The organism is Actinomadura sp. B10D3 (assembly GCF_039871695.1).
Taxonomy (GTDB): domain Bacteria; phylum Actinomycetota; class Actinomycetes; order Streptosporangiales; family Streptosporangiaceae; genus Spirillospora; species Spirillospora madurae.
This window is the reverse complement of the sequence record NZ_JBDPLY010000037.1, coordinates 1-56648: the sequence shown is the minus strand read 5'-3', so window position 1 is coordinate 56648 and position 56648 is coordinate 1. Positions and strand designations below refer to the sequence as shown.

The 56648-nt window shown below is 73.2% G+C and carries 54 protein-coding genes, 1 rRNA gene and 1 pseudogene (1 of these 56 running past the window's edge); 24 read left to right on the top strand and 32 right to left on the bottom strand.

Annotated features, from left to right (window positions below):
* On the bottom strand, window positions 1–599 hold the start of the coding sequence (locus tag ABGB11_RS37435) for an AAA family ATPase (protein ID WP_347640237.1). It extends 2269 nt beyond the left edge of the window; the window shows 599 of its 2868 coding nt (coding positions 1–599); its start codon is at window positions 597–599; its stop codon lies beyond the left edge, outside the window.
* 193 nt (window positions 600–792) lie between these two features.
* On the opposite strand from ABGB11_RS37435, the gene ABGB11_RS37430 reads away from it, so the two are divergent.
* Window positions 793–2463: an LLM class flavin-dependent oxidoreductase gene (locus ABGB11_RS37430; protein WP_347640236.1), complete on the top strand. Its 1671-nt coding sequence runs from the start codon at window positions 793–795 to the stop codon at window positions 2461–2463.
* Window positions 2464–2546: 83 nt separating this feature from the next.
* On the opposite strand, the gene ABGB11_RS37425 is transcribed toward ABGB11_RS37430, so the two are convergent.
* The 4 genes from ABGB11_RS37425 to ABGB11_RS37410 form a co-directional block, all read right to left on the bottom strand.
* Window positions 2547–3284 carry a hypothetical protein gene (locus ABGB11_RS37425; protein ID WP_347640235.1) on the bottom strand — a complete coding sequence of 246 codons (738 nt, stop codon included), beginning with the start codon at window positions 3282–3284 and terminating at the stop codon, window positions 2547–2549.
* A gap of 58 nt (window positions 3285–3342) precedes the next feature.
* A complete protein-coding gene (locus ABGB11_RS37420; RefSeq protein WP_347640234.1) occupies window positions 3343–3918 on the bottom strand; it encodes a transporter substrate-binding domain-containing protein in 576 nt (191 codons plus the stop codon).
* 16 nt (window positions 3919–3934) lie between these two features.
* On the bottom strand, window positions 3935–5275 hold the full coding sequence (locus tag ABGB11_RS37415) for a hypothetical protein (RefSeq protein ID WP_347640233.1): 1341 nt from the start codon (window positions 5273–5275) through the stop codon (window positions 3935–3937).
* A 108-nt stretch (window positions 5276–5383) separates the two neighbouring features.
* Window positions 5384–5707 carry a cupin domain-containing protein gene (locus ABGB11_RS37410; RefSeq protein WP_347640232.1) on the bottom strand — a complete coding sequence of 108 codons (324 nt, stop codon included), beginning with the start codon at window positions 5705–5707 and terminating at the stop codon, window positions 5384–5386.
* Between the two features lie 54 nt (window positions 5708–5761).
* Here ABGB11_RS37410 and ABGB11_RS37405 point away from each other — a divergent pair, with 54 nt between their 5' ends.
* On the top strand, window positions 5762–6745 hold the full coding sequence (locus ABGB11_RS37405) for a helix-turn-helix domain-containing protein (protein WP_347640231.1): 984 nt from the start codon (window positions 5762–5764) through the stop codon (window positions 6743–6745).
* 60 nt (window positions 6746–6805) lie between these two features.
* Here ABGB11_RS37405 and ABGB11_RS37400 read toward each other — a convergent pair whose 3' ends face one another.
* On the bottom strand, window positions 6806–7261 hold the full coding sequence (locus ABGB11_RS37400) for an ATP-binding protein (RefSeq protein ID WP_347640254.1): 456 nt from the start codon (window positions 7259–7261) through the stop codon (window positions 6806–6808).
* Between the two features lie 181 nt (window positions 7262–7442).
* On the opposite strand from ABGB11_RS37400, the gene ABGB11_RS37395 reads away from it, so the two are divergent.
* Entirely contained in the window at window positions 7443–8252 is an 810-nt protein-coding gene (locus ABGB11_RS37395) for a helix-turn-helix transcriptional regulator (RefSeq protein WP_347640230.1), read from the top strand.
* A 5-nt stretch (window positions 8253–8257) separates the two neighbouring features.
* Window positions 8258–8449, top strand: coding sequence for a DUF397 domain-containing protein (locus ABGB11_RS37390; protein WP_347640229.1), 192 nt, complete (start codon window positions 8258–8260; stop codon window positions 8447–8449).
* 616 nt (window positions 8450–9065) lie between these two features.
* Here ABGB11_RS37390 and ABGB11_RS37385 read toward each other — a convergent pair.
* Window positions 9066–9212, bottom strand: a pseudogene (locus tag ABGB11_RS37385) (RNA-guided endonuclease TnpB family protein); the annotation flags it as partial.
* A gap of 420 nt (window positions 9213–9632) precedes the next feature.
* Window positions 9633–11798, bottom strand: coding sequence for an MMPL family transporter (locus ABGB11_RS37380; RefSeq protein WP_347640228.1), 2166 nt, complete (start codon window positions 11796–11798; stop codon window positions 9633–9635).
* Between the two features lie 217 nt (window positions 11799–12015).
* On the opposite strand from ABGB11_RS37380, the gene ABGB11_RS37375 reads away from it, so the two are divergent.
* The 3 genes from ABGB11_RS37375 to ABGB11_RS37365 are packed head-to-tail and all read left to right on the top strand — an operon-like array spanning window position 12016 to window position 14368.
* Complete coding sequence (locus ABGB11_RS37375; protein WP_347640227.1) at window positions 12016–13146, top strand: histidine kinase; 1131 nt, start codon at window positions 12016–12018, stop codon at window positions 13144–13146.
* On the top strand, window positions 13143–13802 hold the full coding sequence (locus tag ABGB11_RS37370; protein WP_347640226.1) for a response regulator transcription factor: 660 nt from the start codon (window positions 13143–13145) through the stop codon (window positions 13800–13802). Before ABGB11_RS37375 ends, ABGB11_RS37370 begins: the two co-directional genes overlap by 4 nt.
* A gap of 32 nt (window positions 13803–13834) precedes the next feature.
* Entirely contained in the window at window positions 13835–14368 is a 534-nt protein-coding gene (locus tag ABGB11_RS37365; RefSeq protein ID WP_347640225.1) for a YciI family protein, read from the top strand.
* 43 nt (window positions 14369–14411) lie between these two features.
* Here the strand turns inward: ABGB11_RS37365 and ABGB11_RS37360 are convergent, their stop codons facing one another.
* The 3 genes from ABGB11_RS37360 to ABGB11_RS37350 all read right to left on the bottom strand — a co-directional run bounded on the left by ABGB11_RS37360 (window position 14412) and on the right by ABGB11_RS37350 (window position 15263).
* Entirely contained in the window at window positions 14412–14753 is a 342-nt protein-coding gene (locus ABGB11_RS37360) for an SDR family oxidoreductase (RefSeq protein WP_347640224.1), read from the bottom strand.
* 10 nt (window positions 14754–14763) lie between these two features.
* Window positions 14764–14898 carry a hypothetical protein gene (locus tag ABGB11_RS37355; protein ID WP_347640223.1) on the bottom strand — a complete coding sequence of 45 codons (135 nt, stop codon included), beginning with the start codon at window positions 14896–14898 and terminating at the stop codon, window positions 14764–14766.
* A gap of 170 nt (window positions 14899–15068) precedes the next feature.
* Entirely contained in the window at window positions 15069–15263 is a 195-nt protein-coding gene (locus tag ABGB11_RS37350; protein WP_347640222.1) for a hypothetical protein, read from the bottom strand.
* Window positions 15264–15377: 114 nt separating this feature from the next.
* On the opposite strand from ABGB11_RS37350, the gene ABGB11_RS37345 reads away from it, so the two are divergent.
* On the top strand, window positions 15378–15908 hold the full coding sequence (locus ABGB11_RS37345; protein WP_347640221.1) for a YcxB family protein: 531 nt from the start codon (window positions 15378–15380) through the stop codon (window positions 15906–15908).
* Window positions 15905–17035 carry a hypothetical protein gene (locus ABGB11_RS37340; RefSeq protein WP_347640220.1) on the top strand — a complete coding sequence of 377 codons (1131 nt, stop codon included), beginning with the start codon at window positions 15905–15907 and terminating at the stop codon, window positions 17033–17035. Before ABGB11_RS37345 ends, ABGB11_RS37340 begins: the two co-directional genes overlap by 4 nt.
* A gap of 5 nt (window positions 17036–17040) precedes the next feature.
* On the opposite strand, the gene ABGB11_RS37335 is transcribed toward ABGB11_RS37340, so the two are convergent.
* The 5 genes from ABGB11_RS37335 to ABGB11_RS37315 form a co-directional block, all read right to left on the bottom strand.
* Entirely contained in the window at window positions 17041–17835 is a 795-nt protein-coding gene (locus ABGB11_RS37335; RefSeq protein ID WP_347640219.1) for an enoyl-CoA hydratase-related protein, read from the bottom strand.
* A gap of 80 nt (window positions 17836–17915) precedes the next feature.
* Entirely contained in the window at window positions 17916–19061 is a 1146-nt protein-coding gene (locus tag ABGB11_RS37330; protein WP_347640218.1) for an acetyl-CoA C-acetyltransferase, read from the bottom strand.
* A 114-nt stretch (window positions 19062–19175) separates the two neighbouring features.
* Window positions 19176–20162 (bottom strand): hypothetical protein, encoded by a 987-nt coding sequence (locus tag ABGB11_RS37325; RefSeq protein ID WP_347640217.1) that lies wholly within the window; start codon window positions 20160–20162, stop codon window positions 19176–19178.
* Window positions 20105–20335 (bottom strand): hypothetical protein, encoded by a 231-nt coding sequence (locus ABGB11_RS37320; RefSeq protein WP_347640216.1) that lies wholly within the window; start codon window positions 20333–20335, stop codon window positions 20105–20107. Before ABGB11_RS37320 ends, ABGB11_RS37325 begins: the two co-directional genes overlap by 58 nt.
* A gap of 107 nt (window positions 20336–20442) precedes the next feature.
* Entirely contained in the window at window positions 20443–20844 is a 402-nt protein-coding gene (locus ABGB11_RS37315; protein ID WP_347640215.1) for a hypothetical protein, read from the bottom strand.
* Between the two features lie 105 nt (window positions 20845–20949).
* On the opposite strand from ABGB11_RS37315, the gene ABGB11_RS37310 reads away from it, so the two are divergent.
* Together ABGB11_RS37310 and ABGB11_RS37305 are read left to right on the top strand one after the other, a co-directional pair.
* Complete coding sequence (locus ABGB11_RS37310; RefSeq protein WP_347640214.1) at window positions 20950–21111, top strand: hypothetical protein; 162 nt, start codon at window positions 20950–20952, stop codon at window positions 21109–21111.
* Between the two features lie 257 nt (window positions 21112–21368).
* A complete protein-coding gene (locus ABGB11_RS37305) occupies window positions 21369–22250 on the top strand; it encodes a methyltransferase domain-containing protein (RefSeq protein ID WP_347640213.1) in 882 nt (293 codons plus the stop codon).
* A 34-nt stretch (window positions 22251–22284) separates the two neighbouring features.
* Here the strand turns inward: ABGB11_RS37305 and ABGB11_RS37300 are convergent, their stop codons facing one another.
* From ABGB11_RS37300 to pdxH, 5 genes are all read right to left on the bottom strand, one after another.
* Complete coding sequence (locus ABGB11_RS37300; protein WP_347640212.1) at window positions 22285–23280, bottom strand: zinc-dependent alcohol dehydrogenase family protein; 996 nt, start codon at window positions 23278–23280, stop codon at window positions 22285–22287.
* The gene (locus ABGB11_RS37295; RefSeq protein WP_347640211.1) at window positions 23280–25607 is read right to left on the bottom strand and encodes a SpoIIE family protein phosphatase; all 2328 of its coding nucleotides are present in this window, start codon (window positions 25605–25607) and stop codon (window positions 23280–23282) included. The genes ABGB11_RS37300 and ABGB11_RS37295 overlap by 1 nt, the downstream gene beginning before the upstream one ends.
* Before the next feature lie 186 nt (window positions 25608–25793).
* Entirely contained in the window at window positions 25794–26495 is a 702-nt protein-coding gene (locus ABGB11_RS37290; protein WP_347640210.1) for a metal-dependent transcriptional regulator, read from the bottom strand.
* 155 nt (window positions 26496–26650) lie between these two features.
* Window positions 26651–28027 carry an MFS transporter gene (locus ABGB11_RS37285; RefSeq protein WP_347640209.1) on the bottom strand — a complete coding sequence of 459 codons (1377 nt, stop codon included), beginning with the start codon at window positions 28025–28027 and terminating at the stop codon, window positions 26651–26653.
* Entirely contained in the window at window positions 28024–28734 is a 711-nt protein-coding gene (pdxH, locus tag ABGB11_RS37280; protein ID WP_347640208.1) for a pyridoxamine 5'-phosphate oxidase, read from the bottom strand. Before pdxH ends, ABGB11_RS37285 begins: the two co-directional genes overlap by 4 nt.
* Window positions 28735–28860: 126 nt before the next feature.
* Here pdxH and ABGB11_RS37275 point away from each other — a divergent pair, with 126 nt between their 5' ends.
* Window positions 28861–29964 carry a citrate synthase 2 gene (locus tag ABGB11_RS37275; protein WP_347640207.1) on the top strand — a complete coding sequence of 368 codons (1104 nt, stop codon included), beginning with the start codon at window positions 28861–28863 and terminating at the stop codon, window positions 29962–29964.
* Window positions 29965–30069: 105 nt separating this feature from the next.
* On the opposite strand, the gene ABGB11_RS37270 is transcribed toward ABGB11_RS37275, so the two are convergent.
* Entirely contained in the window at window positions 30070–32958 is a 2889-nt protein-coding gene (locus ABGB11_RS37270) for a hypothetical protein (protein WP_347640206.1), read from the bottom strand.
* A gap of 158 nt (window positions 32959–33116) precedes the next feature.
* Here ABGB11_RS37270 and ABGB11_RS37265 point away from each other — a divergent pair, with 158 nt between their 5' ends.
* Both ABGB11_RS37265 and serC read left to right on the top strand, forming a co-directional pair.
* On the top strand, window positions 33117–33473 hold the full coding sequence (locus ABGB11_RS37265; RefSeq protein WP_347640205.1) for a hypothetical protein: 357 nt from the start codon (window positions 33117–33119) through the stop codon (window positions 33471–33473).
* Window positions 33474–33516: 43 nt separating this feature from the next.
* Entirely contained in the window at window positions 33517–34653 is a 1137-nt protein-coding gene (serC, locus tag ABGB11_RS37260) for a phosphoserine transaminase (protein WP_347640204.1), read from the top strand.
* 223 nt (window positions 34654–34876) lie between these two features.
* Here the strand turns inward: serC and ABGB11_RS37255 are convergent, their stop codons facing one another.
* Entirely contained in the window at window positions 34877–35821 is a 945-nt protein-coding gene (locus ABGB11_RS37255; RefSeq protein WP_347640203.1) for a hypothetical protein, read from the bottom strand.
* Window positions 35822–36047: 226 nt separating this feature from the next.
* On the opposite strand from ABGB11_RS37255, the gene ABGB11_RS37250 reads away from it, so the two are divergent.
* Together ABGB11_RS37250 and ABGB11_RS37245 are read left to right on the top strand one after the other, a co-directional pair.
* Window positions 36048–37082 (top strand): hypothetical protein, encoded by a 1035-nt coding sequence (locus ABGB11_RS37250; protein ID WP_347640202.1) that lies wholly within the window; start codon window positions 36048–36050, stop codon window positions 37080–37082.
* A 128-nt stretch (window positions 37083–37210) separates the two neighbouring features.
* A complete protein-coding gene (locus ABGB11_RS37245) occupies window positions 37211–39307 on the top strand; it encodes a hypothetical protein (RefSeq protein WP_347640201.1) in 2097 nt (698 codons plus the stop codon).
* Here ABGB11_RS37245 and thpR read toward each other — a convergent pair.
* The 3 genes from thpR to ABGB11_RS37230 form a co-directional block, all read right to left on the bottom strand.
* Window positions 39244–39867 carry an RNA 2',3'-cyclic phosphodiesterase gene (thpR, locus tag ABGB11_RS37240; RefSeq protein ID WP_347640200.1) on the bottom strand — a complete coding sequence of 208 codons (624 nt, stop codon included), beginning with the start codon at window positions 39865–39867 and terminating at the stop codon, window positions 39244–39246. The genes ABGB11_RS37245 and thpR overlap by 64 nt on opposite strands.
* A 65-nt stretch (window positions 39868–39932) precedes the next feature.
* The gene (locus ABGB11_RS37235; RefSeq protein WP_347640199.1) at window positions 39933–41189 is read right to left on the bottom strand and encodes an MFS transporter; all 1257 of its coding nucleotides are present in this window, start codon (window positions 41187–41189) and stop codon (window positions 39933–39935) included.
* 440 nt (window positions 41190–41629) lie between these two features.
* Window positions 41630–42097 carry a MarR family transcriptional regulator gene (locus ABGB11_RS37230; protein ID WP_347640198.1) on the bottom strand — a complete coding sequence of 156 codons (468 nt, stop codon included), beginning with the start codon at window positions 42095–42097 and terminating at the stop codon, window positions 41630–41632.
* Between the two features lie 108 nt (window positions 42098–42205).
* Between ABGB11_RS37230 and ABGB11_RS37225 the strand changes: the two genes are divergently transcribed.
* Together ABGB11_RS37225 and ABGB11_RS37220 are read left to right on the top strand one after the other, a co-directional pair.
* Complete coding sequence (locus ABGB11_RS37225) at window positions 42206–42769, top strand: TetR-like C-terminal domain-containing protein (protein WP_347640197.1); 564 nt, start codon at window positions 42206–42208, stop codon at window positions 42767–42769.
* Between the two features lie 4 nt (window positions 42770–42773).
* On the top strand, window positions 42774–43034 hold the full coding sequence (locus ABGB11_RS37220; RefSeq protein ID WP_347640196.1) for a DUF2530 domain-containing protein: 261 nt from the start codon (window positions 42774–42776) through the stop codon (window positions 43032–43034).
* On the opposite strand, the gene ABGB11_RS37215 is transcribed toward ABGB11_RS37220, so the two are convergent.
* Complete coding sequence (locus ABGB11_RS37215; protein WP_347640195.1) at window positions 43031–46048, bottom strand: hypothetical protein; 3018 nt, start codon at window positions 46046–46048, stop codon at window positions 43031–43033. The two genes, ABGB11_RS37220 and ABGB11_RS37215, sit on opposite strands and share 4 nt — an antisense overlap.
* A gap of 4 nt (window positions 46049–46052) precedes the next feature.
* On the bottom strand, window positions 46053–46907 hold the full coding sequence (locus ABGB11_RS37210) for a DUF3027 domain-containing protein (RefSeq protein ID WP_347640194.1): 855 nt from the start codon (window positions 46905–46907) through the stop codon (window positions 46053–46055).
* 158 nt (window positions 46908–47065) lie between these two features.
* On the opposite strand from ABGB11_RS37210, the gene ABGB11_RS37205 reads away from it, so the two are divergent.
* Complete coding sequence (locus ABGB11_RS37205) at window positions 47066–48466, top strand: MFS transporter (protein ID WP_347640193.1); 1401 nt, start codon at window positions 47066–47068, stop codon at window positions 48464–48466.
* A gap of 33 nt (window positions 48467–48499) precedes the next feature.
* Here the strand turns inward: ABGB11_RS37205 and ABGB11_RS37200 are convergent, their stop codons facing one another.
* Both ABGB11_RS37200 and ABGB11_RS37195 read right to left on the bottom strand, forming a co-directional pair.
* Window positions 48500–48895: a cold-shock protein gene (locus ABGB11_RS37200; RefSeq protein WP_347640192.1), complete on the bottom strand. Its 396-nt coding sequence runs from the start codon at window positions 48893–48895 to the stop codon at window positions 48500–48502.
* Window positions 48896–49049: 154 nt separating this feature from the next.
* A complete protein-coding gene (locus tag ABGB11_RS37195) occupies window positions 49050–49691 on the bottom strand; it encodes an HAD hydrolase-like protein (RefSeq protein ID WP_347640191.1) in 642 nt (213 codons plus the stop codon).
* Between the two features lie 231 nt (window positions 49692–49922).
* On the opposite strand from ABGB11_RS37195, the gene ABGB11_RS37190 reads away from it, so the two are divergent.
* Complete coding sequence (locus ABGB11_RS37190) at window positions 49923–50285, top strand: hypothetical protein (RefSeq protein WP_347640190.1); 363 nt, start codon at window positions 49923–49925, stop codon at window positions 50283–50285.
* Window positions 50286–50289: 4 nt separating this feature from the next.
* On the opposite strand, the gene ABGB11_RS37185 is transcribed toward ABGB11_RS37190, so the two are convergent.
* Window positions 50290–50772, bottom strand: a complete 483-nt coding sequence (locus ABGB11_RS37185) for a GNAT family N-acetyltransferase (RefSeq protein ID WP_347640189.1) — start codon at window positions 50770–50772, stop codon at window positions 50290–50292.
* Between the two features lie 168 nt (window positions 50773–50940).
* Between ABGB11_RS37185 and ABGB11_RS37180 the strand changes: the two genes are divergently transcribed.
* From ABGB11_RS37180 to ABGB11_RS37165, 4 genes are all read left to right on the top strand, one after another.
* Entirely contained in the window at window positions 50941–51558 is a 618-nt protein-coding gene (locus tag ABGB11_RS37180) for a TetR/AcrR family transcriptional regulator (protein ID WP_347640188.1), read from the top strand.
* A 93-nt stretch (window positions 51559–51651) separates the two neighbouring features.
* Entirely contained in the window at window positions 51652–54012 is a 2361-nt protein-coding gene (locus ABGB11_RS37175) for a helicase-associated domain-containing protein (RefSeq protein ID WP_347640187.1), read from the top strand.
* A 141-nt stretch (window positions 54013–54153) separates the two neighbouring features.
* Window positions 54154–54585 (top strand): hypothetical protein, encoded by a 432-nt coding sequence (locus tag ABGB11_RS37170; RefSeq protein ID WP_347640186.1) that lies wholly within the window; start codon window positions 54154–54156, stop codon window positions 54583–54585.
* Window positions 54586–54800: 215 nt separating this feature from the next.
* Window positions 54801–56453 (top strand): DNA repair helicase XPB, encoded by a 1653-nt coding sequence (locus ABGB11_RS37165; RefSeq protein ID WP_347640185.1) that lies wholly within the window; start codon window positions 54801–54803, stop codon window positions 56451–56453.
* Window positions 56454–56519: 66 nt separating this feature from the next.
* On the opposite strand, the gene rrf is transcribed toward ABGB11_RS37165, so the two are convergent.
* Window positions 56520–56636, bottom strand: a 5S ribosomal RNA gene (rrf, locus tag ABGB11_RS37160).
* Window positions 56637–56648: the final 12 nt, after the last annotated feature.

Sequence of the window (56648 nt, the reverse complement as noted above, 5' to 3'; positions counted from 1 at the left end):
ATCCGGCGGACGCGGTCGAGCCGCTCCAGCCCGGCGAGCAGCGGGCGCAGCGGGTGGGTGCGGTGCAGCTCGTCCGACCGGTAGGTCATGACGATCAGCAGCGGCACGGTGCCGAGGTTGCGGATCAGGAAGGCGAGCAGGTCGCGGGTGGAGCGGTCGGCCCAGTGGGCGTCCTCGATGACCAGCACGACCGGGCCGCGCTCGGCGAGCCGCTCCAGCAGCGTCAGCACGACCTCGAACAGCCGGGCGCGCTCCTCGCCGGACGCGGCGTCGGTCTCCGGCTCCCCGAACTCGGGCAGCAGCCGGGCGAGGCCGCCGGTGTCGCCGCGCGGGACGAGCCCGGCGACGCCGTCGATGCCGATGTCGCGGACGAGCCCGCGCAGGACGGTGGTGAACGGGGCGAACGGCAGGCCGTCCGAGCCGAGCTCCAGGCAGCCGCCGACGAGCACCCTGGCCTCGGCGGCGCGGGCGAACTCCGTGAGGAGGCGGGTCTTGCCGAGCCCGGCCTCGCCGCCGACGAGCACGGCCCCGGGCGCGGCGGCGAGGGCGCCGCGCAGTTGCGCCAGCTCGGCCGACCTGCCGACCAGGACGGAACTCATCGCGTGGGCATTCACGTTATAAGCATGCCAAACAGATCGGACATTCCCACCCGGATATCACGTGCTGAGACGCCGCCAGGTCTGGCCACGATGCTCGTCCAGCTCGGGAACGCCGCCCCGCGGCAGCGGTCACTCCCGGGCTTTGTTGACGCGACGTCCAATCCGGGTGAGGCTGGCCCGGAGGTGGTTCGCCATGCGGTTTTCGTTGTTCTATGAGCACCAGCTGCCGCGGCCCTGGAGTGACGGGCAGGAGCTGAAGCTCTACCAGGACGCCCTCGACCAGGTGGAGCTCGCCGACCGCATCGGGTTCGACTACGTGTGGGAGGTGGAGCACCACTTCCTGGAGGAGTACTCGCACTCCTCCGCGCCGGAGGTGTTCCTCGCCGCCGCGTCGCAGCGGACGCGGCGGATCCGGCTCGGGCACGGCATCGTGCAGCTGCCGCCGGCCGTGAACCATCCGGCACGGATCGCCGAGCGGATCGCGACGCTCGATCTCGTCTCGAACGGGCGGGTCGACTTCGGGACGGGCGAGTCCAGCTCCAGCGCCGAGCTCGGCGGATTCGGCGTGCGCCGCTCCGGCAAGAGGGCCCAGTGGCAGGACGCGATCGACGCCATCACGCGGATGTTCGTCGAGGAGCCGTTCGCCGGCTGGTCCTCGCCGAACATCACGATGCCGCCGCGCAACGTGCTCCCGAAGACCGTCCAGAAGCCGCACCCGCCGCTCTGGGTGGCGTGCTCGCGCCGGGAGACCATCCAGTTCGCCGCCCGTAACGGCATCGGCGCGCTGTCGTTCTCCTTCGTGGAACCCGAGGACGCCGGCAAGTGGGTGGACGAGTACTACCGCATCATCGCGTCCGAGGAGTGCGTCCCGGCGGGTTTCGCGGTGAACCCGAACCTCGCCGTCGTCCTGCCCATGATGCTGCACGAGGACGAGGCGACCGCCATCGAGCGCGGCATCGACGGGGCGCATTTCTTCGCGTTCGCCCTCGCCCACTACTACGGGCCCACGCCGCACGACCCCGGCCGCACCGACGTGTGGGAGGAGTTCCTCTCGCGGCGCGACGCCCGGGGCTTCTCCCGCGAGCAGATCATCGCGAACGCCGAGACGCTCAACGTCAACGTCGGCTCCCTCCGCGGCGCCGTGGGCACCCCGGAGCAGATCATCGACCTGATCCGGCGCTACGAGTCGGTCGGCGTCGACCAGATCGCGTTCGTCCTCCAGGCGGGACCGAACGAGCACGAGCACATCTGCGAGTCGCTGGAACTCTTCGGGAAAACGGTCCTGCCGCACTTCACCGACGGGCGCGAGGAACGCGAGGCCGCGAAGGCCGAACGCCTCGCCCCCGCCATCGAGGCCGCCCTCGCGCGCCGCGAGCCCGCCCGGACGTCCCCGCCGGGCTACCGCATCGACGAGGACGCCGAGGTGGCCCGCGCGCACCGGTCCCGGGACATCCGCTCGGCGGGCCGCAGGCGTTTCCGACGGGGGTTCTTCAGACTCGTCCACGGCCGGTCGGACGAGCAGATCGAGCGCCTTTTCGGCCCTGCCGCGCAGCGCGCGTTCTTCGCCGGGATGGCCCGCGCGTTCGACCCGTCCGCCGCTGCCGGCTTCACCGGGGAACTGGAGTTCCGCCTGACCCGCACCGTATGGACGCTGCACCTCGGCAGGACGCGTGCCCGCGCACGCACAGGCCCGGCGAAGGACCCCGCCCTCACCCTCACCTTGTCGACGGCCGACTTCCTGCGCGTCCTCGCCGGGGACGCCAACCCGGCGTCGCTGCTCATGGACGGCCGCCTGCGGCTGCGCGGCGACGTCGAACTGGCGCCGCGCCTGAGCGAGATGTTCGGCGGCCCGTCCCCGTACTGATCGTGAGGTGGCCGTGGTCCCCCGACGTCCACGGCCACCGTTAGTTCAGATGTCCGCGACCCCGCCGGAGTTCGCGGCGATTTTCACGATCCACTGGACGGGCGTCCGGCGACCAGATCGCTCAGCCGGTCCCCGAGGCGCTGCACCGGCAGGCGGTACCGGCGCTCCCTGATCTGCGCCCGCCGCTCCTTCCGTGAGCCCGCCGAGTACCGGCGCCGCGCCCACGGCGAGTCGGGACGGGCCAGCCGGACCGCCCCGACGATCGCGATCACACTGATGAACAACCCGAGGACGCCGGTCCAGATCTTGCCTTTGAGCAGGGCGATCACAGCCACGCACAGGTTGAACAGGATGACGCTCACGATGCTCCAGAGGCCCTCCCCGGCGTCGTCCACACCCACGGGGCTGAGACCGAGCAGCATCAGCCCGCACATCGCGATCGTGATGAACACCACCTCGACCGACAGGCGGCCCTGCTCGGTCCAGTAGACGTCCTGCAAGTGCAGGACCAGCGCGAACTCGTCCAGCACGAGGGCCGTCCCGACACCGAACACGGCAGCGGCGGTCGCCGCCCATCCGGCGACGTCCTCCGGCACCGCCAGGCCGCCCACACCGCCGACGCACATGAACACCAATCCGAACACCACGTGATGGACGTGGTGCCCACCGGGCGTGACGTTTCCCGGCCACCACCGCACCTGCCGCCGGATCATCCGGACGCTGAACCGGATGAACAGGAATCCGGCGATGAACGCGACGAGGAAGCAGAACAACCGGAGACGCCCGGCGTCCGTGATCTCCCGTGTGAACCACTCCTCCACACAGCCCCTATTCCCGGGGCCGGGGCAAGCGCAGACCAAGGCCGCCCCAAGTCGGCCCTCAGCGGCAGCCCTCGAATCGCGGCACCAACGACGCCGCGTCGAAGTCCGGTGCGGTGAACCACTGCTTGAGCAGGGTCTCGGCGGCGCCGTTCTCGTACATCCCGGTGAGGATCCGGTTGACCGCGCGGCAGCCGTCCATGTCTCCCTTGCGCAGGCCGATCCCGTACCGCTCGTAGTACGGCCCGGCGAACGTCACCCGCGCCTTGCGTTCGGGCGTGATGGTGTAGGCCGCGACCACCATGTCGACGGTGCCCCGGTTCAGCGCGGTCTCCCATCCGTCCGGCGCCAGCGCCCGGAAGGTCAGGTCGCCGGACGTGACGCCGAGCCGCCCGGCGATGTAGGTCGACACATCGATGTCGAACCCTTGGAGCGAACCGTCCCCGGCCCGGCGGGCCAGCCCCGGAGGGGCGTCCCTGACCCCGATCACCAGGGTGTCCCGGTCGGTGACGGACGGCGGCCCGTCGTCGCCGTGCACCAGCGGTGCCGCCGCCAGTGCAACCACTAGGAAAAGGATCGCCAGGACGGTCAGGACGGCCGTGGCGACGAGGGTCAGGTTGCTGCGTGCGGCATGCACGGCCGGCTCCCGTTCATCAGCGGTATTCCGACAGGCGCGGCCAGACCCCGGCCGCGATGAGCGCCGCGATGGCCAGTGCGCCGGCCGCCGGCAGCCACGTCCAGGGCTCCGCGGCGCGGTCGCCCCTCGCCACGGCACGGATGCGGAGGAACTCGTGCCGGCTGATCAGGGCGTCGAGTTTCTGGTCGTAGGTCCGGAAGGACGGGTGAGGTAGAGCCGTCCAGCGCGGGTCCAGGTGGGCGCGGGCGGCGGCCACCCGGTCGCCGCGCGCCGCAAGGTCCCGAACGGTCCGGTCGTGGTCCTGGTAGACGCGGTAGGCGGCTGCGGCCCCGTCCCGCGCTGCTGCCCGGCCCAGTGCCCGGTTGTAGGCGTCCATGCCGGTCGCGCCCTTGACGTAGCGGATCGTCTGGGCTTTGTCCAGGTACATCTGGTCGTAGCGGCCGGCGCCGTCCGGATCGATGAGCCGCCTGCTCCGGTCGGTGTCCATGCCCTGGCCGATCGCCCGGAGGCGGGTGAGGTCGAGGACCGGATCGAAGCCGGAGATCTTCGCCGCCCGCAACCGGTCCGCCTCCGTGGCCAGCAGCGAAGCTCCCGCCACGGTCAGCACGAGCGCCCCCGCGAACGCGGCGGCGAGCGGCAGGCTGACCAGCCGCCGGAACCGCCGGGCCAGGTACACCTGGAGGCCCGCCAGCGCGGCGAGCAGCGCCAGCCCCGCGCCGATCACCCGGAACCGTCCCGCGAGGACGGCCGAGTGCTCGTCCTCGTAGGCGCCGTCGACGCCGGCCGCGGCGTCCAGCGTCAGATTGCGGGCCTTCGGCAGCAGGTCCTCCGCCATCAGCGCGGTCGCCGCCCGGTACCGCCGGACCGCCTCCGGCGGCAACTCCGCCATGGCCTCCGGCGAGCGCGCGGCCTGCATCGCCGCTTGGACGTTCTGGTCGTAGGCGTGCAATCCGTCCAGGACCGCCTGGACGGTCCGCAGCCCCACCGGGTCGTCCTTCGCCAGCCGCGCCGCCTGCAACCCGGCCCGCTGGGCGTCCTCGCGGCGGATGTCGTATACGTACCGCTGGGTACCGCGCTCGCAGTCGGACGCCTCCGGATCACACAGCCAGCCCTCCTCGTCACCGGTCAGCAGAACGTTGGCCACCTGCGCGTCCATGTCGCTGAGCGCGAGGTACATGTCTGCCGTGGCCAGCACCATGGGGCCCTCGCGGTCTCCCAGCGTCCGCAGCCCGTCACGCGCGTGCCCGACCGCCACGCCGGTCGCGGTGGCCAGTACGGCGAGCGCGACCAGCGCCAGCGCGGCCAGGCCCCGGACCCGGCCCGCGACGGTACGGAGGCCGATGAGCTTGAAGGGCACGCTCAGACCCTCTCCTTCCGGGGGCGCCTTCGGGGACGGACGTCCCAGTGTCGGGCGTTGATCACCTCCCACGCAAGATCGTCGCCGGACCTGCCGCCTTCGCGTGATCTAGCCCTCCGGGAAGAAGAGGAACAGTGTGCAGCCCGTCGTCGTCTGCGGGACGTGCGACGAGCCGGCGGGCGCGTGGATGAACGTACCGGCCGGGTAGTCCCGGACGCCGTCGTTGAAGACGCCGGAGGCCACGTAGACCTCTTCGGGACCGGGCTCGTGTACGTCGACCCCGTCCCAGCTGCTGTTCGGATCCATCTCCAGCACGTGGGCATGCGCGCCGTTGTCCCCCTTCCACAGGGAGCGCAGGCGGATGCCCGGGAAGAGCTCGCGAACGGGCGCGTCCTCGACAGCGGACCAAACGTAACCAGAGGCGTTAGTCATGCACCCCAGCCTCGCCACACGGCCTCCGAGCTGGCGAGTGTCAGGAATGACATCATGAGGTACTTTTCTGTCATGCATTGCGTCGCGGCGCTCCTCCGGCCACCGCAGTCGACCTTCGAACTCGGCTGCGCGGCGCAGGTGTTCGGCATCGAGCGGCCGGGGCTCCCGACCCGGTACGGCTTCCGCGTGTGCACGGAACGGCCCGGCCCGGTCGCCACGCACGCCGGGTACGACATGCTCGTCACCACCGGACTCGATGCGCTCGACGAGGCGGACACCGTGATCGTCCCGGGCTGGCTGCCCGCCCGGGAGCCGCCCTCCCCCGCGGTCGTCCAGGCGCTGCGCCGCGCGCACTCCCGCGGAGCCCGGGTGGCCAGCATCTGCTCCGGCGCCTTCGCGCTGGCCCACGCCGGCCTCCTGGACGGGCGCGCGGCGACCACCCACTGGGCGCTGGCGGACGAGTTCGCCGCGCGCTTCCCGCAGGTCAAGCTCGACCCGGACGTCCTCTACGTCGACCACGGCGACGTGGCCACCAGCGCCGGGGCCGGGGCCGGCTTCGACCTGTGCATGCACCTGCTCCGCAACGACCAGGGCGCCCGGTACGCCGCCCACGTCGCCCGGACCATGGTCATGCCGCCCCACCGCGAGGGCGGCCAACTCCAGTACTCGGCGCCGCCGCACCCCGAGCAGATCGACGGCACCCTCGCCCCGCTCCTGGAGTGGATCACCGGGAGGCTCGGCGAACCGGTGACCGTCGAGCACATGGCCGCGCACGCCGGAGTGTCGGCACGCACCCTCGCCCGCCGGTTCGCCGACCAGCTCGGCACCAGCCCCGGGCAGTGGCTCCTCACCCAGCGCATCGCCACGGCCCGGGGCCTCCTGGAGTCGACCGACCTCCCCGTGGACGCCATCGCCCGCCGCGTCGGCCTCTCGTCCGCGACCAACCTCCGCAGGCGCTTCGTCGCCGCCCTGGGCACGACGCCGGGCGCCTACCGCCGGGCGTTCCGCGCTACCGGGGCCGCAGCCCGTCCAGGATGAGCAGGGCGATGCGTCCCGACCGTCCCCGGCTGGTCTCCGCACCCGCAGCGCGCTCTTCATTCAAGCCCCGAAGAAGTGCTCGCTCGACCGGTAATCCGCCTTCAGCAGGGCCCACACGGTCTTCCCGTCGAACTCCGCGCGAACACCCCGCTCTACGGACAGGAATTCGACGATCCCCAGCCCCCACCCGCCGGGGTCGGGAGCGTCATCCGGTACCGGCCCTCCCGGCATGGACAGATCGGGCGTGGACGCCTCCGGCCGCACCGGCGAGACGTCCCAGACCTCCACCCGAAGCCCCGCGTCCGACAAGACCATCCGCAACGACACGGGCTGACCGCATGTCGCCTGCACCGCGTTCGTCAGCAGTTCCGACACCACCAGCACGGCGTTCTGCACCGTCTCCTCGGTGAGCCCCCACTGCAACGCCTGCGACTCGGCGATCAGGCGCCCCTGCTGGACGACCTCCGGCACGGCCAGGAACCCCCGCCGCATGACCCGCGACCCGGCCGCCGTCATTCCCACGCGAACCAACCTGCCCGTTTTGTCGAGATCCTGTGCCTCCGACCGTCCGTCGCACACCACGCCTGACCACTCCCGTCCCTCGATGCGCGTGAGTCCGCACACATGCTGTGACGATTTGGCTACCGTCGGGAGTGGGACCAGCTTTGTCCAACTCGATACTTCCGGAGGGCAACTCGTGGTGAATCGGAAGCGCCTCGACCCGACCGAGTCGGCAGCCGCACTCTTCGGGGCAAAGCTCCGGAAGCTCCGCGACAAAGCGGGACTTTCCCAGGCCCAGCTCGCCGCCGAGATCGGCTACTCCCACGACACGATCTCCAAGGTCGAGACCGCCGCCCAGGCCCCGTCCCCCGAACTGGCCGAACGCCTCGACGCCCACTTCGGCACCGACGACACCTTCCAGGAACTCCAGCCCCTCGCCGCCAAGGAGGGCATCCCCCTCTTCTTCCGCCCCTATGCAGAGCTGGAAGCCACTGCAAGCGCCCTCCGCGTGTACGAACCGATCGCCGTGACGGGCCTCTTCGAAACCGAGGGCTACGCAAGAGCCGTTCTGCGCCCTGGACAGCGACCGGGGGCCCTTGAACAGGCGGTCGCCATGCGGATGCGGCGTCAAGACGTGCTGGAGAGAGAAAACCCGCCTTGGATCGTCGTGCTCATGCAGGAATCCGCGATTCGAAAGATCGTCGGCAGCAGAGAGATCACAAAAGACCAGCTCAATCGGCTTCTCGACCTATCAGCGGAACCCAACATCACCATCCTGGTCGTCCCAGATGACGCCCAGGTCTATCCGTCTAGCGGATTCACACTGTTCACCCGGCCGGACACACACGAAATCGGGTTTGTGGAAGGCGCGGGCGGCACCAGCCGCGCGATCGAACTAAGCTCTCAGGTCGAGCAACTCCGACAGATGTGGGACCTCATCTGCAGCGTGGCCATGACCGATGTGGCCTCGGAAGCTCTGATCCGCAAGGTGATGGAGGGCTTGTGAAGGGCATGAAGCATGCCGCATGGCGCAAGAGCAGCTACACGGGCCAGGAAGGCGGCACCTGCGTCGAGCTTGCCGACCTCAACACCAGCATCGGCGTCCGCGACAGCACCGACCCCCACGGGCCCGTCCTCCACTTCGGACGGAACGCCGTCGCCAGCCTGGTCAGCCGTATCAAGAGCGGCGAACTCGACCGCTAGACACCCCCACAGGCCCCCTCTCCGGAGGGGGCTTCTCCTATGTTTCGGCTGTTCAGCAACCCACCGGGCTCTCGCCATCGGCGACCCGGAGCCGGGCTGCCGGCTCATTTCTGGTGCGGGGCTACGTGGATCTGCTCGAAGCCTTGGTCGAGGAGAGCTGGGCGGTTCGCGTTTCCGTCCGATCGGATCCACTCGGTGGACACGGCGTCGAGTACAGTCGAGTACAGCGGTGGCGGCGTTGGTCAGCAGGTCCGCGGTGTATGCGTCGATGTCGGCCCCCGGCCGGTGCTGGAGCGCCTCGCTGACTCGCCGGCGCCATTCGCTTCTGCGCTGATGGAGTCGTCCGACCAGGGCGGGTGTGGCTTCGATGAGCCGCAGGGTGTCGTGGACCCGCTCGCTGGCGTGGATCTCTTCCTGCCAGGCCCGTAGGACGTGATGCAGGGAGTCCCAAGGATCTTCGTCCGCCGGTCGTGCCGCGATGTCGGCGACCACCTTCTCCCCGGTGAGGTCGACGCCGTCCAACACGACGTCCTCCTTCGTGGGGAATTGACGCGCTCCCCGGCCTGAAGGCCGGGGATTCAGCCCGTGCCGCGCGTGCGGCGCCTCTGTGGCTTCACTCCAGCATGTTCACGAACGCCGACCATCCGGCGTCGTGCACACTCTTGGCCAGCCGGGTGCGGGCCAGGCCCTTCACGGACAGGTCCTCCACGTACACCGCTTGGTTCTCGCGGATGATCCGGGTGGAGAGCTTGTGCGCGAAGTCGCCAGGACGGCGGTGACCAGGACGTCACCGGACGGGCTGAATCGGCGTCGACGACCTGGGCGGTGTAGAAGCCGCCCACCTTGCGGGCCGCGGCGACCTCCTGGGCGAACCTGCGGCGGAACCCGGCGTCGTCCGCGAGCTCCGGCCAGACGATCTTGACGGCGACCCGCCGCCCGCCGCGCGAGCGCCCCGCGAAGACCTGCCCCATCCCGCCGCCGCCGAGCCGTCCGAGCAGGTGATAGGGCCCGACCTGTCGTGGAGCGCCATCGTGCAGAGGGTCCATCAGCGGAAACGCCCCATCTGAAAGAACATATGCGTCCACCTGTCCTCTCCGGATTCTTCCAAGCACGCACCGTTCCCGGCAACGCGAAGTGCGGGCGACCCGGTTTCGGGTCGCCCCCACTTCGGGTTTCCGCCTGATCAGACTCGGGCCTTTTCCGCGATGCCGGTCCGTGCGGGCGGGGGCGTCGGGGTGCGGCGGCCGGGCATCCACCAGTTGGCCTTGCCGCACAGTTCCATGACCGCGGGGACGAGGATCAGCCGGACGACGGTGGCGTCGACGAGGACCGCGACGGCCATGCCCAGGCCGATCTGCTTGGTCGAGACGTCCGGGCCGAGCAGGGTCGTGGCGAAGACGGCGATCATGATGGCGGCCGCGGCCGTGATGACCTTGGCTGTGCTGGCCAGCCCGCGGGTGACCGCCGCCCGGGTGTCGCCGGTGCGCTCGTACTCCTCCCGGACCCGCGAGATCAGGAAGACCTCGTAGTCCATGGACAGCCCGAACAGCAGCGGGAACATCATCATCGGCACCCAGGTCGTGATCGGCATCTCGGTGGGGAAGCCGAGGGCCGAGCCGAGCCATCCCCACTGCACGACCGCGACCAGCACGCCGTAGGCGGCGCCGATCGACAGCAGGTTCATCACGGCGGCCTGCAGCGCGATCGTGACCGACCGGACCAGCGCGACCAGCAGGAGCAGGGACAGCACGATGACGACCCCGATCATCAGGGGCAGGCGCGAGCCGACGTCCTCGGCGTAGTCGATCGCGCCGGCGTTCGGACCGCCGACGTGAACGCCCCCGCCGCCGGGCGCCGCGGGCAGGACGTCGTCGCGCAGTTCGTGCACCAGGTCCGCCGTCGCCTCGTCCTGGTACCCGGTCTCGGGGAAGGCCATGAAGATCGCGGCCTGCCCGTCCGCGCTGACCTGGGCCGGGGTCACGTGGGCGATGCCCGGGGTCCTGCCGACCGCCTCGACGACGGGACGCAGGTCCGCGTCCCGGGAGTCGACCGGGGTGGCGAAGATCAGGGGTGCGCCGTAGCCGCGCCCGAAGCCCTCGGTGACGATCGCGTGCGAGACGTAGCTGGACCGGTCGCGGGGCTGGACGCTGGCGTCGGTGAAGCTCAGCCGCATCGACAGCGCCGGAGCCGCGAGCACCAGGAGCCCCGCCCCCGCCAGGACCGCGGCGACCAGCGGCCTGCGCTGGACGACGCCCGCCCAGCGCTCGGCGGGAGTACGGCGTTCCCGGACCGGGGCACCGCTCCTCCGGGACGTCCGGCGTGGCAGCCGCAGCGAGGTGATCCTGCGTCCGGTGAAGCCCAGCAGCGCCGGCAGCAGGGTGACCGCGGCGATCATCGTCACCAGCACGGTCGCCGCGGCGGCGATGGCCACGCCGGTCATCAGCCGCTGCCCCATGGCGACCAGCCCGAGCAGCGCGATCACGACGGTCGTGCCGGCGAACAGCACGGCGTGCCCCGCCGTCGTGATGGCCCGGACGGTGGCGGTCTCGGGCTCGTCCCCGTCCTGCAGGCCCTCCTTGTAGCGGGTCACGATGAACAGCGCGTAGTCGATGCCGACGCCGAGGCCGATGAGCGTGGCGACGATGACGGTGAAGTCCGGCGCGGGGACCGCGTGCCCGACCAGCTTGATCAGGGCGATCCCGCCGACGATCGCCATCAGCGCCGTCAGCAGCGGCAGGCCCATCGCCACCAGCGACCCGAACGCGATGAACAGGATCACCGCCGCCGCCAGGAGGCCCACGCTCTCCGCGGGCCCCTGCGGCGGCGTCTCGGCCTTCTCCGCCGCGTCCCCGCCGAGCCCCAGCGTCAGACCGCCGCCGGACGCCTCCTTGACCGCGGTCACCAGCGGTTTGACCTCGCTGATCTCCGCCTCCACGTCGGTGAGCGGGACGGTCGTGCGGGCGATGCGGCGATCCGGTGTCACCAGGCTCGCGTCCCGGTACGGCGAGATCACCGGACCCGTCACGGGCGAGGCGTCCAGGTCGGCGACGACCTTCTCGACCTTCCGCCGGACGGCCGGATCGTCGAGCCCCTTGTCCGCCTTGATCGCGAGGGTCAGCGTGTCCCCCTGCCGCTCGGGGAAATGCCGCTCGATCAGGTCCTGCGCCTTGGCGGACCCGGAACTCCCGCCGGAGAAGTCGTTGTCCGGGGCGGCGCCGTAACCGAAGCCGGCGAAGGCCACCGCGACCACACCGGCGATCCAGGCCAGCAGGACCAGGCGGCGGCGCCGGAAACAGAACCGGGCCAGCCCCGCCAGAATGCCGCCGGCGGGGGATTGTTCGCTTGCCATCAGCCACTCCACGATTCGTCTAACCGATATGGCTCGATCGTCCGTGGTGATCGCCATCCCGGTCGTCCGCCTGGGGAGGGCAATTCGCGCTACTGCGAGGAGCGCACCCCCTTGCCGCGGACGCCGCAGAATTCGCCGCGGATACTGCGTCCGCAGTAGCCGGACGCTCGTCCCCGCGCAGGAGTCGCCCGAGATGAGATCTGGTTAAGGTGCGCATATGTGGACGGGACTGCCCGGTCTCTGGGCAAGGGGCAGGGACTGGGTGATCGCGGTCGGCCTGGCCGCGATGCTGCTGGGCACCGCGCTCGCCGGGGATCCCCCCGCGACGGATTTCGCCGCGCTCGGCTACGCGCTCGTGGTGGCCAGCGGTCTGGCGCTGGCGGCAGGGCGGCGGGCGCCGGTTCCCGTCCTCGCCGCGACCGCGCTGTGCTCGGTGGGGTATCAGGCGGCCGGAATCGACGTACCCGCCGTCGCCTACCTGTTCGCGGTGTACGCCGCCGTCCGGTCGGGGCACCGCGCCGTCACCGTGGCGGTGAGCGTGGCCCTGCTGACCGTGCTCCCGGTCGCGGTCCTGCTCTCCCCGGACGGCGGGTCCTGGCGCGATGCGTTCACGGAGGCGCGCGGCGTCCTGGAGATCGCCTGGCTGATCGCGGCGGGCGCGGCGGGCGAGGCCCTGCGGCAGGCCGAGCGGCGGGCGGACGAGGCCGAGCACACCCGGGAGGAGACCGCCCGGCTCCGCGCGAGCGAGGAGCGGCTGCACATCGCGCGGGAGCTGCACGATTCGCTCACCCACCAGATCTCGATCATCAAGGTGCAGGCCGGTGTCGCCGTCCACCTGGCCCGCAAGCGCGGCGAGGAGGTGCCGGAGGCGCTGCTGGCGATCGAGGAGGCCGGCCGCGAGGCGAACCGGGAACTGCGCGCGACCCTGGACGCCCTGCGCGACGACACCCGGACCCCGCCGCACGGGCTCGACCACGTCCCGCACCTGGTGGAGCGGGCCCGCGGAACCGGCCTGGACACGACACTGACCGTCGAAGGGCGCCGCCACACCGTCCCGGTCGAGGTGGACAGGACCGCCTACCGGATCGTGCAGGAGGCGCTCACCAACACCGCCCGCCACGCCGCCGCGACCACGGCGTCCATCCGGATCCACTACCGTCCGGACGCCCTCGCGATCCGGGTCGACGACGACGGCAAGGCCGAGCCCGGCACCCCCACGGTCCCCGGCGCCGGCCTGCTCGGCATGCGCGAGCGGGTCACCGCCCTCGGCGGCCGCCTGCGCGCGGAACCGCGGACCGAGGGCGGCTTCAGCGTCCAGGCCGAACTCCCCGTGGACCGGCCGTCGTGATCCGCGTCCTGCTGGTCGACGACCAGCCGCTCCTGCGGGGCGGGTTCCGGGCGCTGCTCGACGCCGAGGACGACATCGAGGTGGTGGCCGAGGCCGCCGACGGCGAGGAAGGACTGGCGCTCATCGGGGAGCACCTGCCCGACATCGCGCTCATCGACATCCAGATGCCGGTGATGGACGGCATCGAGGCGACCCGCCGCATCGCCGCCGACCCGGCGCTGGCCGGGGTGCGCGTCGTCATCCTGACCAACTACGGGTTCGACGAGTACGTCTTCAACGCGCTGCGCGCCGGCGCCGCGGGCTTCCTCGTCAAGGACATCGAGCCGGAGGACCTTCTCCACTCGGTCCGCGTCGCCGCACGCGGCGACGCCCTGCTCGCGCCGTCCATCACCCGGCTGCTGATCGGCCGGTACGTCGCGCAGCCGCTCGGCACGGGAGCCGGGACGGCGCTGGAGGAGCTGACCAACCGCGAGCGGGAGGCCGTCGCCCTGGTCGCGCGGGGCCTGCCCAACGACGAGATCGCCGCCCGCATGGCGATCAGCCCGGTCACCGCGAAGACCCACATCAACCGGGCCATGGCCAAGCTCCGCGCCCGCGACCGCGCCCAGCTCGTCGTCCTCGCCTACGAGTCCGGCCTGGTGTCCCCGCGAACCTGAGCCGCCCGCCCGGCTGGTGGAGACTGTCCGGCATGGAGTTCTTCGTCTACCACCGCGACCGCCCCGGCTCCCGGGAGCTGCGCGAGAAGCTGCTGGAGGAGCACTGGTCCTACATGGACCGGTACGCGGCGGAGATGATCGCCCGCGGCCCGACCTTCGACGGCGAGACGCTCACCGGCAGCGTCCACATCGTCGGCCTCCCGGACCCCGCCGCCGCCCGCGCGTTCGCCTTCGACGAGCCCTGCTACCAGGCCGGCGCGTACCGGGACGTCCTGATCCGCCGGTGGAGCAACCTGCTCGGCCGCACCATGTGGGACTTCCCGGGCGGCCGGACCGGCGGCCACCTGGTGCTCGGCCTCGGCTCCGGCGAGGCCGCCGACACCGCCCCGCCCGACCGGGACGACCTGATCGCCTACGGCCCGCTGCTGTCCGACGACGGAACCGCCTGGCTGGGCACCGCGGCCCTCGTCCAGGGCCCGGACCCGCAAACGGCACGCACCGTCCTCACCCCGGACCGCTACGCCGCCACCGAGGCCCACCAATGGGAACCCGGCGGCCGCCGCTGATATCCGCGGCACGTGCCATAGAACCCGGTGGTTCTCGGAGGGGTTACGGGACCGGGGTGACGCCGCCGTCGACGCGGAGGTCGATGCCGTTGATGTAGCCGGCCAGCGGGCTGGCGAGGAACGCGACGGCGGCGGCGATGTCGTCTTCGGTGCCGAGGCGTCCGCTGGGGTTCGGGGCGTACTCGGCCAGGACCTCCGGCTTCAGTTCAGGCCATGCGGCGGGACGGCCCTGAGCCGCGGCGCGGTCCTCGAACATGCGTCTCTCGTCACGGCCGTGCACCAGGACGGCGCAGCCCTCGCCGGCCAGCCGCCGGGCCACCGCCGCGCCGATCCCGCCGCTGCTCGCCGTCACCAGTGCGCGCCGTCCCGAGAGTCCGAGGTCCATGCCGGGCATCCTAGGCGGCGCCTCCGACGGGGAGGTCCGAGGACGCGGACACCTTGACGGGCGCCGGCGCGGGACCGTCCTTACCGCGGCGGCGGAGCCCGAACCAGACGAGGACCGCGCTGGCCAGCGTCACGGCCACGTTCACGCTCAGCGCGAAGTGGAAGCCGGTCAGCTCCCCGCTTCGCGTCGCGGCGACCGCGCCAGGCCCTGTACGGCCAGGCCTGTGGTCAGGACGGCCCGCCCGCCGAAGCGCCCGATGACCCGTTGACGAAGATGACGAGGCCCGCGTAGAACAGAAATGCGCAGGTGGGGTGGTCAGGGGGTGTCTTGCTCGGCTTCTTTGGCGATGCGCTTGATGTTCGCCAGGCGCCGGTCCCAGTCGGCCGCGAGCGCGGCCATCCACCGCGCCGTCGCGTTCAGGGCGGCGGGACGCACCGCGTAGCGCACCTCGCGCCCGACCCGCGTACAGGTGACCAGCTCGGCGGCGTCGAGGACGGCGAGGTGCTTCACCACCGCCTGCCGCGAGACGGGGAGCCGTCCGGCATCTCGGCCGGATCTTCGAGCCGGCGGGCACCACGCCGTCCCGGCACATCCTGGAGCGCGTGCGCGCGGAAGCTTGCGCAGGTGAACGCCCACCTGAAGGATGAGCGCGACAATCCAAACGGAGGCGGCAACGTGGACATCACGGTCAGCTACCAGCCCGCGCCGGACGAGGTGGTCCGGGCGTTCACCCGGGCTCTCCGGCGCCAGCTCACGGCTCTGTACGCGGTGCTGGTGTCGGCCCTGCTTCTGGGCGCCGCCGTCTTCTTCCTCACCGGCGAGCTGAAGCTGGGCATCGCGCTGCTCGTGGCGTCGGTCCTGGCGCCGCTCGCGGGGAACTGGTGGCTGCGCAAGCGCGCCCGGCAGCAGCTCGCGTTCCTTTGCGTCCCCACGACGCTGCGGGTGACCGGCGACGGCTACGAGGCCCGCACCGACCAGTCCACCACGATGATGCGCTGGTCGATGCTCTCCGGCGTCGCCGCGACCCCGGAGCTCTGGCTGCTGTTCGTGAACAGGCAACCCGCCGCGTTCCTCCCCAAGGCCGCCTTCGACCCCGCTCAGCGCGCCGAGATCGACGGCTTCCTGGCCGCCCGGACATCGGTCGGAGCCAAGTGAGCCACCTTCCACGGCACGCCACCACGTACGGCCTCGTCGTCCCGGACGAGGAGACGGCCCGGAACGGCGCCCAGGAGCTGGCCGCACGCGGTCACGCGCTCGTTCGCGTCTCCCCCGCGCCCGCCTCCGGATGGCGGATCGACAGCCTCGACGAGGGGCCCTTCCCGGACGACGACGAGACCTGGTGGACGGCCGCCGAGGAGCGGATCGTCTCCCGGTTGAGCGAGGACCTGGGCGGTACCGTCCGGCGTTCGATGGCCTTGCCTGAGACGGCCCGCCGCTTCTTCCTCGAGGGAGAGACGATCTGCGACCGGACCGCCGGGCAGGTGCGGGACGCACGCCTGTCGGCGCTCTCCTCCGAACCCGCCCGCGCGCCATGCCCGGTCATCGTCCACGATCTCGCGAACCCGGAGCCGTCGGACGGCCCCGCGGGCGAGCCCGTCGAGCTGCACGGCCTGGACGACGTCGACTGGACGGCGCTGACCGGCGCCTACGGGCCGGCGGACGACGTCCCGGACATCCTGCGAGGCCTGGCCGCCAACGATGAGGGGTGGGAGGAGTCCATCGAGGAGTACTTCAGCACGGTCGTCCATCAGGACACCTGCTACGACTGCACCCCGGAGACCGTCGGGTTCCTGGTGCAGATCGCCCGCGCACCGGGGCTGACTCCCGAGTACCGCCTGGACCTGCTGATCCACCTCGCCTACATCGCCACCATCGACCCGGTGCCGGTCACCGCCGAGGCCGGCACAGACGAGGCGAGCACGGCCGAGGCCGCCACGTGCCAGGCCGTCATCGAGCGGATCCCCGACCTCATGACGCTCTGGCCGGACGTGTCCGGGGCGGCGCGCGCCTGGCTGATCGTTCTGGCGGCCCTGGGCATGGACGGCGGCGCGCCGCCCGCGGTCGCGGAGTTCCGGAGCCGGGTCGAGGGGCCGAGCCCGGCGCTGGACCTCGCACTCGCCCTGGTCTCCGGCGACGAGGACGGCGCGCTCAAGCTGACGATCGCCGCGGCCTCATGGGATCAGCAGGTCCCGCCGCTGCTGGAGGCACCGATCCCGCTGCGGGCCCGCCACCTGAAGGTTCTCCTCCACCTCGCCCTGAAAGAGCTCACCCCCGCGAGGTAGCCGTTTCAGCGGCCCTGGAAGTCGGGGGGACGGTTCTCCAGGAAGGCCGTGATGCCCTCCTTCGCGTCGTCGGTGGCGGCCAGGTGGACCAGTTCGCCGAGCAGGTGCTCGACCTGCTCCTCCAGCGGTCGGCCTTCGATCGCGAAGAAGGCGTCGCGGCCCCGGCGCAGCCCCAGCGGGCTCTTGGACGCGATGACGCGGGCCAGCTCGTCCACCCGGGCGTCGAGGTCGGCGCGCGGGACGGCCTCGGTGACGAGGCCGATCTCGCGCCCCTCGGCGGCGGTGATGCGGGCGCCGGTGTAGTAGAGCTTGAACGCGTGCTTGGGGGCGACGTTCCGGTTGATGATCGCCATGATCATCATGGGCCACAGCCCGACGTTGACCTCGGGGGTGGCGAGCTTGACGTCGTCGGCGGCGACCACCAGGTCGCAGGCGGCGGCGAGGCCGAGGCCGCCCGCGACGGCGTGGCCGGCGAGCCGCGCGATGATCGGCTTGCCGAGCCTGGGGAAGGCCGTGAACAGGCGGAACGGGGCGCTCTCCCGGATGGCGGAGGCATCGGCGACCGGACGGCCGTCCGCCTGGGCCTGGCCGAGCCCGCCGAGGTCGGCGCCGGCGCAGAACGCGCGGTCGCCCGCGCCCGTCAGGACGATCACCCGGACGCCGTCGTCGGCCTTGGCGCGCTCGAACGCGTCGAGCAGCTCGTCCGTCATCCGGTCGCTGAGCGCGTTGCGGGCGTCGGGACGGTTCAGCGTGATCCGCGCGATCCGCTCGTCCACCGAATAGAGGATCGTCTCGTACATGCCCGCCCCATTCTCAGTGGTGAACGAAACCGCCCCTCAGAGCATGCCGCATGCTCCGAGGGGCGGTGACGCGTGGTGCGTCAGACGCGCTCGATGATGGTGGCGTTGGCCTGGCCGCCGCCCTCGCACATCGTCTGGAGACCGTAGCGGCCTCCGGTGCGCTCCAGCTCGTGCAGCAGCTTGGTCATCAGGACGCCGCCGGTGGCGCCCAGCGGGTGCCCGAGGGCGATCGCGCCGCCGTTGGGGTTGGTCTTCTCCAGGGACGCGCCGGTGTCGTGCGCCCACGCCAGCGGGACGGGGGCGAACGCCTCGTTGACCTCGAACACGTCGATGTCGTCGATCTTGAGGCCACCGCGGTCCAGCGCCTTCTCGGTCGCGGGGATCGGGCCGGTCAGCATGTAGACCGGGTCCGAGCCGCAGACGGCGAGGGTGTGGATGCGGGCGCGCGGCGTCAGGTTGTGCCGCTTGACGGCCTCCTCGGAGGCGATCAGCAGCGCGGACGCGCCGATGGAGATCTGCGAGGCGACGGCCGCGGTGATGACGCCGCCCTCGCGGAGCGTCTTCAGGCCGGCCATCTTCTCCAGCGTGGTGTCGGCGCGGGCGCCCTCGTCCTTGGACAGCCCGGCGATGGGGGCGATCTCCCGGTCGAAGATGCCGGCCTCGATGGCCTTGGCGGCGCGCTGGTGGCTCTCCAGCGCGAACCTCTCCAGGTCCTCGCGGGTGTAGCCCCACTTCTCGGCCATCATCTCCGCGCCGCGGAACTGGGAGATCTCCTGCATGCCGTAGCGCTCGGCCCAGCCGTCGCCGTACGGGAAGGGCATGCCCTTCTCCAGGGCCATGGCGACGGACGACCCCATCGGGACGACCGCCATCTGCTCGATGCCGGACGCGACGACGAGGTCCTGGGTGCCGGACAGGACGCCCTGCGCGGCGAAGTGGATCGCCTGCTGGGACGACCCGCACTGCCGGTCGATGGTCACGCCGGGCACGGTCTCCGGCAGCCCCGCCGACAGCCACGCGGTGCGGGCGATGTCGAGCGACTGGGGGCCGACCTGCATGACACAGCCGGTGATCACGTCTTCGACCGCGGAGGGGTCGACGCCGGTGCGGTTGACGAGCTCCTTGAGCACGTGGGCCCCGAGGTCGGCGGGGTGGACGTCCTTCAGGGCGCCCTTCTTGGTACCGACGGGGGTACGGACCGCGCCGACGATGTACGCCTCGGCCACTGCGCCTCCAAGTTGTGGGGTTCCGTCCCGAAACCGAGTGAGATTCGGTCGTCAGTATGAGATTACATCCCCGAGGGCGCAACACCATGTGAGCTGAGTCTCGGCGCCGCGCGGCTACCCGCCCCGCTCAGCGGCCCGCGGCTCGGGGCGCAGGACCGCCCCGTCCGCCTCGTCGCCGAGGGACGCCTCGGCGAGCCGCCGCAGGACGTCCGCCAGCTCGGGATGCTCCTCCGGCGCCCAGCCCTCGAGGTGCCGGGCGAGGCCCTCACGGCGCACCGCGAAGAGGCGCTCCGCGGCGGCCTGCCCGGACGGCGTGATCGCGAGGACCCCGTCCCGCCTCCGGACGTACCCGGCGTCGACGAGCAGATTCACGTACGGGCGGCCGTGTTCGGCGGCGACGCCCGCGCGGTCGGCGAGGTCCTGGCCGGTGACCGCCCCGTCCTTGGCGATCCGGCACAGCGCCCACACGCTGCCCGCGGGCAGGGCGACCCCGGACAGCGCGCCCAGCCGGTCGTAGAGCTCGAACGCCTTCGCGTCCTTGCGCATCAGCTCGCTCAGAGCGCGCTCGATCTCGTGCCTGGACGAGCGGACGGTCGGCGCCGCCCCGAGGCCCTCGCCGTAGTCGCGTACCTGCGCGGTCGCCCGCAGCGGCACCTCGCGCAGGAACCACGTCAGCACGGTCGCGACCGCCGCCACCGGGACGGCCCAGAGGAACACCGCGTCGATCGACTGCGCGTAGGCGTGCAGGACGTCCTGCTTCACCGCCGCGGGAAACCTGTCGAGGACGCCGGGATCGCCCTGCACCGCCGCCGGGTCGAAACCGGGAGGCAGGACCCGCGCCAGATCCTCGACCTGCTCGGCCAGCCGGTTGCTGAAGACGGACCCGAACACGGCGACGCCGAACGACCCGCCGATCTGCCGGAAGAACGTGACGCCGGACGTCGCCGAGCCGAGGTCCCTGTACGACACCGCGTTCTGGACGGCGATGACCAGCACCTGCAGGACGAGCCCGAGCCCGAAGCCGAGCAGCGCGAACCGCAGGCTCATCGACAGCGCGGCGTCGAGGCCGTGGCCGCCAGCAGGTACGCCGTCACGACCCACGACAGGTGGTTGAGCCCGCCGAGGTCGCTGACGATCGTCGGCAGCGCCGTCGACACGATCGTCTGATCCAGCGCCGCCAGCAGCATGGCGAGCATGAGGGCGCCGAGGATGACGTAGAGGTCCTTGCCCTTCGGCATGGCCCGCTCGCCCCGCGCCTCGACCGCCGCAGTCATGCCGTCCCCCCGCCGCCCGCATGCCGGGTGTGTGCTGGTGCAGGTCTACCCACCGGGGAGACCGGCTCACCCCGCCCGGTGGCGCCGGGGGCGGCAGGGGCGGCGGGTCAGGGCAGCAGGTCGCGGACGACCTTCGCGGCCCCCACCGCGGCGGCTCCGCCCGCCACCGCGACGGTCCCCGCGGTGACCCAGATGGGCAGGCCCTTGCGCGTCTTCAGCCCGCTCACGAGATCGAGCGAGTCGACGGCGAGACCGAGCCGCGCCCACAGCCGGCGCCCGGACTCCTCGCCGCTGAGCAGGTAGCCGGCGCCCACCGCGATCTCCCGGGCGGCGAACATCCGGACCATGTAGTCGCGGCCCGGGTCGGCGCCGCCGCTCAGCCCCGCCACCTTCACGGTCAGCCGCGGCGCGGCGAACGCCGCGAGCCCGAGGGCGACCCGTCCGCGCGCCAGGGCGGTCATCATTTCGTCGACCTTGTCCCGGCCGTCTTCTTCCTTCGCATCTGCCACGCCTGTGAGATTAGCGGTCCGCACCGGTCCCCCAACCGGCGGGTAACCCGTTCCTTACACGTCTATCGTCAGAGGAGGCGGCACTCCCCCAGAATGAAGGTGGCCATGGAAGGCATCCTCGCCCTCGTCGTCGTGTCACTCCTCGCCGCGTTCTGCGTGCGGTGGGCCGCGGTGCGGCTCCGGCTGCCGATGCCCACCCGGGTCGCGGTGATCACCGTCTTCGTGCTCGTCGTCCTGGCCCTGTACGGGGAGCACCTCCAGGGCTGAGCGAAGCGAACCGGGGGGTGTGGGGGGTCGTCCCCCCACGGGAAAGCAGGGCTGAGCCGTGAAAATTTCCGGGCGATCACGAACCTCCCGGCCCGGGCGTGAGTCATAACAGGCGAAACCGGCTTCACGCTCGTTCGACGCCCGTCCCCGGCCGATGCGTCTCACCCCTTCGGTGAGTCCCCCGGCGTGCATCCTCCGCGGCGGACGCGAACGGTACCCCGTCCGGCGAAGCCGGCCCGAGCCGAGGGAGACCACCCGTGCCGCATCCGGCGACCACCGTCCAGGAGACCGGTGGCACGATCGCCCCGCACCTCAGGCGCCTGCTGGAGTTCGTCGAGCCCGACCGCGACGACGTCTGCCTGGACGTCGCCCGCGGCGGCGGCCCGATGCCCGCCGCCCTCGGGCCCCAGGTCCGGCACATGACCGCGGTGGACGCGATGCCGGCGCCGTCCGCGGCCGACCGGCCACGCGACGGCGGCCGGATGGGGACGGTCGAGTTCGGGACGGGCCCGGTCCGCATCACCGGCGACGCGCGCACCCGCGAGGAGCGCGACCGCACGCCGGGCGGCACCCGGGTCGACGGCGACCTGCTGCCCGCGTCCGCGACGCGCGAGGAGCGCAGACCGCGCCGGAGCGGCCCCGACCAGCGCACCACGGTCAAGGCGGACGCCGCCGCGCTGCCCTACCGGGACAACTCGTTCTCCCTGGTGACGGCCCGTTTCTCGCTCTACACCCTGGGCGACCCCGACCATGTCCTGCGCGAGTTGCTGCGGGTGTGCCGGCCCGGCGGCCGGGTCATCATCGCCGACCTCGTCCGCGGGAACCTCGCCGGGCCCGACCGCGACCGGATCGAGCGGCTTCGCGACCCCGGCCACCCCGGCACCCCGTCCATCGCCCGGCTCACCGAGATGATCACCTCGGCGGGCGGGAGCATCCGCCGCCTGGACGTGTTCACCGTGGAGCGTCCCGTGGAGCCGTGGCTCGCCGGGACCGGCGAGGCGGTGGCCGAACGGATCCGCACCGCCCTCCTCAGCGAGGTCGACGGCGGCCCCCGTACCGGCTCCAAGCCCCGCATCATCGGCGGCGAACTCTGGTTCACCCAGTCCTGGGCGCACGTCGCCGCCGAGCCGATCCCCTAGACGGGACGACCTACGGCACGAGCTACGGGGCGAGCTACGGGACGAGCACGGCCGCGCCGGTGAAGCGGTCCGCCGCCAGGTCGGACAGGGCCCGGTCCGCCTCGTCCAGCCCGTAGGCGTGCGTCGTGACGGCGACGTCCAGGCGCGCCGCGAGCTTCAGGAACTCCTCGCCGTCCGCCCGCGTGTTCGCCGTCACCGAGCGGACCTGCCGCTCCTGGAACAGGTGCCGCTGGTAGTCCAGGGACGGGACGTCGCTCAGGTGGATCCCGGCGACCGCGCACGTCCCGCCGCGGTCGAGGCGCTCCAGCGCCGCCGCGACCAGCTCCCCCGCCGGCGCGAAGACGATCGCCGAGTCGAGCGGCGCGGGACCGGCGTCGAACGAGTCGCCCGCCCACGAGGCGCCGAGGTCGCGGGCCAGCTCGCGGGCGGCCGGGCTGCGGGTGAAGACGTGCACGTCGGCGCCCTCGGCGAGGGCGATCTGCGCGGCCAGGTGCGCGGAGCCGCCGAACCCCCAGATGCCGAGCCGCCCGCCCGGCGGCAGCGCCGAGCGCCGCAGCGCCCGGTACCCGATGATCCCCGCGCACAGCAGCGGCGCGGCGCGGACGTCGTCCAGCTCGGCGGGCAGCGCGTAGGTGTAGGCGTCGACGGCGACCGCGTACTCGGCGTACCCGCCGTGCGCGTCCCAGCCGGTGTACACCGACGCGGGGCAGAGGTTCTCGGCGCCGCGGCGGCAGAACCGGCAGGCGCCGCACGTCCCGCGCAGCCACGCCACCCCGACGCGGTCGCCGGTGCCGTGCAGGCAGCCGGGGCCGGCGGCCACGACCTCGCCGACGATCTCGTGGCCGGGCGTCACCCCCGGCAGGTGGACGGGCAGGTCGCCCTCGGCGACGTGCAGGTCCGTCCGGCAGACTCCGGACGCGAGCACCCGCACCAGCAGCTCACCCGGTCCGGGGGACGGCACCTCGCGGTCGGCCCGCCGCAGCGGCCCCTCCGCGATCGGCGCCGGTTCCCGGACGATCCAGGCGCGCATCAGGGCGGGGTCAGCGGCAGCTCGAACCAGACGGCCTTGCCGTCCGCCGTCGGCCGGGCGCCCCAGCGGGTGGCGAGCTGGTCGACGAGGTACAGGCCGCGCCCGCCCTCGTCGGTCTCGCCGGCGCTGCGGATCCGCGGCAGCCGCATGTCGGAGTCGAACACCTCCACCCAGATCGCGTCGTTGCCGCGCCGCAGCCGGAGCCGGAACTCCTTGGTCGGCGGTTCGCGGCGGCCGAGCTTGGCGCCGAGGTTCCAGTCGTCCTCGTCGAAGGCGCCGCCCTCGAACGGGTCGCCGTCCAGCGCGCCGAAGTCGGTGTTGAACTGCACGGGCGGCGGTGCGCCGAGCGGCTCGCCGCCGCGCCCGCGCGGGCCCGCGGGGACCGGGACGGCCATCTCGCGGCGCGGCGTCGGCGTCGCGGTGGCGTGCAGGACGACGTTGGTGACGACCTCCGACACCAGCAGGCACGCCAGCTCGGCCTGCTCGTCGAGCATCCCCCAGCCGGCGAACGTGTCGGCGGCCATCCGGCGCGCCTCCGACACCATGATCGGCTCGGCGGTGAAGGTGCGCTCCTCGACGGCGAGCTCCTCGCCGGCGGTGCGGATCACCACGATGGCGACGTCGTCGTCGATGTCGCCCGGCACCGCGTCGTAGGCGGCGTTGGCGATCGCCTCGACGCCGCCGCGGGCGACCTTGGCGACGGCCGTGCGGACCATCTCCCGCGACTCCTCGCGGGTGTAGTACTCGCCGTCGTCCCGGGGGCGCCGGTCCATGAGCCCGTCGGTGTAGAGGACGAGCGTCGACCCGGGCTTGAGCTCGGTGGTCTCCTCGTTGAAGAGGATCTCGCCGCCCATGCCGGGCGCGCGCAGGCCGAGCATGCCGCCCTCGCTCTCGAAGGGCAGCTCGCCGACCTCGCCGTCCACGATCAGCAGGGGCGGGTCATGCCCGGCGTTGGCGAACTCCAGGACCCGCGACCACGCGTCGTACACGAAGTACGTGCAGGACACCAGCGGCGGGCGGACGAGGTCGTCACTATTCCAGCCGGACCGCATCCGCTCGGGCCGCGTCATCGTCCGGACCCACTCGTCCAGCTTGCGCAGGATGTCGGCGGGCGGCTTGTCGTCCTGCGCGAAGGCGCGCAGCGCGGCGCGGAGCTGGCCCATCACGGCGGCGGCGCGGGCCCCGCGGCCCTCGACGTCGCCGATGACGAGGCCGACGCGTCCCGCCGACAGCGGGATGACGTCGTACCAGTCGCCGCCGACCTGGGTCTGGATGCCGTGCCCGTGCGACTCCAGCGGGCGGGCCGGCTCGTACCGCCACGCGATCTGCAGGCCGTCCAGCGGGGGCGGCCGGTCGCCGGGCAGCAGGTGCTTCTGGAAGGCGAGCGCGGTGTCGCGCTCCTCCTCGAACAGCAGCGCGTTGTCGACGGCGAGCGCCACCCGGCTGGCGATGGCGCCGAGCAGGTCGCGGTCGAAGCCGTCGTAGTGCGGGTCGGGTCGCTTGGACAGGTTCGACAGCGCCAGGCTCATCACGCCGAGCAGCTCGCCGCGCACCAGCAGCGGCGCGGAGATCAGCGAGGTGATGCCCATCTCGTCGCCGAACCGCTGGGACGGCTCGCCCGGCGCGGTGTAGCGGTGCTGGATCATGTCCTCGACGAGGACGGCGTCGCGGCGGTCCATCGCCTTGGCGCTCGGGTGGCCGGACGGGTAGGAGACGGGCTCGCCGACCTCCGCCCACGTGCCGGGCGGCGGCGTCCAGTCGCCCGCGTGCCGGGACACGCGGCGGTGGAGCCGGTCGCCGCTGTACAGGTCGATGAAGCAGTGGTCGGCGAACTGCGGGACGAGGGTGTCGGCGACCCGGCGCAGGGTGCTCTCCAGCTCCAGGGACCCGGCGAGCCGCTCCCCGATCCGCTCCAGCAGGCCGTAGCGGTCCTGCTCGCGCTGGTTGGAGCGCAGCGCCTCGCGCGCGAAGATCACGACGCCGTCGACGGCGCCGGACGGGTGCCGCAGCGGGACGGCGTGCGCGCGGGTGTAGACGGTGGTGCCGTCGGAGCGCAGGTTGCAGAACGTGCCCTCCCAGACGCCGCCCTTCAGGACGTGCCTGGCCAGCTCGGTCGCCTGCTCGTGGTCCTCCTCGGCGATGCCGAGCGAGAGGACGGAGTGGCCGATGATCTCGTCGCCGCCGAACCCGAACAGCTGGCGCGCGAAGGAGTTGCCGTAGATGACGTTGCTGAAGCGGTCGCAGACGATGACCGCCATCTCCATCTGGCTGAGGACGGTCTCGGGCGGCAGATACGCCTCGTCAGGCGCTTCCCCCCACTCGTTCATCTCCCCATCCCGATAAGACTCGCCATCCCCGCCCCGATGATCACCGGGCGTCGCGGCATCGACCTCGTGCGTGTTCGCCTCGTCGTATTGAACGACGAACAGGCCGCCGGGATACGCCCGGAACGCGCGATGTTATGGAGATCTTCGGTATAGACCGTCGGGACGGGTGCTCGCACGCCGACCGTGTCAGCGCCTGCTGACGAAGACGTGCTCGGCGATGTCGCGCGGCAGCTCGGTCGCTGGACTGTCGTCCTCGTCGTCACTGATCACCCGTACCCCGTCATCGGTCGCCCGGAGAATCACCTCTCGTCCCGGTTGTATCCCTATCTGCTTGAGTCTAAGCATCAGGTCGCTGTCGCTCTGCACCTGCTCGCTGATCCGCCTGATCACCGCGCCGGCGCCCGCCGGGGTCGCCACCGCGGTCAGCACCGCCAGCGGCGCGGTCTCGGTGTCGTCGCCGTGCCCGCCGAGCTCGTCCAGCCCGGGGATCGGGTTGCCGTGCGGGCAGGTGGTCGGGTTGTCCAGCAGCGCGACGAGGCGGCGCTCGACGTCCTCCGACATCACGTGCTCCCACCGGCACGCCTCGATGTGGACGTCCTCCCAGGGGAGGCCGATGACGTTGACCAGCAGGCATTCGGCGAGCCTGTGCTTGCGCATGACCCGCGTGGCGAGGCCGCGACCGTTCTCGGTCAGCTCCAGATGCCGATCGCCCTCGACCCGCAGCAGCCCGTCGCGTTCCATGCGCGCGACCGTCTGGCTCACCGTAGGGCCGCTCTGGGAGAGCCGCTCCGCGATGCGCGCGCGAAGGGGAATGATCCCCTCCTCTTCGAGCTCGAAAACCGTCCGGAGGTACATCTCCGTGGTATCGATAAGGCCGTGTGAGGTCACAGCTCCCTCCAGTCTTATGGTCGGAAGTCTACTTGCTCGGACCCCACGTCGCCGGGTCCCGCGAATATCCCCGTGTAGCCGGGTAGTGGGAAACGCGAGATGAACGCGAAACCTTCCCGGGACGCGGCCTCCTGGACGACCTGAAGGTCGCCGCCTCAGCCCTGCACTGAGCCCTCGACGGGCACGGTCCGGGCGGTGCGGGTGTCGTAGCGGAGCAGGGCGGGGACGGCGAAGCCCGCGATGACCACCAGGACGGCGCAGGCCAGGCCGCCGCCCACCCACGACGCGGTGGCCCCGGCGAGGCCGGCCGTCGCGCCCGCCCGGACGTCCCCGAGCCGCGGCCCGCCCGCGACGACGACGGTGAAGACGCCCTGCAGCCGTCCCCGCATCTCGTCCGGCGCATAGGTCTGGAGCATCGTCTGGCGGAAGACCGCCGAGACCAGGTCGGCCGCGCCGCCGAGGGCGAGCAGCACCACGGCCGGCCACAGCCGGTGGGACAGCCCGGCGGCGGCCACGGCCAGGCCCCAGATCGCGATGGCCGCGACGAGGGCGATCCCCTGGCGGTGGACCCGGCCGATCCAGCCGGACAGCAGACCGCCGAGGAGGGCGCCGATGGCGATCGAGGCGAACAGCCACCCGACCGCGCCCTCGCCGCCGAAGCGGGTCTCGGCGACCTCGGGGAACAGGGCGCGCGGCATCGCGATCGCCATCGCGATGATGTCCACGACGAACGACATCATCAGCACCGGCTGGGTGGACAGGAACCGGAGGCCGTCGAAGACCGACCGCAGGCCCGGGGCGCGGCGGGTGACGGCGAGAGGCGGGATGGACGGGAGCCGGAGCGCCGCGTACAGCGCGACGGTGAACAGCACGGCGTCCAGCGCGTAGGCCGCGGCGTAGTTCCAGTGCGCGAGGATGACGCCGGCGAACAGCGGCCCGGCCAGCCCGCTGCCCTGCAGGATCGTGAAGTTCAGCGTGTTGGCGGCGGGGACGAGCCGCGCGTCGAACAGCCGGGGGATGATCGCGCTGCGGGTCGGCGAGGCCACCGCGAACCCGGTCGCCTGGATCGCCACCACCGCCATGATCAGGGCGAGGTTCTCGATGCCGAGCAGCGCCTGGACGAGCAGGAGCAGCGTCGCCGCCCACATCACGCAGGACGCGGCGAACAGCAGCCTGCGCCGGTCGACGTGGTCGGCGACCGCGCCGCCCCACAGCCCGAACACGATCAGCGGGACGAGGTTGACGAACCCGAGCGCGCCGACCCAGAACGACGAGCGGGTCATGTCGTACACCTGGACGGGGACGGCCACCGCGGTGATCTGGAAGCCGACGAACGACACGCCCTGCCCGAGCCACAGCCGCCGGAAGGCGGGGAGCGCGAGCGGCCGGGTGTCGATCGCCAGGCCGCGCAGGCGCCCCCGGCGCGGCGTTCCGCCGGGTCTCGCGGGCTCCTCCGGTTCGGGGACGGGGTCGGTGGCCTCAGCCTTGCCGGTGTCAGGACCGTCGCCGGGGGTTGGCTGCTGTTCCGTCACGGAGACAGTCTCTCCACCGTCCACTCTCCAGGATCCGCAGGGGTCTCCCTGCGGTAGCGGATGCGGTCGTGGAGCCGGTCGCGGCGGCCCTGCCAGAACTCGATCGACTCCGGGACGACGCGGTAGCCGCCCCAGAAGTCCGGCAGCGGGACGGCGTCCGCCCCGTCGTCGTCCGGCGCGCCGGGGGGCCGTCCCTCGGCCGGGTCCGGCCACCGGCGGGCGGCCTCGGCGTAGCGGCGCTCCAGCTCGTCCCGTCCGGAGACGACGCCGGACTGGTTCTCGCTGGCCCACGCGCCGAGCCGCGACCCGTAGGGACGCGTCCGGAAGTAGGCGGCCACCTCGCCCCGCGGCAGCTCGAACACCGGTCCGGCGACGCGCACCTGCCGGTACATGGGGTGCCATGGGAAGACGAGCGCCGCTCGGGGGTTCTCGGCGAGGTCGCGGCCCTTGTGGGACGTCAGGTTCGTGAAGAACCGGAACCCCTGCGGGCCGTACCCCTTGAGCAGGACGGTCCGGGCGCTCGGGACGCCGTCGGCGGACGCGGTCGCGAGGATCATCGCGTTCGGCTCGACGAGCCCGGAGGCGTGCACGTCGGCGAACCACGCCGCGAACAGCGCGAGCGGATCGGCGGGGAGCGCCGGCTCCGACAGTTCGCCCCCCTCGTAGGATCTGCGGAGCCGTGCAGGGTCGGGCGTTGTGGAACTCACAGCGTCCGAGCCTCTCACCTGGTTCTTGTGCAACTCACAGGGCCCCTGGGTACTGGTCGGTAAGGCGGACAGGGTTCAATGGCACGGCACCGCCTTATCACTCTTGGGGACGAAAGGCAGGACGACATGTCCGACTTCAAACCCGGTCTCGAGGGGGTCGTCGCCTTCGAGACGGAGATCGCCGAACCGGACAAGGAGGGCGGCGCCCTCCGCTACCGGGGCGTCGACATCGAGGAACTCGTCGGCCGCGTCTCCTTCGGTGACGCCTGGGGGCTCCTGGTGGACGACAGCTTCGACCCGGGGCTGGCCCCCGCCGACCCGCACCTGCTCCCGGTCACCTCCGGCGACGTGCGGGTCGACGTGCAGAGCTCCCTCCCCACCCTCGCCACCGCGTACGGGATGCGGCCGCTGCTCGACATCTCCGACGAGCAGGCCCGCGCCGACCTCGCGCGGGTGTCGGTGACGGCGCTGTCGTTCGTCGCGCAGTCCGCGCGGGGCGTCGGCGTGCCGATGGTCTCGCAGGACCGGATCGACGAGGCGAAGACGATCACCGAGCGGTTCATGGTCCGCTGGCGCGGTGAGCCCGACCCCAAGCACGTCCGGGCCATCGACGCGTACTGGGTCTCCGCCGCCGAGCACGGCATGAACGCCTCCACCTTCACCGCCCGCGTCATCGCCTCCACCGGCGCCGACGTGGCGGCCAGCATCTCCGGCGCGATCGGCGCCATGTCCGGCCCGCTGCACGGCGGCGCGCCGGCCCGCGTCCTGCCGATGATCGAGAAGGTCGAGCAGCTCGGCGACGCCCGCAAGGTCGTCACGAACATCCTCGACTCCGGCGAGCGCCTGATGGGCTTCGGGCACCGCGTCTACCGCGCCGAGGACCCGCGCGCCCGGGTGCTGCGCCGCACCGCCCAGGAGCTGGACGCGCCGCGCTTCCAGGCCGCGAAGGCCCTGGAGGACGCGGCCCTCGCCGAGCTGCGCGAGCGCCGCCCGGACCGCCCGATCGAGACGAACGTGGAGTTCTGGGCCGCGGTGATCCTGGACTTCGCCGAGGTCCCGACCACGATGATGCCCGCGATGTTCACCTGCGGCCGCACCGCGGGCTGGGCGGCGCACATCCTGGAGCAGAAGCGCACCGGGCGCCTCGTCCGGCCGAGCGCCCGCTACACGGGCCCCGGCACCCGCTCGCTCTCCGAGGTGCCCGGCGCAGCGGAGGTCCTCAAGCGCTGACCCCCACCCCCCACAGGACGCGCCTGAGGCCCCCGGCCGAACCGGGGGCCTTTGCCGTCCCCGGGGCCTTTGCCGTCCCCGGGGCCCGGTCCGCCGTCCCCGGGGTCACTGGGGCGGCGCGCCGTTCCGCCCGTCCCCCGGCGGGCAGTCGGCCTTCCCCTGCCGGCCCGCGATGAGGCGGCCGCACACCTGCCGGACCTCGGTCGTGCCGTCCCGCTTGATCGTCGCGAGGATCACCGGGCGGTCGATGACCTGGTGGCCGGTGCCGCGCGAGCCGAACCGCAGGACGCCGCTCGCCCCGTTGCGCAGGACGTCGTGGTCCGGGTCGTTCAGCGCGGCGAACACCGAGCCCGCCGACGGCAGCGCCTCCTCCTGCCAGTACACCTTGCTCGCCACGGTCGCGACGAGGGTCGCCGCGTCGTAGCTGACGGCGGCGCGGGTGATGGACGGCCGCTGCCCGGTCGCGTCGTCGTGGTCGGTCATCGTCCGCACGGCCGGGTCGTAGTCGGAGTAGAACGTCTGCGGCGGCTGGTCGCCGATCCAGCGCCGCGTCCACGCCTCTCGCGCGGCGAGCGGCGTGAAGTACAGGTCGAAGGTGCCCTTGCGGCCGATCTCCTCGGCGTTGTCGCTGACGTACTTGGCGATCTCGTCGTCGGCGAGGACCAGCGGCCGTTTCGGGCAGGACAGCTCCAGGACGTTGATGAAGGAGCGGAACTCGTCCGACCTGCCCGCGTAGTAGAACAGGTCGGGCTGGTCCCGGCACGCCTCCCGGACCGCCTTGTTCAGCTCGCCGGGGTTCTTGTACGGCCGCATGAGCGCCTTGCCGGGGCGGAACGCCTTCCGGAAGTCGTCCGCCAGGTTCGCGCTGTAGATGTCGTCGGGGTCGCCGTCGTAGATGACCACCGCGTCGCCGGCCTTCTCACCGCCGACGGCGCCGTGCCGCGCCCAGTACGCCGCGTGCTCGGCCGTCCGAGCGTTCGGGGACGCCAGCCGGAAGTAGTAGGGCGAGAATCCGGCGTCGCCTTCGAGCAGGGCCGTCCCGTCGTAGCTGTTGGCTGTCCCGACCAGCGGCAGCGCCGACTTGGCCAGCAGCCTGATCGCCTGCTGCGTCTGCTGCCGGCTCTGCTCGAACCCGATGACCGCGACGATGGAGCGGTCCTTCAGCGCCCGGTCGCGGATCTGCTGGGCGACGGGCACGGCGTAGCGGAACCGGGCGCCCGCGTTGGCGACCAGCACCCGCAGCCGCAGGTCGTCGCCCTCGGCGGCGTCGTTGAACCGCTTCTGCGCGATCGCCAGCCCGATCAGCTCGCCCTGCACGCCCGCGAGGAGGTCGATCCGCTTGTTCTTGATGGACGGGTCGGCGGTCACCGGGCCCAGGTACACGACCGTCGCGTACGGCTTGCCGGATTCCTTGACGAGGTCGTTCTGCGACTCGATCGCGTCCAGGACCTTGTTCAAACGGTTGTCGTTGTTCTTGCCGCCGGAGTCCGGGCCGAAGCGGTACGACCCGTCGGTGATGCCGACGCACTCCCCGTTCGCCATCCGCCTGATGCCGAACGGCGAGCAGTACCGCACCACCTGGACGGAGATCACCGAGATGGACGCGGCGGCGACCGCGACCATCGCGATCCACGGCAGCGCCGGATGGGTGATCCGCGGGCGGCGCCGCACCGGACGGACGGGCGGCAGGTCGCCGCCCGGGTCGCGGGTGATGTCGACGCGCAGCTCCCGGCGCGAGCCGAGGGCGCCGACGCGCCGCTGCTCCCGCGTGTAGCGGTCCCACAGGCCGCGGGCGGCGATGACGCTCTGCGGCTCGCCCGACGACATGTCCACCCGCACGGCCTGCGCGAGCCGGTCGACCAGCCGCGGCCCGGACGGGGCGGACGGGTCGTCGTCGGCGGGGGCCGTCGGGTCGACGCCGGCGACCACGACGAGCGGGTCGAAGCCCGCCAGCCCGTCGCTCGCCTGGCTGTCGGCGCGGACCCGCTCGACCAGCTCCACGAACGTCACCCCGGGATGCCCGGCCGACAGGTGCTCGAAGATCAGCACCGGGTAGCGGACCCGCGCCCACGCCGCCCGCCGGTAGTCGCGCCGGTAGCAGCGGCGCAGGTCCTCCAGGAACGCGGCGACGAGCAGCAGGTCGAGCTGCTCGCCGTGGTCGTCCGGCTCGACCGGGCGCGGGTCGAACACCCCGAGCGCGAACCCGAGGAAGCCGGTGGAGTCGCGGTCCACGTAGGGCTGCCGGAGGAACCAGCCGAACCGGCGCACCCCGTACCAGCCGCGCGTCCGGGCGACGATCTGCACGGTCACGAACGCCAGCCCGATGACGGCGGCGAGCACGGCGGACGCCAGGTCGAGCGCCGCCGCCGTCCCGGCGCTGATCAGCGCGACGGCGGCGATCCCGATCGGCGCGATCTGCTCCAGGAACGACAGGAACGTGGCGGGCCGGCCGCGCACCTCCTCCAGGTCGCGCAGGACGTCCCGCCCGCGCCGCCGGATCACGCGGTTCAGCTCCCGCCGCCGCGCGTTCTCGTTGTCGCCGACCGGCGGATGCGTCAGCCTCCGCACCAGCAGGTGGTTCTCCCGCTCGGCCGGGGACACGCCGCGCGGCGGCGGCCGGTCCCCCGAGAGCCGGATCTCGCGCAGGTCGCGCAGCCACAGCGCCATCTCCAGCAGCGGGAACCGCAGCCCCGGCTCGCCCCGCGCCCGGCTGCTCGGCTGCGACAGCTCCCGCTTGGCCTCCCGCAGGACGCCCGCGACGTCGGTGGCGGGCGTCTCCGCGGCGATGTGCGACACCGGTGCCCGCTCGTCCTCGCAGCGGGACTTGAGCATCTCGGCCACGTGGGACGTGGCGCGGCCCGGCCCGAGCAGCAGCAGGAGGGGTCGCAGCCGCGCCCGCCACCGCCACGGCGGCCGCTCCCGCAGCCGTTCGAACAGGTCGAGCACCCCGCGCAGCCGGTCCTCGCTCAGGACCCTGTCGCTCTCTCCCGCCATGCGCCAACGCCTCGCTCTCGCACTCGATCCCTAGCCGCTCCCCGCGTCTCGCCCCGACCCCTCTGGGGTTGGACGCGGTCCAACGCCGAAAGGATCGAAAGTTCTTGCTGATCACGCGTCCGGACACGAAACCCGGCCACTTTGCCATCATTGGCGCCATGAGTGAAGCCCCCGACGAGCCGCTCGACGGCGACATCGGCCCCGCGTCCGGCCCCGCGGCGGACGCGCGGGAGACGGACGCGCGGAAGGCGGACGCGGCCGAGGAGCTCCGCCGCCACGAGGCGGAACGCGAGGCCCGGCGCCGGCGCACCAACGCGGTGTCGGGACGCATCGCCGCGGGGGCCGCCGCCCTCCTCCTGGCGTTCCTGACCTACGACTCGGTCAACACCGCCGTCGAGGCCCACTCCAAGGGCGACGACTGGCTCTACCCGCCCGCCACCATCGCCGCAGTCTGCGCGGTGGCCCTCATCGCCCTGGTCACCTGGGCCTGGCGCCGCCGCCGTCTCGGCATGTGACCCGCGCCGCGATCTTCCTCGCAGGTCAGATACCCTCGGGTGAGTGACCGACAGTGCGAATCCAGCCATTGACATTCCCGCCGATATCAAGCCCGCCGACGGCCGTTTCGGGTGCGGTCCGTCCAAGGTCCGGCCCGAGCAGCTCGCGGCACTGGCCGAGTCCGGGTCGACCTACATGGGCACCTCGCACCGGCAGAAGCCGGTCAAGTCGCTCGTGGGCCGCGTCCGCGAGGGGCTGGCGCAGCTCTTCTCGCTGCCCGAGGGCTACGAGGTCCTGCTGAGCAACGGCGGCACCACCGCGTTCTGGGACGCGGCGGCGTTCGGGCTCGTCCGGCAGCGGTCCCAGCACCTGACGTTCGGCGAGTTCTCCAGCAAGTTCGCCAAGGTCACCACGGGGGCGCCCTGGCTGGGGAACCCGACCGTCATCTCCGGCCCGCCCGGCACGCACCCGGAGGCGTCCGCCGAGGAGGACGTGGACGTCTACGCGCTCACCCACAACGAGACCTCGACCGGCGTCGCCATGCCGATCAAGCGCCCGGCCGGGACGACGGCACGGGAGGGGCTCGTCCTGGTGGACGCCACGTCCGGCGCCGGCGGCCTGCCCGTCGACGTGTCGGAGACCGACGTCTACTACTTCGCGCCGCAGAAGAGCTTCGCGGCGGACGGCGGCATCTGGGTGGCGCTCGCGTCCCCGGCGGCGCTGGAGCGCATCGACGAGATCGCGATGTCCGACCGGTACGTCCCCGAGTTCTTCAACCTCAAGACCGTCGTCGACAACTCCGCCAAGGACCAGACGTACAACACCCCGGCCGTGGCCACGCTGCTGCTCCTCGCCGAGCAGATCGAGTGGATGAACGGCCAGGGCGGCCTGGAATGGACGACGTCCCGCACCGCCGACTCGTCGCAGCGGCTCTACACCTGGGCCGAGAAGACGGCGTACACGACGCCGTTCGTGGTCGACCCGGCGCAGCGCTCGCAGGTCGTCGGCACGGTCGACTTCAACGACGAGGTGGACGCCGCGGTCGTCGCCAAGACGCTGCGCGCCAACGGGATCATCGACACCGAGCCGTACCGCAAGCTCGGCCGCAACCAGCTGCGCATCGGCATGTTCCCGGCGATCGACCCGGACGACGTCGAGGCGCTGACCGCCTGCATCGACTACATCGTCGAGCGCCTCTAGCCGCGAGCGGAAACGGAGACCCTCGGGGGCGCCACGCCGCACCCCCGAGGGTCGCTCACGCCCTGCTTGCCCGAGGGGGGACGACCCCCCACACCCCCCGGTTCGCTCCGCTCACGCCCTGCTTGCCCGAGGGGGGACGACCCCCCACACCCCCCGGTTCGCTCCGCTCACGCCCTGCTTACCCGAGGGGGGACGACCCCCCACGCCCCCCGGTTCGCTCCGCTCACGCTACGGTCAGCAGCCCGCCGGTCCCGCCCTCGCGCTCGATGACGCGGTGGAGCAGCCCGGCGCGGTCGCGCTCGGCGTCGGCGTCGCTGAAGCCCGTCCACACGCGCGGGTCCATGTCGGTGTCCCGGGCGGTCGGCACGAACGCGGCGGTCATGAGCACCTCGGGCCGGTCGCGGCGTCCGGGACGGCGCTCCATGCCGACCTTCAGGTAGGTGCCCTCGCGCAGCATGACGACGGTGGCGAACCGGACCCGCGTGTGCCGCTCGACGTCCCGGAACCAGGCCGGGTTGGACGCCCAGTAGATGTTCTGGTCGGTGTCCACGGCCACGGCCAGCGGGCTGAGCGCGCCGCGGGCCAGGTGCACCTCGGTGGGGCGGTCGCGGTCGACCCACGCCAGCGCGACCCGTCCGACCACGGCTTCGAGGACGCGGGTGACGTCGGACGGCGTCCGGCATCCCGCGAGCAGCTGGAAGAGCGGCTCGCTGTCGGTCGTCCCGGCCGCGGGCGGCAGCGCGTACCGCGAGAGCAGGTCGGCGGCGTCGATGTCGCCGTTGTGGGTGGCGACGACGCCCGCCGGCGTGCGGGCGGACCGGTCGAGGCACGCCGCGGCGGTGCCGGGGACGACCATCGGGCTGGCGTTGTCCGCCTCGGCGGGTGAACCCTGCGTCGCCCAGCGGGTGTGGCCGAGCGCGACGGGCGCCCGGTCCAGCTCGGCGAGGAACTCCGGCCGCCAGATCCCCGAGAAGCGCCCGCGGCCCTTCACCACCCGGCAGCCCCCGACGCCGGCGGACGGCCCGCCGAGCACCGTCCCGCCGAGCCCCGAACGCCCGCCGAGCAGGGCCAGGCCGGCCGAGTCGGTCCCGCGCTCCTCCGCGAGCGCGCCCAGCGTGACGAACACGTCCGACGCCCGGCCCGGGTCGTCGGCGAAGGGTGAGCGCACCACTCCGAACAAACCGCACATGCAGGATGAGATGCAGAACATGGGCGGACGGTTCATTGCCGTGCACGCGGACGAATAAGCTCAGGGTCGTGAACCGCGCGCCCCAATGGCTGCTCCCCACCGTGCTGACCGCGCTCGTCCTGGCCGTGGTCGTCGGTGCGCTGCTGAGCTGACCGGCGCGGGGAATCACATGATCGGCGGGGCGGGGAACGGGGATGATCAGGCCATGCGAGCACGCCGTCCCTCCGCCCGTTCCGGATCACGCGCCGCCGCCGCGGTCATGGTCGCCGGCGCCGCCGTGTGCGCGTTCGCCCCGGCCGCGTCCGCTGCCCCGGGGAGCGCGGCCCGCGACGACGAGGTCGCCTTCACGATCAAGGACCCGCGGATCACCGAGTCCAGCGGGCTCGCCGCCAGCGCGCGGCATTCCGGGGTGGTCTACACCCACAACGACTCCGGCGGCGTCCCGACCATCTACGCGCTCGGCCCGGACGGCGGGGTCAAGGCCGTCCTCACCCTCGCCGGCGCGGGCGCCCGCGACTGGGAGGGCATCGCGGTCGGCAAGGACGGACGGGGCCGTCCGGCCCTCTACGTGGCGGACATCGGCGACAACCTCGGCGGCGCGTGGCCCTACGTGACCGTGTACCGGATCCCCGAGCCGTCCCGGCTGCGCAGCCAGGCCCTGCGCGCCACCCGGTTCCGGATGAAGTACGAGGACGGGCCGCGCAACGCCGAGACGATCATGATCAACCCGCGGACGAACCGGCTCTACATCGTCAGCAAGCTGTTCGGCGGCAGGGTCTACGAGGCGCCCGCGCGGCTGCGCACGGACCGCGTGAACGTCCTGCGCAAGGTCGGGGACGCCCCCGCCATCGCGACCGACGGCGCGTTCTCCCCCGACGGGCGGACCTGCGTGATCCGCACCTACTTCGGCGCCCGCGTGTACTCGGTCGACCCCGGCGGACGGCCCGGCAGGACGCTGGAGTCGATCAACCTGCCGACGCAGGCGCAGGGCGAGTCGGTGACCTACGCGGCCGACGGCAGGTCGCTGCTGGTCGGGTCGGAGGGCAAGAACCAGCCGGTCTACCGGGTGCCGCTGCCGGACAAGGCGTTGCCGTCGCCGTCCCCCTCGCCCGAGAACGCGGGGTCGCCGGGGGGCACCGAGGACGGCCGCCGGGACGCGTCCGACACCCGGATCGGGCTGTTCCTGGCGCTCGCCATCGCGGCGGCCGTCGGATACGGGCTGACGCGGAAACGGAAGTGACCCCCGGAAGCGTTGTGCCGGGAGTGGAGCGCCCGACCTGACCGGCACGATGGAAGTCGGTTCCGTCGGGCGAGCGGATCGCGGAAGGGGGCGACGGTCCCGCGAGGACTCGTGTGAGGATGCGGACTGTGGAGCATGAGCTGGTGGGCCTCGCCGGCCCCGGCGGCCGGTGGCGACCCGTGGCCGCGGGCCCGTTCACCGTCCTCGCGGTGGCCTTGGCGCTGCTGCCGATCCGGCCGGTGTGGCTGTGGGCCGCGCTGATCGGCGCCGTCGCGGCGATCCCGTGGCTGCTGGGCGCGGTCCCGGACGCGCGGCGCCGCCGCCCGCGGCCGTACTGGCGGCTGTCGGCGGCCGGTCTGGAACGCATCGGCCCCGGCGGGCTGACCATGGTCTCCTACGAGCGGTCCCGGATCGACGGCCTGGCGATCACCACCGGCGACGGCGTGCTGACGGTGTTCCACCGGTTCGGGCGCACCGCGGTCGGCGGGATGACGTCGATGGGCCTGGAGCCGCTCGCGGTGTTCGTGTCCGCCCGGCGGCTCGGCATCCCCATGCACGTCCTGGACGGCGAGGCGGGCGACCTGCTCGACCCGGCGCTGGACGAGGCGCTGCGCGCGTCCGGGCTGCAGGACGACGTCCCGGGCGGCGGGCCGCTGCCGCGCGACCACGCGGCGGAGAAGCGGCTGCTGGACCAGGAGGCGGCCCTGCTGGCGGCGGCGCACGAGCCGCCCGCCGCGACGCCCGCGCCCCCCGAGCCGCACGACGAGCAGCGGCTGGACACGCCGGAGCCGCTCCCGAGCCGCCGCCGGATCGTGGCCCTCGGCGCCCTGACCGCGCTGCTCGGCACCGTCATGATCATCCGGATCGCGGTGGACGGGGCGGGCGAGTTCGGCGCCCGGCTCGCCGCGGGCTGCTGGGCGCTGGCCGCGATCGGCGGCGTCCTCGCGGCGCGCCGCCGGCTGCTGCGGGCCGCGCAGGTCCGCTGGACGATCACCGCGGAGCGGCTGCTGGTGCGGGCACGTCCCGGGCGCCGCCGCGAGATCCAGAACCTGCCGGCCCGGGAGGTCGCGGCGGTCGTCGTCGGGCCCGGCCTGCGCCTGGACCCGGTGAGCGGCGAGCCGCGCCGCGCCGACCTCGCCGCGCTCGCGTTCGGGCACCGGCTGGAGCTCGTGGCCCGGCTGCCCGCGCACGGCCTGGACGGCTTCCAGCTCGCGCACGCCCTCGACGACCACGGCTACCGGGTGATCACGCCGGGGGCGCGGGCGCCGCGCCGTCCCGACTACGGGCTGGAGGGGCTGCCGGAGATCTTCGCGCAGGTGCCCGGCGGGCGGCTCGTCGTCGCCGACGACGGGCTCGGCTGGGCGGACGCCGCCGGCGACGTCGTGCTGAAGATGCCGCAGGACCGCATCGGCGGCATCGAGCTGCTCACCATCGCCGGGCACGCGTGGGTGCGGCTCTACGACTCCGACGGCGAGGAGTTCTTCGCCGCGCCCCTGTCGGCGCTGCGGATCTCCCGCACCGACCTGCGCGACTCGGCCCGCCGCGCCGGGCTGCCGGTCAACGACGCCGAGTACGACGCATACCTCAGCGCGGCCTTCCACTCGGCCGTGTCCACGCTCGCCGCCGATCCCGAGCCCGCCCCGGCGGCCGTCCCCGTGCAGGCCACGGGCACGACGGCGCAGCCGGACCTCGCCGACGGGCACGACATCACGTTCCCCGCGCCGGCGCCGCCCAGCCCCGCCACGGCGCCGGGCGCGCTCCTGGACGCGACCCGCCGCTCCCGCATCGGCACGTACGGGATGAGCGTCCTGCTGTGCGAGGCGGTGGCGCTGCTCGGCGCGGTCTGGCTCGGCCCCGAGCTCGGCGGCTTCAACACCACGGCGAGCTGGTCGGTGCCGGCGGGGCTGGTGATCGGGCTCTTCGGCTACTGGCTGTACGACCGCAACCGGTCGCAGCTGCGCGTGTCGTCCGCCGGGGTCGCCATGGTCACGCGGCGCGGGCGGGTGGAGTGGGACCTCGGCCGCGACCGCATCGGCGGCGTCGGCATCGACGAGGCGTCCGAGCGGATGCCGCGCCTGGTGGTGTGGGGGCCGTCCGGACGGGTGCTGCGGCAGATCACGTTCCCGCCCGACCTGGACGCCCTGCGCCGCGCCTGCGAGCGCTACGGCGTCCCCTGGGGCCCGCCGGACGCGGACCGGCCCGCGCCCCCGCCCCCGGAGCTGTGACGCAGCGACCACGTCTTCAGCGGCTCGTACGTCACCTGGCTGTAGTCCTTGCCCGGCAGCCGGCTGCGCATCAGGTGGACGGACTCGGCCGTCCACGACGCGCCGGCGAACGAGGACAGCGCCTCGACGAGGTTCCGGACGTCGGCCGGCCGCCGTGTCCGCGCCAGCGTCATGTGCGGGCGGAACCCCGCGTGCTTGTCCGGCAGCGTCCCGACGCGGCGCCCCGCCGCCGTGGTGGACGCGGCCAGCCGCGCCAGGCGGCGGCGGTCGCCGTACAGGCCCGTCCACAGGACGCGGGCGTGCGCGCCGCTGCCGGGGAAGGCGCCCGCGCCCGCCAGGGACAGCGTCATCCGCTCGTGCCGGCCGACCGCCCGCTCCAGCCTGGGCAGCAGCCGCTCCAGGGTGCGGTCGTCCACCTCGCCGAGGAACGTCAGCGTGACGTGCATCAGGTCGCGGCGGATCCAGCGCAGTCCGTCCACCGCGTCCGTGTGCGGCCGGACGGCCTCTTCGAGTTCGTCCAGAACGTCCGGTGGCGGCACGAGCGCCACGAAAAGCCTCATGAGAGCGTCCGGAGGGCCACGCCGCCAGCTTTTCAGCAGGTGGCGCCCTTGTCACGCGTCCAGGGTCACCCTTCGGCGGCCCGCGGGCGGCGGAGCCGGGCCAGGACGGGGCGCGCGTCGCCGCCCTCCCCGGGCGCCTGGCGCAGCGCCAGCGCCCCGACCGCGAGCGCGGCGAGGACGGAGACCAGCCCGCCGAGGATCAGGCCCGTCCGCGCCCCGTAGTGCTCGGCGAGCCAGCCGATCGCGGGCGCGCCGACGGGGTTCGTCCCGAGGAAGACCAGCATGTAGAGGGCCATCACCCGGCCCCGCATCTCGGGCGCGACGCCGAGCTGGACGGTCGCGTTCGCCGCGGTCGTGATCGTCATCATCGCGATGCCGGTGGGGACGAGCAGCGCCACGAACGACCAGTACGTCGGCATCAGCCCGGTGAGGACCTCCAGCATGCCGAACGTCAGGCCCATCGCCACGAGCAGCCGCAGCCGCGGCCGGGCGACCCGGCGGGCCGCCAGCAGGGCGCCGCTCAGCGCCCCGACCGCGAGCATGCTGGACGCGAGCCCGAACGCGGACGCGTCGGTGTGGAAGACCTCCTTCGCCACCAGCGCGACCGTGGTGGTGAAGTTCATGCCGAACGTCGCGAGGAAGCCGACCAGGATCAGGACGAGCATCAGGTCGCGGCGCCCGCGCACGTACCGGAGCCCTTCGCGGAGCTGCCCCTTGGCCCGCTTGACCGGCTCCGCGTGGTGCAGGTCCTCCGTCCGCATCGCGTACAGGCCGAAGAGGACGGCGCCGAACGACGCCGCGTTGACCAGGAAGACCGGCCCGGTGCCGATGAGGGCGATGAGCACGCCGGCGACGGCGGGGCCGAGCAGCCGGGCGCCGTTGAACGTCGCGCTGTTCAGCGCGATCGCGTTCGGCAGGTCGCGCCGGCCGACCATCTCGACCACGAACGCCTGGCGGGACGGGTTGTCGACGACGGTCGCGACGCCCAGCCCGAACGCCAGCAGGTACACGTGCCACACCTGCGCCGTGCCGGTCACGGCGAGCAGGCCGAGGAGGAGCGCGAGCACCCCCATCGACACCTGCGTCATCATCAGCACCCGCCGCTTGGGGTACCGGTCGGCGATCACGCCGCCCCACAGCCCGAACAGCAGCATCGGCAGGAACTGCAACCCGGTGGTGATGCCCAGCGCCGTACCGCTGCCGTGGGCGAGCTCCAGGACAAGCCAGTCCTGCGCCACCCGCTGCATCCACGTCCCGGTGTTGGAGACGACCTGCCCGGCGGCATAGAGCCGGAAGTTGTGATTCCGAAGCGACCGGAACATCCCCAGCCGCCCCTCAGCCTCCTCCGTCGCGTCCTCCGCGACCGAGTCCTTCGGGGCTGCGCCTTCTAGGGGTGCGTCTTTTGCAAGCTTCACCGCGTCTTCCAGGAGTGCGTCTTCTGAGGCGGCGTTCGCTGGAGGGTTCGCGGTGGGGGTCTTGAGGGCGACGGGCTCGGGGGTGGGGGGTTGGAACGTTCCGCCTGAGCGGGCGCGAGCGGGGGCGGGGCGGCGGCGGGGGAGGACGGGCGGCGTCCGGGCGGCGGCGCGGGCCGGGTGTACGGGGCGCCGGCCGCGGGCGCCGCGCGTCGCGGTCCCCTCGGGTTCGCCGGGGCCTTCGTTAGCAGAAGTCATTACCGAAGCTAACGGTAAGCACGGGAGCCGCATTCCGGCAAGGGAATGTCTGGACGATCACACCCGCGGGCCACGCCTTTGGAGCCCCTCGGTCAGGAGCGGCTGAGCTTGTCGATGATCGGCGCGGCGCGGCGCAGGATCTCCCGCTCATCGTCGGTCAGCTCGCCGAGCCGCATGGCCAGCCACGCCTCCTTGCGGCGCCGCTCGTCCGCGAGCAGGGCGGCGCCCTCCTCGGTGGCGTTGAGGACGACCTGGCGGCCGTCGGTGGGATGCGGGCTGCGCGCGACGAGGCCGCGCTCCTCCAGGTGGGCGATCACCCGGGTCATCGAGGGCGGCTGCACCTTCTCGTGGTCGGCCAGCTCGCGGGGCGTCATCGACCCGTGCCGCTCGATGGCGGCGAGCGCGGCGAACTGCGTGAGCGACAGCGGGCTCGGGCCGCCGCCCGCCGCGGACGGGCGCAGCGTGCGCAGGCGGCGCGACAGCCGCGCGATCGAGATGCGCAGCTCCTCGGCCAGGCCCGGCGCGGACGCCGTGCGGCCCCGGATCGGTGGCGTTGTCATCGTCATTGGTCTCCCGTACTGCCGCCCATGCTGCCACGCCGTCGCTTGACACGGTCGCTAACCTCATTAGCCTATCGGCTAGTTAGAAGAAAGGACGGTGGATGGTTCATGCCCCGTGCGGGTCTGTCCCCCGAGGCGGTCGTGGACGCCGCCGTCGCCGTCGTGGACGCCGGCGGCCCCGGTGCCCTCACACTGGCGGCGGTGGCGGGGAGGGCCGGGGTGGCGACCCCCTCCCTGTACAAGCATGTCCGCAATCTCGCCGAGTTGCGACATCTGGTGACCGCGCGCGTCATGGACGAGCTCACCGACCGGCTCCGCGAGGCGGCCCTCGGGCGGTCCGGCGACGACGCCCTCCGGGCGCTCATGCGCGCCTACCGGTCGTACGTCGTGGAGCACCCCGGCCGCTACGGCGCGATGGAGCAGACGGCCGCGCCGGAGGGCCACGCCGCGGCGGAGCGGCTCCTCGGCGTGCTGTTCGGGGCGCTGCGCGGCTACGCCCTGGAGGGGCCCGCGCTCGTTCACGCGGCGCGGTGCCTGCGCTCGGCCGTGCACGGGTTCGCCGTCCTGGAGGCCGCGGGCGGCTTCGGCCTGCCCGAGGATCTGGAGGCCAGCTATGAGCTGCTCATCACCATGATGACCGGAGGCCTGCGCGATGCGCGCCACGTAGCCTGATCGCATGAGCCCTCCGCGCCGCCCGGACCCTCCGCCGATGCAGACCAACGATGTCCGGATCTCGGCCGCGGGCGCGGTCGCCTGGGCGGTCGCACTCGTCGTCCTGCTCATCGTCGGCCTGCCGTCGGACGACCGGTGGTGGCTGTGGGTGTGCGGGGTCGGCATCGCGATCGGCCTGTTCGGCGTGTGGTACATCCCCCGGCTCCAGGCCGGACGTGCCCGCCAGGAGGAAGCCCGCGCCGCCAAGCGCGATACGCCGGTCTAGGGCTCCAAATCGTCCTCGGCCAGGAGGGCGGGCAGGGATTCCGGCTCGCGCAGGACGGCCTCCAGCAGCAGACGGTCGCCCCAATGGCCGCTGGACCAGGCGAGGGCGCGCGCCAGCCCTTTCACGCTGCTCGCGTGTATCTGACCGTCTCTCGTCCACCAGAGGACGTCCTGCCCGTCGACGACCAGGCGCTCATGCGCGAGGTAGTCGGCGGGAGCCTCCGGTAGGACGGCTCTGACCGCGTCGGGTACCGGACGTTTCTCGCCCTCCGACTCGACCGCGCCCGGGATCTCGTCGCCCGCCCGCGGCAGGTCCAGGAGTTCGCCGAGGCGCCCATCGCGGCCTTGCGCGGCGATGATGAGCGGCTGGCCCTGGAGGAGCGGCAGGACGTCCGGGCTGTCCAGGACGAGGGCGTCCTGCGCGTCGACGACCTCCACGTCGCCGTCCACCACCGCCCGGACATGGTCGGGTGGCTCGACGACCGCTTCCGGCACGTCGGCCAGGGCCGTCCAAAGCCGGCCCAGCTGGGCGCGGGCCACGGGCCGCTCGGGGTCCGCAAGCCGGTCGAGCAGTTCTTGGGCGCCTCCCGGCTCGTCGAGCAGCTCCGTGAGCGACGTGCGGACGCCCAGGGCGAGCAGGAGCCGTTCGTCCGGGCCTTCCGGCGCGGGGTCGTAGAGGCCGGCCAGCGACTCGTCCCCGCCCAGCCGGAACTCCCCCGGCCTGCGGCCGTCCAGGACGGGGTGACGGCTCAGCCACCACGCCGTGTAGGACGGGACGGCCACCCGCCGCCCGTTGTGCAGGGTGACGTGGGCGGGGTCCACGATCGCGGCCCGCCACGGCGGTCCGGCGAGGACCCGGAGCGCCGCCGCCCAGTCGTCGACGAGTTCCAGGTCGCGGACGGCCGTGAACTCGGGGACGAGCGGCGGGAGGTCCTGGGGGCCGATCCTCCGGAGCACGTCGTCCGCCCAGAGGTCCTCGTCGTCGAGGTCCAGGGTCTCGGCCTCGTCCGCGAGGCCTGTGAGGTTCACGTCCTCGGCCTTGGCGAGGGCGAAGCCGTCCAGGACCCCGGCCGCCGCGAGCGTCCCGGCGCCCCAGCGGTCGACCAGCTCGCCGGAGACCACGCCGAACGGCGCGTCCTCGGCCATGATCGCGCGCAGCGGGCTCTCCGGCAGCAGCAGCTCCCCCGCCGGATACAGGTCGCCGTCGTCGCCGGGGAGGGCCAGCTCGGCCAGCCACGGCTCCTCGCCCGGATCCACGTGCGCGGCGGCGACCAGCCCCAGCACCGCCTCGGCGACCGCGTCCGGGTCGTCGGCCTCGAACGACTCCTCCACGGCCGCCCGGACGGCCGCGTCGGCGAGCACGGCCCGTGGCCCCGCCTCGACGGCGCCGAGCCGCACCAGGAGCGGATGCACGGCCTCCGGGTGGACGAACCGCAGCCCGAGCGCGTCCAGCCCGGCCGGGTCGACGCCGTCCGCGATCAGCAGCCCCCGCGGCCCCCGCACCACCCGTCCCGCCGTACCGCCGGACGGCGCTTCATCGGCCCCGGAGCCGACCAACGGCACCGGGAGGGCCCCCAGAGCGTCCGTGGCGGCTCCGGCGAGCGCCTCGTACACCCGGTGCCACCACGCGGGCCCCCGGTCCACAGCGGCCAGCTCATCGATCACGTCGGCGAGTTCCACCCGCCGGACCCCGAGCGCGGCCAGCGCCGGGCTCCGCGCGGGCCACTCCGGCGGCAGCAGCCCGCCGACGACGGCGTCCTCGCCGCCGAGCACCTCGATGAACGCGGCGGGCGCGTCCACGGCCAGCGCGTCCCGCCCGCGCATGCGATGCGGCAGCAGGGGCGCCTCGGGGAGCCGCTCCCGGATACCACGCCGGATCCGCGCGTCGAGCTCTCCGGCGCCGACCGGCCCTGGCACGTGCCTGAGCACGGCGGGCGAGACGGGCGGCTCGCTCAGCAGCCGCACATAGGCGTCCGCGGCCTGATCTGCGAGAAAGTCGGTCAATGACCCAGGGGCGACATGCCTGCGGTCGGGCGCGAGCGGAAATGACGCGATGAGCAGCGCCTCGAAATCAAGCCGCTCGTCACTGGGCGTGGGCGCGTGCAGGACGCTGGGCGTCCCTTCCGGGAGCCCGTCGTCTGGGAGCGCCCACCGCACCTGCCAGAACGGCCGCCCCCGCTCCTCCACGGGACGGTCCGCCAGAAGCGCCGCAGGTATCTCCCCGTGCGCTTCGACGGTCCGCCAGACGCTCCCGTCGATGACGACCTCGTCCGGTCGCCGGTGGTCGGCGGTCACGGTCCGCGCGTCTCCGTCGACATCGACGTCCACGCGCTCCAGCGCCGGCAGAGCCAGCATGAGCACCGCGCCGACCTGATCGAGCTGCCGCCGGACGGACGCGACCGCCTCGTCCCGCAACGGCAGCCGCGCCGCGGTGTCGAACCCGGAGGGAATCTCCGGTGGCTCCTCCATGGCGAACGGCAGGCGCAGCAGCGGCACGTGCCCGCCCCGCCGCTCCAGCTCCGCGGCAAGCCCGGGGACGGCCTCCACCAGCTCGCGAGCCCGCGGCAGCGACCACTCGACCCCGGCCGGCCCGGAGGGCGGCGCCGAGGCGATGGCGGGGGCGTCGGTGACGGCGACGACCGCGGCGAAGCCGACGCCGAAGCGGCCCGCCGTGCGCGTCTCGTCCCGCTTGGCCGACGCCCGCAGCGTGGACAGGGCCTCCACGCCGGCGGCGTCCAGCGGGGCGCCGGTGTTCGCGGCGGTCAGGACGGTGCCCTGCGAAGACGTGCGAAGGGTCAGCCGCAGATGGCCGGGGACACCGGCGCGCAGTGCCGCGTCGGCGGCGTTCTGGGCCAGCTCGATGACGAGGCGGTCCCGGTAGCCGCCGAGGGCGTGGTCCTCTTCGGCGTTGGCGTCCTCGCGGAAGCGCGCCGGGGACTCGCCCCAGGCGCGCAGGACCCGCTCGCGCAGGGCCCGCGCGCCGAACGCGTCGTCCGGTCGGCTGGTGTCCGGCATCGGGTCAGCTGTGGCCGAGCGCCTCGTCGTCGAGGGACGCGGTGTCCTCGACGGCCGGGACGATCTCGTAGCCCAGCTCGTCGATCACGGGCGGGTTGTGCTCGGACGCGGCCGGCAGGCTGACGGCCTCGGAGTGGGCGCCGCAGCCGTGGTCGGCGGACACGACGCGGCCGTCGTCGGGGGCGTACTCGTTGGCGCAGACCCCGAAGATCTGCCGCAGCTCGCCCGCCAGCGGGACGAAGAAGCCGCAGGTGGAGCACTGGGCGGGCGCGGACGCGGCGATGGGCGCGCGGGGGCCGGCGACGCCGTCGTACCAGCGGGCCGCGGCCTCGTCGCGCCCCTCCCTGGACAGCACCCGGACGCGGCCGAGGCCGAGCTCCCACGGGGCCGCCCGGTCGGTCGAGTCGTCCACCTGCGTGAAGCCGGGGGCGAGCCGGGCGTCGTCGGGCGCGGTCGGCAGCAGGTCGCCGGGGCCGAGGTCGCCGGGGCGCAGCCGCTCCAGCCACGGCACCCACGGCGGGGCGAGGAGGGCGTCGTCGCCGGGGAGCAGCACGCACTCGCTGACCGTGACGTTCCTGGCGCGGGACGCCCGTGCCACCGCGACGGCCCAGCGCCAGCCGCGGTAGGCGGGGTCGAGGCAGGCGAAGTAGTGCGTGACCACGCGGTCGGCCTCGGCGCGCACGCCGAGGTGCTCGCCGACGTCACCGGGGGCGGCGGTGTCCTCGGCGGCCTCGCGGGCGAGGTCGACGGCCTCGGCGCAGGCCGTGTCGACGGCGGGCGTGCGGGTCCGGCGGGCGGCCCCGGACGTGGCGCGCGCGGCGGCGGGACGCGCGGGGCTGGTCTGACGCTGTGGGCTCACATGTCGATTCTCGCCCATGCGAGCACGTGACCGAGCCCACCCCCTGGTGAACGAGCGGTGAGCCCGCATCCTCGCGGGGAACGTACTCTCAATTGAGCGACTCCGATGGCCGTGCCACGAGGAACAGCGGGACGACCGCAGGGGAGAGATCAGGGCGCATGGGGAACCGGACACGGGCGGGACGGTCCGTACGCGCCGTCGCAGGGGGCGCGGCGCGCGCCTGGCGCGGCGTCCGCTCGGCCCTGCTCGGGACGGGACGGCTCACCCGCCGCGTCACCCACGCGCAGGGCGCGGGCCGCAGCGGGCTCGGCAGCCTGATCGAGGCGTCGGCGTTCAACTCCGCCGGCGACGCGCTGCTGACGGTCGCGCTCGCGGGCACCCTGTTCTTCGGCCTGGACGTCAACCAGGCGCGCGGCCAGGTGGCCCTCTACCTCGTGGTGACGATGGCGCCGTTCGCGCTGGTCGCCCCGCTGATCGGCCCGGCGCTGGACCGGGCGCGGCACGTCCGCCGGTACGCGATCGCGAGCACGTTCGTGATGCGGGCGCTGCTGTGCTGGGCGATGGCGAGCGCGCTCCCGCACGGCGACCAGGTCACGTTCCTGCCCGCCGCGTTCGGCGTGCTGGTGCTGTCGAAGGCGTTCGGGGTGCTGCGGGCGGCGGTCACCCCGCGCGTCCTGCCGGACGAGATCACGCTGGTGACCGCGAACGCGCGATGCTCGTTCGCGGGCCTGATCGCCGCGTCGGTCACCGCGCCGATCGGCGCCGGCCTCGCCGTGCTGATCGGGCCGGGCTGGGTGCTGCGCATCGGGACGGCCGTGTTCCTGCTCGGCGTCGTGTTCACGATGCGCCTCCCCCAGCACGTGGACGTCCCGGAGGTCGAGCCGGCGGAGCCGGACGGCGACGGCCCGCGCCGCCGCTTCCTGGCGCTGCCGCGCGTCGGGCCGGTCGTGGCGGAGGCGATGGAGGCCAACGCGGTGCTCCGCGCGTTCTCCGGCTTCCTGATCATCTATCTGGCGTTCCTGCTGCGGCAGGAGCGGTTCGACCCGGTGTCGCACCATGTCGCGCTCGGCCTGCTCGCCGCGTGCGCGGGGGCCGGCGGGCTGATCGGCACCTCGCTCGGCGCCTGGATGAAGGCGCGCGCGCCGCGGTTCATCGTGTCGGCGACGCTCGCGTCCGTCACCGCCGTGACCGCCGCCGGCGCCGCGTTCTTCGGGCTGTGGGCGGCGCTCGCGGTGGCGACGGCGGCCGGTCTCGGCCAGGTGCTCGGCAAGCTGTCCATGGACGCGGTGGTGCAGCGCGAGATCGGCGAGGAGATGCGCTCGTCCACATTCGCGGTCTCCGAGACGCTGCATCAGCTCAGCTGGGTGCTCGGCGGGCTGCTCGGCCTCGGCATGTCGATCGTCGCGGACGGCCGGGTCGCGCTGGCGATCGTCGCGGCGGCGCTGGCGGTCGCGTTCGGGCTGCTGGTGTCGCGGCAGGCCGGCACGCCGCGCCGGGCGCCGCGCCGGCCCCGCCGGAAGACCACGATCAAGGACGCGCATCCGGAGATGCACACCTGATCAGGGCACGGCCCCTTCGCGGCCGGTGCGCGCTCAGGGGGCCAGGTCGTCCGCGACGGCCCGCAGCACGGTGGCGATCTTCTTCGCCTCCGCGGGGGCCGGGTGCTTGCCGCGCCGGTAGGTGTTGGAGATCACGTCCAGCAGCTTGATCAGGTCCTCGGTGATGACGACCATCTCGTCCGGCTTCTTGCGCCGCTGCTTGGCGATGGTCTTCTCGACCGACGGCAGCGTCTCCAGGACGCGGACCTGCAACGCCTGCTGCCCGCGGCGTCCCTCGACCACGCCGAACTCGATGCGCTGGCCCGGCTTGAGCGTCGTGACCCCGCCCGGCAGCGCCGATGAGTGCACGAAGACCTCACCGCCGTCGTCGCGGGTGAGGAAGCCGAACCCCTTGTCGGAGTCGTACCACTTGACCTTGCCAGTCGGCACCGGAGACCTCGTTCGGTAATCGTCCTGAATCGCCCCCAAGATTAGTGCCTCGCCGCGGGCCGGTGAACACGCCGGGTGCCCCGCGACGCCCTAGGGGCAACGCCTTCGAAGCTATCCGGGCGGCACGACGAAATCACCCCAATATCGCCGCGGCTCAGCCCGTGCGGAACCCGCCGAGCCATTCGGGGAAAGCCCGCAGGTCCGGCAGGACGACGTCCGCGCCGTAGGCGGTGAGGGCCGCCGAATCGAACGCGCCGGTCGCCACGGCCACCGCCACCGCGGACGCGGCCCGCGCGGCGTCCACGTCGCCGGTGTGGTCGCCGATGTAGGCGCCGGCGCCGTGCTCGCGCAGGACGGTGCCCTTGTCCGCGCCGAACAGGCCGCCGACCACGGCGTCCGCCCCGAGGCCGAGGTGGCGGACGGTCCGCTCGGTGTCGGCCTGGTTCTTGCCCGACACGACGACCACGCGCCCGCCCCTCGCCCGCACGGCGTCCAGGGCGGCGACGGCGCCCGGCATGAGGACGGTCGCCGGGATCGCGATGCCGGCGTAGATCTCCCGGTAGCGGGCCGCCATCGCGGGCACCTCGTCCGGCGGGAACCAGTACGCCAGCTCCTCCTCCAGCGGCGGGCCGATGCGGCGCACCACGAGGTCGGTGTCGATGTGGACGCCCGTCTCGGCGGCGAGGGAGGCGTAGACGGCGCTGATCCCGGCGCGGGTGTCGGCGAGGGTCAGATCCAGGTCGAATCCGATGGCGAACCCGCTGTCCGGAGATGTCGGGAGATCAAGGTCGAGCACGTCCCACAGCGTACGGGGCTGGACACACGCGAGGACCCGCGCTCTCCTGGTAGTGGCGATGCGACGGGATCCGAGTAGGAGAGCGCGGGACCGTGATGCGGATATACCCGAGCCCCCGACCACAAACCAGTCGACCAGGGAAAACACAGCACCCGAACACCCCACCCCAGCCCCAAGGACGATCACTCGCCCGGCCGCCCGCCACGGAGGAACCCTCGAAGGAGGCCGCTCATGGCAGAGACCAAGACCGAGACGGGCGGTGACCACCGCGCCCCGCGCACCCGGCGGTTCACGGCCGGTGCCGCCGCGGCCCGCCGCCGCGCCGCCGGCCTGCTCGCCGCCGCGATCTCCGTCGTCACGACGGTCGTCGTCGCGATCCTGGCCGTGCACATCGTGTTCGTGGCGTTCGACGCCAACACGGCGAACGACCTCGTGCGCTGGTTCGCGGACCGCGCCACCGACCTCTGCTGGCAGTTCAAGGACGTCTTCCAGCCCGAGAACCGCAAGACGGAGGTCGCCGTCAACTACGGCCTGGCCGCCCTCGTCTACCTGGTGGTCGGCCGCATCCTGGTGAACCTCGTCCGCAAGCTCTGAGCACTCACTCGCGGCCGGGAAAGCGGACCTTCTCGAAGGGCCAGGCGGTGGTCACCCACGTGCGGACGAACTCCTCCAGCTCCTTCTCCAGGGTGGAGTTCTCCTCGTCCGCGCGGACCCAGAAGACCACGACGGCGTCCGCGTCGGGGTCGTCGGACGGGGCGACGTGGATGCGGCCGAGCTGCCGCTCCCCGTCCGGCGTGATCACGACGTAGCTGAAAGAGCGCCGCAGCTGGCCCTCCTTCTGCAGCCAGGCGACGTCGATCAGGGCCTGCTCGAAGGTGAACTCCCGGTCGGGCCAGCCCCACTCGGGGCCGAAGCGGCCGGCCAGCCGGTCCAGGCTGCCGATCACGGCGCCGTAGTCCTTGACGACGTCGTGCACGGTGATCGGGCGGATCTGGAAGTCGGGCCCGGCCACCAGGGCGGGCACCACGAAGTCCTCGGGCAGGAAGGCTGCGTCGGCCGCCTTCCGCGGAGACTTGAACATCGCCGACCTTTCCGACGACGCCCCTTCCGGCGAGCGGGGCGCTGACGATCGCACTCTAGCCGCCCGAAGCGCAGCGTGAGCGGCATCACCGATTCGGGCGTGCCGCGCGTGACCCGGCGACCGGCCGCATCGGGATGCCTTACTGTTCTTGCGGAGGAATTCATCACCATGACGACATCTACGCGCGAGCGAATCGTGGCCGAGTCGCTCCGGCTGTTCGCGGACCGGGGCTACGCGGCGACCTCGGTCGCCGAGATCGAGGCGGCGGCGGGCCTGTCGCCGGGCGCGGGAGGCCTGTACCGGCACTTCCGCTCCAAGGAGGAGGTGCTCGCCTCCGCGATCCGCGAGCACATCGAGCGCACCCGCCGGCAGATCAGCGACGTCCTCGACCAGTCGACCGCCTACGCCGGCCGCCCCCTGGAGATCCGGCTGCGGATGACCTGCCAGGCGGGGCTCGCCAAGATGCGCGAGGAGCAGGACCTCATCCGGGTGCTGTTCCGCGACCTCGACCAGTTCCCGAAGCTGGTGGCGGAGATGCGCGAGGGCATCGTCAACCCGCTGTACGACGGGATCGCGACCTGGCTGGCGGCGCAGCCGGAGTACGAGGGCGTGGACGAGGACTGGCCGGCGATCGCGTCGATCCTCGGGGGCGCGGTGGTGAACTACTGGCTCGCGAACGAGTCGATGTACGAGCCGCCGACGCGCATCGACGAGAAGCGGTTCGTGGAGGGCTGGGCCCGGCTCGGCCTAGGGCTGGTGCACCTGGAGCGCACGCCTGCCACCTGACCTGCGTGGTCCGTGTTCCCCACCGCGTGCGGGCTTCTACCCTTGGAGCCCCGCGCACCTGCGCTATGCACGCGACATATGGTTGGGAAACCGATGGAAACGTACGCGGATTGGTTGCGCGCGCGAGGCGATGACGAGCTTCGCGCGCTCCTGTCCGCGCGTCCCGAGCTGCTCGCCCCCGTCCCCGCCGACCTGACCGCGCTCGCGGCCCGCGCCGCCACGCCCGCCGCCGTGTCCCGCGCGCTCGACCGGCTGGACCGTTTCACGCTCGCCGTCCTGGAGGCCCTCCTCGTCCTGCCCCCGCCGGCCGGGCCGGACGCCCTCGCCAGCGCCCTCGGCTGCACGCCCGAGCAGGCCGCCGGCGCGCTCGGCACCCTGCTCCGCTACGGGCTGGCCTGGGGGAACGACGCACCGAACACCGCGCCCGGCGTCCGGCAGGGCCTGCCGCATCCGGCCGGGCTCGGCCCGCCCGTCCAGGAGGTCTTCGCGACCTACCCCGTCGAGCGGCTGGCCGACCTCGTCACCGACCTCGCCGGGGAGGCGCCGCGCGGGTTCACCGACTCCGCGCGGCTCCTGCGCCGGCTCGCCGAGCTGCTCGACGACCCCGGCCCGCTGATCGAGGACGCCGGGCCCGACGCGCGGGCCGCCCTCGAACAGCTCGCCTGGGGCCCGCCGGTCGGGCGCGTCGCCGACGCCCGCCGGCCCGTCCGGATCGACACCGCCGCCACGCCGATCGAGCGGCTGCTGGCGCGCGGCCTCCTCGCCGCCGAGGACGACCGCACGGTCACCCTGCCCCGCGAGATCGCCCTGCACCTGCGCGGCGGGCGCCTCTTCCGGGACGTCCCGGCGGAGCCGCCGCCGCTGCCCCCGGCCGCGGCGGCGCGGAGCGAGGACATCGTGGTGCGCGCCGCCGCCGGCGAGGCCTACAACGCCGTCCGGCTCACCGAGGAGCTGCTGGAGCGCTGGGGGCTGGACCCGCCGCCCGTCCTGCGCAGCGGCGGCCTCGCCGTCCGCGACCTGCGCGCCGCAGCGACGCTCCTCGACGTCCCCGAGTGGAAGGCGGCGCTGCTCGTCGAGGTCGCCTACGCGGCGGGGCTGCTCACCCGCAGCGGCGACCTCGACGGCGAATGGCTGCCCACCCCCGCCTACGACCTGTGGCTGATGCGCGACACCGCCGGGCGCTGGACGGAGCTCGCGCGCGGCTGGCTCAAGTCCGACCGCGCCGCCGGGCTCGCCGGCGAGCGCGACGACCGCGACCGGCTCATCAACGCGCTGAGCGAGGCGATGGTGCGCAGCAGCGCGCCCGCCACCCGGCAGGCGATCCTCGACATCCTCGTCGGCGCCGGGCGCGGCGTCGTCGTGAGCGAGGACGCGCTCCGCGAGCGGCTCACCTGGCTGCGCCCCCGCCGCGGCGGGCCGACCCGCGACCGGCTCCTCGGCTGGACGCTGCGCGAGGCGGCCGCCCTCGGGCTGACCGGGTTCGGCGAGCCCGCCCCGTTCGCCCGCGACCTGCTCGCCGGCGACGACCCCGAGCCCACGCTGGAGAAGTACCTGCCCGCGCCCGTCGACGAGATCCTCATCCAGGCCGACCTGACCGCGGTCGCGCCGGGCCCGCTGGTCACCGATCTCGCCCGGGAGCTCGCGCTCGCCGCCGACGTCGAGTCCACCGGCGGCGCCACCGTCTACCGGTTCACGCCCGATTCGATCCGCCGCGCCCTGGACGCCGGGCGCACCGCCGCCGACGTCACCGACCTGCTCACCCGGCACTCGGCGACCCCGCTCCCGCAGCCGCTCACCTACCTGATCGACGACGTCGCCCGCCGGCACGGCCACCTGCGCGTCGGCGCGCTCACGTCCTACGTCCGCACCGACGCGCCCGCCACCCTCGACGAGATCCTCGCCGACCGCCGCGCCGCCCCGCTGCGCCTGCACCGCCTCGCCCCGACCGTCCTCGCGTCCGGGCTGCAGCGCGGCGAACTGCTCGACGGCCTGCGCGCCATGGGGCTCGCCCCGGTCGCCGAGGCGCCCGGCGGCGGCGTGATCGTGACCCGGCCGGACGCGCAGCGCGCCGAACCGCCGCCGACCGCCGAGATCCACCGGCTCCGCCCCGGGTCCCGCACCGACGACACGATGATCGCCGCCGCCGTGCGGGCGCTGCGGGCCGGCGACGAGGCCTCCGTGCACGGCGCCGAGCAGGCCCGGCAGGCCCCGTCCGGCGAGCCGCCCCGCTCCCCGGCGATGGCCACCATCGAACTGCTCCGCGCCGCCGTGGAGCGCGGCGGGCGCGTCTGGATCGGCTACCTCGACCAGCAGGGGCAGGCGTCCAGCCGCATCGTCGAGCCCGTCCGCGTCGAGGGCGGCTTCCTCACCGGCTACGACGCCACCCGCGCCGCCGTCCACCGCTTCGCGCTGCACCGCATCACCGGCGTCAAAGAACTCGACGACGCCTCCTGAACCGTCCGGGGGGCAGGTGTCCGCATGCGGCCCCTCCCGGCGGCTTTCCGAAGACGGGAACCGGCGAACGTCGCATACGGTCCAAGCAGTGACCCTTCGGACCGATAGCGTGTCCGGGCGAGTGGTGTGAGGAGGCTCCCGATGAGCGGATACGGCGGGGGTCCGCCGTCGGGCTGGGACGACCCGTACGGCGGCTCCCAAGGGTGGGACCAGGGCGGCGCGTACGGGCAGGGCTACGGCTACCAACCCGGCTACGGCCAGCCCGGATACGGCTACGGGCCGCCGGGCGTCCCGTACCAGCCCGCGAACAACGGCTCCACCATCGCCGCCCTCGTCTGCAACGCCGTCGCGATCCTGGTGTGCTGCAACATCGTCGCCATCCCCGGCGTCATCACCGCCGCGATCGCCCTCGGCCGCACCCAGACCGACCCGCCGTCCGCCCGGAAGCTGACGATCTGGAGCTGGTCCCTCTTCGGCGCCTCCGTGGCCATCGGCGTCATCGTCCTGATCGTGTACATCGTCATCGGCGTCACCGCGTCCGACCCGGACTACGGCTCGTCCAGCGGGATCTGACCGGGGGACACGGCAAGGGCGGCGGAGGCGCGGCGGGGGCGCGGCGGGGCGCCCGGAACGCGGCGGGGCGCGCAATAAAGGCGGGGGCTCGGGCGTTGAACCCTGCGGTCCGGCCCGGAACGCGCGACGAGGCGTCGCGGCTCGGGTAGCGTGCGGCAGATGCCCGGCGCCCGGACGAGGCACCGACCACCACATCCCGACGGGGGCTTTCTGCTGTGACCGACGGTCCGCTCATCGTCCAGTCCGACAAGACGCTGCTGCTGGAGGTCGACCACGACCTGGCCGGCGCCTGCCGCAAGGAGATCGCACCGTTCGCCGAGCTCGAACGGGCGCCCGAGCACATCCACACCTACCGGGTGACGCCGCTCGCGCTGTGGAACGCGCGGGCCGCCGGGCACGACGCCGAGCAGGTCGTCGACACGCTGATCCGGTACTCCCGCTATCCCGTCCCGCACGCCCTGCTCGTGGACGTCGCCGACACGATGGCGCGGTACGGGCGGCTGCGGCTGGAGAAGGACCCGGCGCACGGGCTCGTCCTGTCGTCCTCGGACCGGTCGGTCCTGGAGGAGGTGCTGCGCGCCAAGAAGATCAAGGGCATGATCGGCGACCGGGTCGGCAAGGACGCCGTCGCCGTCCACCCGAGCGAGCGCGGCGCCCTCAAGCAGGCGCTGCTCAAGCTCGGCTGGCCCGCCGAGGACCTCGCCGGGTACGTGGACGGTGAGGCGCACGCCATCTCCCTCGCCGAGGACGGCTGGGCGCTGCGCTCCTACCAGCGGGAGGCCGCCGAGGCGTTCTGGCACGGCGGGTCCGGCGTCGTCGTCCTGCCCTGCGGCGCCGGCAAGACCATCGTGGGGGCCGCCGCCATGGCCCGCGCCCAGGCCACCACGCTGATCCTCGTCACCAACACCGTCTCGGCGCACCAGTGGAAGCAGGAGCTCCTGCGCCGCACGTCCCTCACCGAGGACGAGATCGGCGAGTACACCGGCACGAAGAAGGAGATCCGGCCGGTCACGATCGCGACCTACCAGATCATGACGACCCGCCGGAAGGGCGCCTACACGCACCTGGAGCTCTTCGACGCCCGCGACTGGGGCCTGGTCGTGTACGACGAGGTCCACCTCCTGCCCGCGCCGATCTTCCGGATGACCGCCGACCTCCAGGCCCGCCGCCGCATCGGCCTCACCGCCACCCTCGTCCGGGAGGACGGCCGGGAAGGCGACGTGTTCTCCCTCATCGGCCCGAAGCGCTACGACGCGCCCTGGAAGGACATGGAGGCGCAGGGCTGGATCGCGCCGGCCGACTGCGTCGAGGTGCGCGTCACGCTCACCGACTCGGAACGCCTGGCGTACGCGACCGCCGAGCCGGAAGAGCGTTACCGGTTCTGCGCGACCACCGACACCAAGACGAAGCTCATCCAGGCTCTCGTCGACCGGCACCGCGGGGAGCAGACGCTGGTCATCGGCCAGTACATCGACCAGCTGGACGAGCTGGGTTCCTTGCTGGACGCGCCCGTCATCAAGGGCGAGACACGGGTGCGGGAGCGGGAGCGCCTGTTCGACGCGTTCCGCTCCGGCGAGATCGACGTCCTGGTCGTGTCGAAGGTGGCGAACTTCTCCATCGACCTGCCCGAGGCGTCGGTCGCCGTGCAGGTGTCGGGCGCCTTCGGGTCGCGGCAGGAGGAGGCTCAGCGGCTGGGACGCCTGCTGCGTCCCAAGGCGTCCGGGGCCGGCGCCCGCTTCTACGCGGTCGTCGCCCGCGACACCCTGGACCAGGACTACGCCGCCCATCGCCAGCGCTTCCTCGCCGAACAGGGCTACGCCTACCGCATCGTCGACGCCGACACCGTCCTCGCCGGCGACGACTTCTGATCCCCGGCATACAGCGGACATGAGAAAAGGGCCCCGCCATGACGGCGGAGCCCTTTTCTAATATAAGCCCGGCGGTGTCCTACTCTCCCACACAGTCTCCCATGCAGTACCATCGGCGCTGAGAGGCTTAACTTCCGGGTTCGGAATGGGACCGGGTGTTTCCCCCTCGCCAAAACCACCGAACGCCTCAACGCA

Coding starts and splice junctions, on each gene's coding strand:
- ABGB11_RS37430 (WP_347640236.1), top strand. CDS start 793: ATGCGGTTTTCGTTGTTCTATGAGCACCAGCTGCCGCGGCCCTGGAGT.
- ABGB11_RS37410 (WP_347640232.1), bottom strand. CDS start 5,707: ATGACTAACGCCTCTGGTTACGTTTGGTCCGCTGTCGAGGACGCGCCC.
- ABGB11_RS37405 (WP_347640231.1), top strand. CDS start 5,762: ATGAGGTACTTTTCTGTCATGCATTGCGTCGCGGCGCTCCTCCGGCCA.
- ABGB11_RS37400 (WP_347640254.1), bottom strand. CDS start 7,261: ATGACGGCGGCCGGGTCGCGGGTCATGCGGCGGGGGTTCCTGGCCGTG.
- ABGB11_RS37390 (WP_347640229.1), top strand. CDS start 8,258: ATGAAGCATGCCGCATGGCGCAAGAGCAGCTACACGGGCCAGGAAGGC.
- ABGB11_RS37380 (WP_347640228.1), bottom strand. CDS start 11,798: ATGGCAAGCGAACAATCCCCCGCCGGCGGCATTCTGGCGGGGCTGGCC.
- ABGB11_RS37375 (WP_347640227.1), top strand. CDS start 12,016: ATGTGGACGGGACTGCCCGGTCTCTGGGCAAGGGGCAGGGACTGGGTG.
- ABGB11_RS37365 (WP_347640225.1), top strand. CDS start 13,835: ATGGAGTTCTTCGTCTACCACCGCGACCGCCCCGGCTCCCGGGAGCTG.
- ABGB11_RS37360 (WP_347640224.1), bottom strand. CDS start 14,753: ATGGACCTCGGACTCTCGGGACGGCGCGCACTGGTGACGGCGAGCAGC.
- ABGB11_RS37335 (WP_347640219.1), bottom strand. CDS start 17,835: ATGTACGAGACGATCCTCTATTCGGTGGACGAGCGGATCGCGCGGATC.
- ABGB11_RS37320 (WP_347640216.1), bottom strand. CDS start 20,335: ATGACTGCGGCGGTCGAGGCGCGGGGCGAGCGGGCCATGCCGAAGGGC.
- ABGB11_RS37310 (WP_347640214.1), top strand. CDS start 20,950: ATGGAAGGCATCCTCGCCCTCGTCGTCGTGTCACTCCTCGCCGCGTTC.
- ABGB11_RS37300 (WP_347640212.1), bottom strand. CDS start 23,280: ATGCGCGCCTGGATCGTCCGGGAACCGGCGCCGATCGCGGAGGGGCCG.
- ABGB11_RS37295 (WP_347640211.1), bottom strand. CDS start 25,607: ATGAACGAGTGGGGGGAAGCGCCTGACGAGGCGTATCTGCCGCCCGAG.
- ABGB11_RS37275 (WP_347640207.1), top strand. CDS start 28,861: ATGTCCGACTTCAAACCCGGTCTCGAGGGGGTCGTCGCCTTCGAGACG.
- ABGB11_RS37270 (WP_347640206.1), bottom strand. CDS start 32,958: ATGGCGGGAGAGAGCGACAGGGTCCTGAGCGAGGACCGGCTGCGCGGG.
- ABGB11_RS37265 (WP_347640205.1), top strand. CDS start 33,117: ATGAGTGAAGCCCCCGACGAGCCGCTCGACGGCGACATCGGCCCCGCG.
- ABGB11_RS37250 (WP_347640202.1), top strand. CDS start 36,048: ATGCGAGCACGCCGTCCCTCCGCCCGTTCCGGATCACGCGCCGCCGCC.
- thpR (WP_347640200.1), bottom strand. CDS start 39,867: ATGAGGCTTTTCGTGGCGCTCGTGCCGCCACCGGACGTTCTGGACGAA.
- ABGB11_RS37235 (WP_347640199.1), bottom strand. CDS start 41,189: ATGTTCCGGTCGCTTCGGAATCACAACTTCCGGCTCTATGCCGCCGGG.
- ABGB11_RS37230 (WP_347640198.1), bottom strand. CDS start 42,097: ATGACAACGCCACCGATCCGGGGCCGCACGGCGTCCGCGCCGGGCCTG.
- ABGB11_RS37225 (WP_347640197.1), top strand. CDS start 42,206: ATGCCCCGTGCGGGTCTGTCCCCCGAGGCGGTCGTGGACGCCGCCGTC.
- ABGB11_RS37220 (WP_347640196.1), top strand. CDS start 42,774: ATGAGCCCTCCGCGCCGCCCGGACCCTCCGCCGATGCAGACCAACGAT.
- ABGB11_RS37215 (WP_347640195.1), bottom strand. CDS start 46,048: ATGCCGGACACCAGCCGACCGGACGACGCGTTCGGCGCGCGGGCCCTG.
- ABGB11_RS37205 (WP_347640193.1), top strand. CDS start 47,066: ATGGGGAACCGGACACGGGCGGGACGGTCCGTACGCGCCGTCGCAGGG.
- ABGB11_RS37190 (WP_347640190.1), top strand. CDS start 49,923: ATGGCAGAGACCAAGACCGAGACGGGCGGTGACCACCGCGCCCCGCGC.
- ABGB11_RS37185 (WP_347640189.1), bottom strand. CDS start 50,772: ATGTTCAAGTCTCCGCGGAAGGCGGCCGACGCAGCCTTCCTGCCCGAG.
- ABGB11_RS37180 (WP_347640188.1), top strand. CDS start 50,941: ATGACGACATCTACGCGCGAGCGAATCGTGGCCGAGTCGCTCCGGCTG.
- ABGB11_RS37175 (WP_347640187.1), top strand. CDS start 51,652: ATGGAAACGTACGCGGATTGGTTGCGCGCGCGAGGCGATGACGAGCTT.
- ABGB11_RS37170 (WP_347640186.1), top strand. CDS start 54,154: ATGAGCGGATACGGCGGGGGTCCGCCGTCGGGCTGGGACGACCCGTAC.